At 60.7% G+C, this 48,441-nt stretch carries 42 protein-coding genes and 2 tRNA genes (1 of these 44 only partly in view); 26 read left to right on the plus strand and 18 right to left on the minus strand.

From position 1 onward, the window contains the following. The 6 genes from hflX to purH all read left to right on the plus strand — a co-directional run. Window positions 1-1,188: the 3' portion of a GTPase HflX gene (gene hflX / locus NET03_RS09435; protein ID WP_252128663.1), read on the plus strand. Its footprint begins 264 nt before the window's first position; 1,188 of the gene's 1,452 nt are visible here — the last part of the coding sequence; the start codon falls outside the window, past its left edge; its stop codon occupies window positions 1,186-1,188. A 60-nt stretch (window positions 1,189-1,248) separates the two neighbouring features. Beyond that, entirely contained in the window at window positions 1,249-1,659 is a 411-nt protein-coding gene (locus tag NET03_RS09440; RefSeq protein WP_252128664.1) for a roadblock/LC7 domain-containing protein, read from the plus strand. 12 nt (window positions 1,660-1,671) lie between these two features. Continuing rightward, window positions 1,672-2,745, plus strand: a complete 1,074-nt coding sequence (purM, locus tag NET03_RS09445) for a phosphoribosylformylglycinamidine cyclo-ligase (RefSeq protein ID WP_252128665.1) — start codon at window positions 1,672-1,674, stop codon at window positions 2,743-2,745. Window positions 2,746-2,809: 64 nt separating this feature from the next. Continuing rightward, the gene (locus tag NET03_RS09450; RefSeq protein ID WP_252128666.1) at window positions 2,810-3,385 is read left to right on the plus strand and encodes a GTP-binding protein; all 576 of its coding nucleotides are present in this window, start codon (window positions 2,810-2,812) and stop codon (window positions 3,383-3,385) included. 50 nt (window positions 3,386-3,435) lie between these two features. Then, window positions 3,436-4,038 (plus strand): HD domain-containing protein, encoded by a 603-nt coding sequence (locus NET03_RS09455; protein WP_252128667.1) that lies wholly within the window; start codon window positions 3,436-3,438, stop codon window positions 4,036-4,038. A gap of 13 nt (window positions 4,039-4,051) precedes the next feature. Continuing rightward, window positions 4,052-5,566, plus strand: a complete 1,515-nt coding sequence (purH, locus tag NET03_RS09460) for a bifunctional phosphoribosylaminoimidazolecarboxamide formyltransferase/IMP cyclohydrolase (RefSeq protein ID WP_252128668.1) — start codon at window positions 4,052-4,054, stop codon at window positions 5,564-5,566. Here purH and NET03_RS09465 read toward each other — a convergent pair. The 4 genes from NET03_RS09465 to NET03_RS09480 are packed head-to-tail and all read right to left on the minus strand — an operon-like array spanning window position 5,563 to window position 10,905. Then, complete coding sequence (locus tag NET03_RS09465) at window positions 5,563-6,192, minus strand: hypothetical protein (protein WP_252128669.1); 630 nt, start codon at window positions 6,190-6,192, stop codon at window positions 5,563-5,565. The two genes, purH and NET03_RS09465, sit on opposite strands and share 4 nt — an antisense overlap. Next, complete coding sequence (locus NET03_RS09470) at window positions 6,176-7,369, minus strand: DNA double-strand break repair nuclease NurA (RefSeq protein ID WP_252128670.1); 1,194 nt, start codon at window positions 7,367-7,369, stop codon at window positions 6,176-6,178. The genes NET03_RS09465 and NET03_RS09470 overlap by 17 nt, the downstream gene beginning before the upstream one ends. After that, complete coding sequence (locus NET03_RS09475) at window positions 7,338-8,540, minus strand: Rv3626c family coenzyme F420 biosynthesis-associated protein (protein ID WP_252128671.1); 1,203 nt, start codon at window positions 8,538-8,540, stop codon at window positions 7,338-7,340. The genes NET03_RS09470 and NET03_RS09475 overlap by 32 nt, the downstream gene beginning before the upstream one ends. A 43-nt stretch (window positions 8,541-8,583) precedes the next feature. Beyond that, window positions 8,584-10,905, minus strand: coding sequence for a VanW family protein (locus NET03_RS09480; RefSeq protein WP_252128672.1), 2,322 nt, complete (start codon window positions 10,903-10,905; stop codon window positions 8,584-8,586). Between the two features lie 152 nt (window positions 10,906-11,057). Between NET03_RS09480 and NET03_RS09485 the strand changes: the two genes are divergently transcribed. The 4 genes from NET03_RS09485 to lysS all read left to right on the plus strand — a co-directional run bounded on the left by NET03_RS09485 (window position 11,058) and on the right by lysS (window position 13,904). After that, a complete protein-coding gene (locus NET03_RS09485) occupies window positions 11,058-11,441 on the plus strand; it encodes a RidA family protein (RefSeq protein ID WP_252128673.1) in 384 nt (127 codons plus the stop codon). A gap of 50 nt (window positions 11,442-11,491) precedes the next feature. Further along, a tRNA-Val gene (locus tag NET03_RS09490) sits at window positions 11,492-11,565 on the plus strand. 191 nt (window positions 11,566-11,756) lie between these two features. Beyond that, the gene (gene greA / locus NET03_RS09495) at window positions 11,757-12,227 is read left to right on the plus strand and encodes a transcription elongation factor GreA (protein ID WP_252128674.1); all 471 of its coding nucleotides are present in this window, start codon (window positions 11,757-11,759) and stop codon (window positions 12,225-12,227) included. An 87-nt stretch (window positions 12,228-12,314) separates the two neighbouring features. Then, on the plus strand, window positions 12,315-13,904 hold the full coding sequence (gene lysS, locus NET03_RS09500; protein WP_252128675.1) for a lysine--tRNA ligase: 1,590 nt from the start codon (window positions 12,315-12,317) through the stop codon (window positions 13,902-13,904). Here the strand turns inward: lysS and NET03_RS09505 are convergent. The 8 genes from NET03_RS09505 to accA form a co-directional block, all read right to left on the minus strand. Beyond that, on the minus strand, window positions 13,853-15,010 hold the full coding sequence (locus NET03_RS09505; RefSeq protein ID WP_252128676.1) for an AI-2E family transporter: 1,158 nt from the start codon (window positions 15,008-15,010) through the stop codon (window positions 13,853-13,855). The genes lysS and NET03_RS09505 overlap by 52 nt on opposite strands. Window positions 15,011-15,037: 27 nt before the next feature. After that, entirely contained in the window at window positions 15,038-15,889 is an 852-nt protein-coding gene (locus NET03_RS09510) for an ABC transporter permease (protein WP_252128677.1), read from the minus strand. Continuing rightward, entirely contained in the window at window positions 15,889-16,791 is a 903-nt protein-coding gene (locus NET03_RS09515; protein ID WP_252128678.1) for an ABC transporter permease, read from the minus strand. Before NET03_RS09515 ends, NET03_RS09510 begins: the two co-directional genes overlap by 1 nt. Window positions 16,792-16,904: 113 nt before the next feature. Continuing rightward, a complete protein-coding gene (locus NET03_RS09520) occupies window positions 16,905-18,137 on the minus strand; it encodes a polyamine ABC transporter substrate-binding protein (protein WP_252128679.1) in 1,233 nt (410 codons plus the stop codon). A gap of 57 nt (window positions 18,138-18,194) precedes the next feature. After that, window positions 18,195-19,805, minus strand: coding sequence for a zinc-binding metallopeptidase family protein (locus NET03_RS09525; protein ID WP_252128680.1), 1,611 nt, complete (start codon window positions 19,803-19,805; stop codon window positions 18,195-18,197). Window positions 19,806-19,846: 41 nt separating this feature from the next. After that, complete coding sequence (locus NET03_RS09530; protein WP_252128681.1) at window positions 19,847-21,082, minus strand: NAD(P)/FAD-dependent oxidoreductase; 1,236 nt, start codon at window positions 21,080-21,082, stop codon at window positions 19,847-19,849. Between the two features lie 9 nt (window positions 21,083-21,091). Beyond that, on the minus strand, window positions 21,092-22,210 hold the full coding sequence (locus NET03_RS09535) for an ABC transporter ATP-binding protein (protein WP_252128682.1): 1,119 nt from the start codon (window positions 22,208-22,210) through the stop codon (window positions 21,092-21,094). A 238-nt stretch (window positions 22,211-22,448) separates the two neighbouring features. After that, the gene (gene accA / locus NET03_RS09540; RefSeq protein WP_252128683.1) at window positions 22,449-24,236 is read right to left on the minus strand and encodes an acetyl-CoA carboxylase carboxyl transferase subunit alpha; all 1,788 of its coding nucleotides are present in this window, start codon (window positions 24,234-24,236) and stop codon (window positions 22,449-22,451) included. Between the two features lie 138 nt (window positions 24,237-24,374). Here accA and NET03_RS09545 point away from each other — a divergent pair, with 138 nt between their 5' ends. Further along, entirely contained in the window at window positions 24,375-25,844 is a 1,470-nt protein-coding gene (locus tag NET03_RS09545) for a M81 family metallopeptidase (protein ID WP_252128684.1), read from the plus strand. Here NET03_RS09545 and otsB read toward each other — a convergent pair. Further along, on the minus strand, window positions 25,841-26,686 hold the full coding sequence (gene otsB / locus NET03_RS09550) for a trehalose-phosphatase (RefSeq protein ID WP_252128685.1): 846 nt from the start codon (window positions 26,684-26,686) through the stop codon (window positions 25,841-25,843). The two genes, NET03_RS09545 and otsB, sit on opposite strands and share 4 nt — an antisense overlap. A 36-nt stretch (window positions 26,687-26,722) precedes the next feature. Here otsB and NET03_RS09555 point away from each other — a divergent pair, with 36 nt between their 5' ends. Beyond that, window positions 26,723-28,015, plus strand: coding sequence for an MFS transporter (locus NET03_RS09555; protein WP_252128686.1), 1,293 nt, complete (start codon window positions 26,723-26,725; stop codon window positions 28,013-28,015). A 7-nt stretch (window positions 28,016-28,022) separates the two neighbouring features. On the opposite strand, the gene lhgD is transcribed toward NET03_RS09555, so the two are convergent. Both lhgD and NET03_RS09565 read right to left on the minus strand, forming a co-directional pair. After that, window positions 28,023-29,222: an L-2-hydroxyglutarate dehydrogenase gene (gene lhgD, locus NET03_RS09560; RefSeq protein WP_252128687.1), complete on the minus strand. Its 1,200-nt coding sequence runs from the start codon at window positions 29,220-29,222 to the stop codon at window positions 28,023-28,025. Between the two features lie 12 nt (window positions 29,223-29,234). Further along, a complete protein-coding gene (locus tag NET03_RS09565) occupies window positions 29,235-29,720 on the minus strand; it encodes a CBS domain-containing protein (RefSeq protein ID WP_252128688.1) in 486 nt (161 codons plus the stop codon). Between the two features lie 123 nt (window positions 29,721-29,843). Here NET03_RS09565 and NET03_RS09570 point away from each other — a divergent pair, with 123 nt between their 5' ends. Together NET03_RS09570 and NET03_RS09575 are read left to right on the plus strand one after the other, a co-directional pair. After that, window positions 29,844-30,989, plus strand: coding sequence for an NAD(P)/FAD-dependent oxidoreductase (locus NET03_RS09570; protein ID WP_252128689.1), 1,146 nt, complete (start codon window positions 29,844-29,846; stop codon window positions 30,987-30,989). Window positions 30,990-31,012: 23 nt separating this feature from the next. Continuing rightward, window positions 31,013-31,303: a DUF503 domain-containing protein gene (locus tag NET03_RS09575; protein ID WP_252128690.1), complete on the plus strand. Its 291-nt coding sequence runs from the start codon at window positions 31,013-31,015 to the stop codon at window positions 31,301-31,303. Here the strand turns inward: NET03_RS09575 and NET03_RS09580 are convergent. Then, window positions 31,294-31,818: a hypothetical protein gene (locus NET03_RS09580; protein WP_252128691.1), complete on the minus strand. Its 525-nt coding sequence runs from the start codon at window positions 31,816-31,818 to the stop codon at window positions 31,294-31,296. The two genes, NET03_RS09575 and NET03_RS09580, sit on opposite strands and share 10 nt — an antisense overlap. Window positions 31,819-32,560: 742 nt before the next feature. After that, on the minus strand, window positions 32,561-33,400 hold the full coding sequence (locus NET03_RS09585) for a J domain-containing protein (RefSeq protein WP_252128692.1): 840 nt from the start codon (window positions 33,398-33,400) through the stop codon (window positions 32,561-32,563). A gap of 123 nt (window positions 33,401-33,523) precedes the next feature. On the opposite strand from NET03_RS09585, the gene NET03_RS09590 reads away from it, so the two are divergent. The 10 genes from NET03_RS09590 (at window position 33,524) to NET03_RS09635 (ending at window position 45,312) form a co-directional block, all read left to right on the plus strand. After that, window positions 33,524-35,200: a thiamine pyrophosphate-binding protein gene (locus NET03_RS09590; RefSeq protein WP_252128693.1), complete on the plus strand. Its 1,677-nt coding sequence runs from the start codon at window positions 33,524-33,526 to the stop codon at window positions 35,198-35,200. Between the two features lie 25 nt (window positions 35,201-35,225). Beyond that, window positions 35,226-35,501, plus strand: a complete 276-nt coding sequence (locus NET03_RS09595) for a hypothetical protein (RefSeq protein ID WP_252128694.1) — start codon at window positions 35,226-35,228, stop codon at window positions 35,499-35,501. 879 nt (window positions 35,502-36,380) lie between these two features. After that, a complete protein-coding gene (locus NET03_RS09600) occupies window positions 36,381-37,508 on the plus strand; it encodes a helix-turn-helix transcriptional regulator (RefSeq protein ID WP_252128695.1) in 1,128 nt (375 codons plus the stop codon). A gap of 105 nt (window positions 37,509-37,613) precedes the next feature. Further along, window positions 37,614-37,868, plus strand: a complete 255-nt coding sequence (locus tag NET03_RS09605) for a helix-turn-helix domain-containing protein (protein WP_252128696.1) — start codon at window positions 37,614-37,616, stop codon at window positions 37,866-37,868. Then, the gene (locus NET03_RS09610) at window positions 37,861-38,148 is read left to right on the plus strand and encodes a hypothetical protein (protein WP_252128697.1); all 288 of its coding nucleotides are present in this window, start codon (window positions 37,861-37,863) and stop codon (window positions 38,146-38,148) included. Before NET03_RS09605 ends, NET03_RS09610 begins: the two co-directional genes overlap by 8 nt. Further along, window positions 38,145-40,724 (plus strand): bifunctional DNA primase/polymerase, encoded by a 2,580-nt coding sequence (locus NET03_RS09615; RefSeq protein WP_252128698.1) that lies wholly within the window; start codon window positions 38,145-38,147, stop codon window positions 40,722-40,724. Before NET03_RS09610 ends, NET03_RS09615 begins: the two co-directional genes overlap by 4 nt. A gap of 3 nt (window positions 40,725-40,727) precedes the next feature. Next, a complete protein-coding gene (locus NET03_RS09620; protein WP_252128699.1) occupies window positions 40,728-42,878 on the plus strand; it encodes a DNA polymerase in 2,151 nt (716 codons plus the stop codon). Between the two features lie 245 nt (window positions 42,879-43,123). Further along, window positions 43,124-43,723: a hypothetical protein gene (locus NET03_RS09625; RefSeq protein WP_252128700.1), complete on the plus strand. Its 600-nt coding sequence runs from the start codon at window positions 43,124-43,126 to the stop codon at window positions 43,721-43,723. Next, on the plus strand, window positions 43,704-44,153 hold the full coding sequence (locus tag NET03_RS09630) for a hypothetical protein (RefSeq protein ID WP_252128701.1): 450 nt from the start codon (window positions 43,704-43,706) through the stop codon (window positions 44,151-44,153). Before NET03_RS09625 ends, NET03_RS09630 begins: the two co-directional genes overlap by 20 nt. After that, window positions 44,110-45,312 carry a site-specific integrase gene (locus NET03_RS09635; RefSeq protein ID WP_252128702.1) on the plus strand — a complete coding sequence of 401 codons (1,203 nt, stop codon included), beginning with the start codon at window positions 44,110-44,112 and terminating at the stop codon, window positions 45,310-45,312. The genes NET03_RS09630 and NET03_RS09635 overlap by 44 nt, the downstream gene beginning before the upstream one ends. Window positions 45,313-45,365: 53 nt before the next feature. Here the strand turns inward: NET03_RS09635 and NET03_RS09640 are convergent. Further along, window positions 45,366-45,459, minus strand: a tRNA-Sec gene (locus NET03_RS09640). Window positions 45,460-45,765: 306 nt separating this feature from the next. Here NET03_RS09640 and NET03_RS09645 point away from each other — a divergent pair. Further along, a complete protein-coding gene (locus NET03_RS09645) occupies window positions 45,766-46,665 on the plus strand; it encodes a methylenetetrahydrofolate reductase (RefSeq protein WP_252128703.1) in 900 nt (299 codons plus the stop codon). Continuing rightward, a complete protein-coding gene (locus NET03_RS09650) occupies window positions 46,662-48,317 on the plus strand; it encodes a formate--tetrahydrofolate ligase (protein ID WP_252128704.1) in 1,656 nt (551 codons plus the stop codon). Before NET03_RS09645 ends, NET03_RS09650 begins: the two co-directional genes overlap by 4 nt. Window positions 48,318-48,441: the final 124 nt, after the last annotated feature.

Raw genomic sequence — 48,441 nt, forward strand, 5'->3', positions numbered from 1 at the left:
GGACTCCAGGTCGTTGGCGCAGTCACGCAGCATTTGCCTCATCCCCACCCACGACAGTACGTCGGACCGGGCAAACTGGCCGAGATCGCCGCTCTTCGTCGTGAGCTCGACTTTTCCGTCGTCCTGGCGGACGACGAGCTGAGCCCAGCGCAGCTCCGGCACCTCGAGGATGCGTTGCAGGTGAAAGTCCTGGATCGTACGGCGCTCATCCTCGACATCTTTGCTCGGCGCGCACAGACTCGCGAAGGTCGCTTGCAAGTAGAGTTGGCGCAGTTGGAGTACCGTTTGCCGCGCTTGACCCGCATGTGGACACATTTGTCCCGCCAGGCTGTTGGTGGAGTCGGATTGCGCGGGCCTGGCGAGACACAGCTGGAAATCGACCGCCGGCGCGCCCGAGAGCGGATCGCTTGGATCCGTCGTCAGCTCGAAGATGTGCGGCGGCATCGTGAGCGATATCGCCAGCGGCGCCGGCAAGAGCGACTACCTGTGGTGTCGCTCGTCGGCTACACCAACGCTGGGAAGTCAACGCTCCTCAATGCACTAACTGGCGCGTCTGTCCTTGTCGAGGACAAGCTGTTCGCGACCTTGGATCCCACCACTCGCCGACTTGCCCTGCCAGACGGGCAACTTGCTCTCTTGACCGATACCGTCGGATTTATCCATAAGCTTCCAACATCTCTTGTCGCTGCATTTCGGGCCACCCTGGAAGAGATTCTGGATGCTCACTTGCTCCTGCATGTTGTGGATGTCACACATCCTAAAGCCGCCGAACAGGCAGCGACCGTCCGTAAGGTGTTACGGGAACTCGGGGCAGATAGTTACCCGACGATTACTGTGCTGAACAAGATCGATTTACTGACACCGGACGTCGATCCTGAGCAGCTTGCCCAAGAACTCGGGCTTCCCCCGAACGCGCTCCTTGTCTCTGCAGTGACCGGTCAGGGATTGGACGCACTACGGCAACGCATCGCCGCAACGCTACGGGAGATCACGACACCTATCTCAGTTCGATTGCGTATCCCGTACCGCGAAACAAATCTCCTGGCACTTATCGAGGAGCGGGGTACAATTGCCGAGCGGCGATACTGTGCCAACGACATCATCGTTGATGCTCAGGTCCCAGTCGCGCTTCTACCTCGGCTCGACCGCTATGTTGTACCGCGACTGCGCACGCATGAAACACCTTGACAGTGCGGATGAAGAGCTGGGACGAAATTCCCGTCGCACCTTCACCGCTAGCAGTCGATAATGAGAGCTGAGGCGATCGGCACAAAGGAACAGGAGTTGGACGTGACATTCAGCGAACTTGTCCAAAAGTTGCAAAAGGACTACGGTCTTGAGGCCGCCCTCGTCGTCACCACCGACGGTTTAGTCGTGGATGCAGCAACAGCGAGTAGATCTGAAATTGACGCCGAGGCGATTGCTGCAAATGCCGTGAGTGGGCTTTTGATGCTCGAGGCACTGGGACAAGAGTTCGCAAGTGCGCCCCGCCAGGCAATCATTGAGTTTGATCGCCATCTCGTGCTTGTCGCACCACTCGACCAGGACACCGCATTGGTTCTCGTTGCTGCTGGCAGTGCGAACCTAGGACGCCTGCGGCTAGCCGTTCGTCGTCTGGGTACCCTGACCAGCCAGGCCACGCCACCCATATCAGCCTGATAAGGAGCCCTCATGGAACCGCTGTCGTACGCCCGGAGTGGGGTCGATCTCGCACGGGCGAAAACTCTTAAAGAACGTATCACTCGCGCAGTAGAGAGCACATTCGGTCCGGATGTTCTCCGACCGCTCGGGTTCTTCGGCGGCTTCTTTGCTGCCCCCGGAGGCAACGGTACCCTCGCGCTGGTCGCGACGATTGATAGTGTCGGCACAAAAGTGCTTCTTGCTGCAACACTGGGTCGCCACTATGGCATCGGTGTTGATCTGGTGCATCACAGCGCAAACGACCTGCTTGCCTGCGGTGCGCAGCCGCTGTTCTTCCTGGACTACTTCGCTGCTGCCAGCCTCGAGGAGAGTATCCTGGAGGAACTCGTCCACGGTATGGCCGATGCTTGTCGAGCTTTGCACTGCTCGCTCATTGGGGGCGAAACAGCGCAGCTCCCCGGCATCTACCAATCAGGAACCTATGACCTCGCTGGTTGCATGGTCGGTGTGGTGTCGACTGATCGAATCATTGATGGGCGTCACATCACAGCTGGAGATCTTGTCCTTGGGTTGCCGAGTAGTGGGTTACACACGAATGGCTATACGCTCGCGCGAGCCTGCCTCGGTTTGACCGGAGAACGCGAACGCGACCGGCAGATACTCTCGGAGATCCCGGTATGGTCCCAGCACTCGCTGGGCGAGCTCCTGCTCGAGCCTCACCGATGCTACTATCCGCTCTTACGCGCGTGGTTAGATCACCCAGGCCTACATGGGCTTGCTCACATCACTGGCGGAGGGTTAGTTGAAAACATCGCCCGCATCGTTCCTCAAGGTCGCCGTGTGGAGATAGACGCAACAAGATGGACTGTCCCCCCGCTTTTCCTTGAGCTCCAACAACGGGGTCAAGTACCGCTCATCGAAATGTATCGTGTGTTTAACATGGGAATCGGCTTCGTTGTCATTGGGGAGGCACCGTTCATTCGCGAACTTCAGCAAGCGATCGGAGAAGGATGGATCATCGGACAAGTTGGCGAAGGAGATACACCGCGCGTTCTTGTGCGCGTTAGAACAGACCCGGAACTGGTCTTGACGAGTGGTTCCTGAGATCGTAGAGCTGGCTAATACAGTTCGACCGAGAACCACCGCCGTGACTCGGTGGTGAAGAGCTATGGCACTGATTGACATAGCGGCTCGAGAAATTCACGGGAAGATCGTCTACTATGGACCCGGGCTCAGCGGAAAAACAACCAATTTACAAGTCATTCACCAATCGCTCCCGGACCATGCCAAAAGCGAGCTGATTTCGATCGAAACAGATCGCGAGCGAACTTTGTTCTTCGATTTTTTGCCTCTGGATGTCGGCACCGTGCATGGGTATCGGCTCCGTTTCCAGTTGTACACCGTTCCGGGACAAACACTCTATCGGCAGACTCGGATCGCGGTCCTCAGTGGTGCTGATGGGGTCGTCTTCGTGGCAGATGCCCAGCGGGAGCGATTGGCAGAAAATCTCCAGAGCCTGCGGGAACTCGCACAGAACCTGGCAAAGCAGGGTAAGCGTCCACTCGACTTTCCCTTGGTGCTCCAATACAACAAGCTGGATCTCCAGAACGCGTTACCAGTTCCAATACTCGATCGCTATCTCAACCCAATGCGCGCCCCTCGTTTTCCAGCTATCGCGGTACGGTCTATCGGCGTCATCGAAACACTCCGCGCCATCATGAAGCTCGTTGTCGACCGACTTTAATCCCAACAACGCTCGCTCAGGCATACTTGCCCCAAGTGGAGGCGGACCGTATGACTCGCGCCGATCCATCACTCGAGCGGGCACGGGCAGCCGCGTCGATCGAGACACCCGATCACGAGCACAGCGAGCACGTTGCTTTTCTCGCTCTCCAGCTCTTTGATCAGCTCCGAGACCGTTTTCACCTTCCACCAGAGGGCCGTGATCTCCTGGCTGCAGCCGCACTCTGGCATGATTGCGGGCAATTCCGTTCGCTTCCAGAGCACCACCGATACAGTTTCGATCGAATCATGGCAATTCCCCTCAAGGGATTTGACCGTACCGAACAGCTGGCTATTGCGAATATCGCACGGTATCATCGCGCTGCCGAACCCTCACTCCGCCATCCACAGTTCCAGCGTTTACCACCCCGATTCCGCCACCTCGTCGAACAACTGGCAGCGATTCTTCGTATTGCCGAGGGACTTGATGCGAGCCATCAGCAATTCGTCAAGGACGTCCTCATCGAGTTTTCCGATGGGTACATCACCATCTACGCAGTGTCGAACACATACCCCTCACTGGAAGTCGAGAAGGCACAGGCTCGCGCAGGTCTCTTCCGAACTGTCTTCGGGAAGGACGTTCTGATTCTGCCTCAGCGTATCGAATCGGTATGACGAGGGAGGTTCAATGCGCGCACTTCTTTCGGTCTATGAGAAGTCCGGCATCGTGGAGTTGGGCCAGCAACTTGTCGCCCTTGGATGGGAACTGCTCTCCACAGGCGGAACAGCACGGGTTCTGCGCGAACATGGCGTCCCGGTTCGCGAAATCTCCGAACTCACCGGGTTTCCGGATCTCTTGGGCGGCCGTGTGAAAACGTTGCATCCAGCCATTCATGCTGCGATCCTTGCCCGTCACAATCACCCGGAGGACCTCGAACAGCTCGCACAGTACGGGTTTGAGCCAATTGAACTAGTCGTTGTCAACTTGTACGCATTCGATCGAGCGGTGACCTCCGAGACACCGGAAGGCGAAGCGATCGAACTGATCGACGTCGGCGGACCGACTTTGCTTCGCGCTGCAGCCAAAAACTTCCATTGGGTCCTTCCTGTCGTCGACCCCTCCGACTACGAGCGCATTCTCGCCGAGCTCGCGCGAGGCGGCCCCCGATCCGTCCCATACGCTCTCCGCCGCGAACTCGCTGCGAAAGCTTTCGCACACCTTGCAACCTACGACGCGCAGATTGCAGCCTACTTGCGAACTGAGCCCTTCCCCGACCTCCTACCGTTACCATTACGCAAGATTCGGGCACTTCGTTATGGGGAAAACCCCCATCAGATGGCCGCCTTATACCAGCTCGCAGGCTTTCCGTCGCAAATCAATCGCTGGCACACGGTTGGCGAAGTCGAACTGTCCTACAATAACGTCCTCGATGCCTCCGCTGCCTGGCAGCTCGTCAACCGCTTCGCTGAGCCAGCAGTGGTGATCGTCAAACACGTTGCTCCGTGTGGTGTCGCTGTTGCCTCGACAATCGAGGTAGCATTCGCTCGTGCCTTCGACGCGGATCCGATTTCTGCCTTCGGCGGTATTGTGGCCTTTAATCGTCCGGTCGATACCCCAACGGCCCGAGCACTCGCTCAGCATCTCTTCGACCTTATCGTGGCCCCGTCGATCGATCGCGAGGCCGAAGATGTGCTGCGACGACGAAAGGCCCTCCGCCTGATTTTCGCTCCTCCGTGGGTCGATCCCCCTTATGTGGTTCGAAGTACTGGCGACATCGCACTCGTGCAGTCACCAGATAGGCCTGTTCGCCCGCAAGAGTCCTGGCAGGTCGTGACAACGCGGCATCCGAACGAGACCGAGTGGCGCGATCTCTTGTTCGCCTGGACCATCGTGCCGTTCGTCCTCTCGAACGGCGTCGTTCTTGCGCGTGACGGGCAAACAGTCGGAATCGGTGGTGGCCAACCAAATCGCGTGGATGCCGTTCGTTTAGCCATCTGGCGAGCTGGAGAGCGAGCCCGCGGTGCAGTGCTGGCCAGCGATGCTTTCTTTCCCTTCCCCGACAGCATCGAGGTTGCAGCCGCTGCTGGCATCACTGCAATCATCCAACCGGGGGGATCACGCCGCGATGGAGAAGTGATCACAGCAGCAGAACGCGCGGGCATAGCAATGGTGTTCACCGGAGAGCGGCATTTTCGCCACTAACGATCAAGTTCACGCTGCAGGACCGCCTCCAGCGTGCCAAGCACTCGGAGTGAGCGCTCATAGTCCCGTTTCGAGAGCCGCGCTATCTCCTTGGCCGCTCGTTCGAGCCAATCCCAGTCTTGGCCACGCTTGCGGTACACGTAGTAGAGGTGCGCTGCAAGGAGTTGTTCGGCAGGCACCGGACCTGTGAAATCGAAAAGAAGCGCGAAATACGCACATCCATCGGTCAACCGCCCAACGTCGCTCTCTGGCACGACTTCCACGCTGTAATGCAGGGGGGGCGGAAACGGCGGCACCAAGAACATAAGGTTCCCAGAGTGCTCGTACGCCATGGCCACCGCCAAAAACAGTGAGCGGAGGACGAAGCGCAATTCCGGATTTGCTTCGTAGAGCGCGCGATCTTGAAGTTGCGCTGATCCACGGCGAACGACACGCCGGCCTGGATCAACCGCCGTGGTTTCCGCATACGCCACAATCCCGTAGATAGCATCGACGCCTGTCCCGCCAACCCGTACGAACGATCCCAGCTCAGGCACCACATCGAGTTCATCGCACTCGACAGCAAATTGCACCGTCGAGGTCTCAACAACTTCACCAATACGACGAGACTTATGCAAAGCGCACACGCTTGCTTCGCTCCTTCGCTGAACGCTCCTGGATCAGACCTGCATCAGCGAAGAGCTGGTCAACGAGAGCCTCAATTTGAAGCCGTTCTTCCCGATGCACCACTGCCTGCTCATGAGCTTCTTGGAGAGCGAGCGGGTAGCCACGCGCCCGACAGCACTGATCCCAAATGATCCCGTGGATCGCTTCCAGGAGGCGATGATCGGCAGCAATCCAAAGTGGCATCTCCACACGCGCAATCTCTGAGCCGGTGTGGAGGTAGAAAAACACAATCTGGTCCTCTTCCGGAAGTTGCCGCAAAATAGTTGACCGGCTGCGGTAGCAGGCACTGCGTTCGCCGGGACTCAGCTGTATCCCCTCAAATCGTCCAAAAAGCCAGCGATCCGTCACGTCAGGGACAATCCTGCACGCCTGGTGTCGCTCCCCTCGCTGGACACGGGCAAGACAGTCGTCGCAGTCTACCGTACGACCGAGTTGCGGGTAGTCGCACGCCGCAACGCGAAGCACATTCACGACATCCCTCGACCCTGGGTAGCTGATCACTCCAGCCACTGGAATCTTTCGCTGGCGGTACTCCTGGAGAACGGTCGCGAAGCGTTCAAGGGCCCATGCAACAACTGGCCCTGTTTGACCTTCTAGCCCCCAGGGAATGAGTGTCCCATCCTGCAAGACCGCCACTGGCGACTGCACGTCGCCACACAGGCGCAAACTGGTCTCCAACTCCATAACCGCGCGTCGTGCGGCGAGAGCAGCTCCGGTGACCGGAATTCGCCGCGCACCGTCCGTGATCCAAAGATCCTCGTCTTTCCAAAGCACAGTCGGTTCCGCACCAAGTCGCGCTCGGGGATGGGGACCGTACTCCAGAACACAATACCCGATATTTACGATCGCGTAGTGCAGTGGCCCATGCCGATCACTGGCAACGATTGACCCGTCAGTCGCGACACAGCTGTAGTTCACCGGGTGGAACTCGGGAACACCATAGCGCGCAAAATACCGCCCGAGCGCGACTGCAAGAAGCCAAGAGGTTCGAGCTTCCTCAACCCGTTGCAGGACTTCCGTATCGTCGAATCGCCGAAGCAAATCGACAAATTCGTCTGCCCCGCTCTGCGCATGGGCAACGGCAAGCGCAACAGCGCGTCGCAATTCACTGACGATTTTCGTTAGGTCCAGCGTCATGCTGCTCGCTGCTCCGCCTTACCCGCTGGAGCCATACAATGGGATCCGAAAGCTCCGTGTAACTCGGCAAGCAATCCGGTCCACGCCAAAGAAGCGTGAGAGCGTCCCGCCCATACCGCTCAGCGATGGTGCGACAGAACATCTCCCCTCGTCGATACTGTTCAAGCTTGATGTCCAACCCCGTCAGGCGAAGGACAAGTTGCTCGGCGGGCGTGCGCATTCGCTCACGTTCTTCAAACTTCCGCTCGATGACCTCGTACTCGCTGACCAGATGTCGCCCTACCTGCCGCATGACGAAATTACTGTACCCCTCTATAACCGCCATCACCGCCTGCAGCGCTCGAAACAGGCGACGTTGCTCGGGCGACATCAGGAGTTCGATCCACGTTCCTTCATGGCCGACTTCACCTCGAGTTGCGGAGCGTACGGCCTCGATGAATCGCCGTCCCAGATTTCCGTCCAGACGAAGGGCCTCCACCCATTCGCGCAGGAGTCCATTAACGTGTTCGCGTAGCCAAGGGTACGTTTCGAACTCGAAGGCGTGCGTCACCTCATGCAGCACGAGCCATCGGCGGAAATCAGCTTCGGGCAGCCGCCACGTCCGAATGAGCCACCGTACATTCGGCTCGACAAAGTACAGTTTACCCGTTGTGACCGGTTCACGCCCGAGAATAGTAATATCGTATTGGCCCAGCACACGGCGGGAGAGAAAACCCAGCGCCATACCGATTTCCACGGTCGCGGCCGATCTCCCAGCATACGCCCACGCCAGCGCCCCCACCCGGGCCAGCGGATGCTGTGGGAGAGATACCAGTGTCTCGAGTGGTCGCAGGATCTCCGCAAAACCCTCAAGATTCGCATCGATCCAGTCGATGCGATCAAAGGCATAGACACGGTGAATTCCTGGCGGAACCGGAGCTCCTACAAAGGTGGCAATCGCCGGTGCCAACTCCTCAATCAACCGTCGGTAGGTCGCAGTGGCTTCTTCCCTCTCTTTCGCGCCTAGTCGCACTTCTCCCGCGAAGCGCACCGCGAGCTCTCGAGCACGTCCCCAATCGATCAGTCCCGGCGGTTCCCAAGTTGCAACCCGATCCCGTGCCCGTCGCCCGACCCACTGCCCCAGAGAAAGTCCGACAAGTAGTCCGATGACTCGTGCAGAGCGTTCACTCATGATTGTCTCCACTTCCGCGCCTCGCGAGTCACGCGTCGGCTTATCAGGGAGTCGGCGTTGCCGTTGATGCAGGACTATCCTGCAATGTCGGCTCAGGTTCAGGTGTCGATTGATTCGACGCTTCCTCTGGCGTTTCAGTCGGAGTTGGCGACAGCTGTGGCCCTACCAGTGTCACGTTTTGCGATGGCTGATAGGTGCTCCGCAATGTCAAGTCGTCGATCAAGCGCTCTCCCTTGTAGACACGCCGACGAATAGTGACTGTGAAGCCATCGCGCGCACGTTCCACAACGACCTGCTCACCCGGCGCAAGATCAGGAGACTCTCGGAACACAGGCGTCGGGTCAGCCTTAACCACATTTGTTACGACGGGATCCTCCACTTCGACTCGCCAGTTCGGCTTCGTACCCCAGATCTCAAAGTACACCCACGCGCCGTCCGCCCAGGCCACAATCGCGATCCAGTCGTTCGTTGCGTTTCGGAACTTGAAATCCAGCCCATAGTCGGTATCAACTGTGGCATCGAGCCCAATGAGCCCACTCGGTGGCTGACCATAGAGCGGAATCCAGTAGAGATGCCAGTTCCGTTCCACAATCGGGAACCCGCCCCAGAAAGCCGCGTGAAACAAAGTCGTCGATACCTGACAGACACCCCCACCAACCGATGGGACCGTTTGCACACGGCCGTTCGTCGCAACGATTCCGTATCCGACCTTGTACCCGCTATCAAGGTTGATCGGGCCGACTGTCTGATTGAACGAAAAGATCTCCCCAGGCGGCACAAGTGCCCCATTCACACGCTGAACCGCGAGTTCCACGTTGTGCCGTCGATTCGAAGCCGAGTCGCCATAGTACGTTGCACCGGAGGATATCCGTTCCCGGATGACGATTTGCGCCCCAGACGCAGCGGTGATCTTGGGAGCAATGCTCCGCAACGAGAGAACAACCGTCGTCTGACCCGTTCGGAGCGCACGATCCATTGCCTCAAGGGTCGCGTCGATATCGATTTCTCTTCCTTCCTGCTCCGGGGTCACAACACGCACGCGTCCATCGATGTAACGGAGAACCGCATCGCGCGCCTCGCGCCGGACGCTCGATGCTAGCGATTCCAAGTACTGTCCTCCCACCCCACGATTTACAACAATGTCCAATGCCACAACTCGCCCAGCTTCTTCTCGGGGACTGAAGGCAAGAAGCTTTGCCAGTGCGTCGCCACGAAGCAGCTGTTCCCCCTCCGGCCATCTCAGTACCAATCCTCGTTCGATGATTCCTGTAGCCCTGGCTCTCGCCTGTTCTGCCATCTCGTTGGTTACCGCGGGATCTGCAGGCCGTGCGCGGGCTGGAACCGTCCGCTCGCCCCGCGCGAGACGGGCTAGGAACTCATCAACAGTCGCAGACACGTCAAGGACTGCTCCCGACTGGGCCGGTACAACCACAAAACTCGTGCCGTTCCAACGCACCTGTGCATCGCTTGCCGGTGCGACCACCACATCAGCAATCTCGCTCAGATAACGCTCGACCTTCGTACGCTCGAGCCGCACCTCTAGCCTTTCTCCCCGTCGTGCCACGACCAAGAGTGCCGCAAGATCTTGTGGAGTAACTATCCAGCGCGGCTCTCCTTCGACCGTCAGCGTCACCGGCCCATCGAGAAGACGCTGTACGTCCGGAAGAACGGCCTCCAACTCTGCCCGGTGGAGGGACGGTTCGAGTGGAACCGGCTCTAGTTCGATGATTCCACTGCGCCCTGCGGCGAGCGATCGCTCAACGGCGCTGAGCGCTACCCCGACATCGATGCCGGTGCCTTGTTGTTCGGGTATGATGCTCACCTTGCCATCTTCATCGGCAACGAAATACGCGTCACTGGGTGGCGTTGCTGCGACTTCGGCGAGGTGCGTCAATGCCCGTTCCACCGGTTTGGAATCGAACGTCACCGGAACCAGCACGTCCTCTCGTCCAAGTCGTGCACGAACCCATGTGAGGGAGTCATTCCACAAGTTACCGCTACGACCAAGTTGCTGAGCGCGGCTCACAGCACTGGCTGTTTCCCAACTCGGTTGCAGTTCCTCGATTGGGACAGTTACCTTGCGCCCTTTGAAAACAAGCACGAGTTCCGTTTCACGGATCGCTCGCAGCGCTTCATCAACACGCTGCGTCGCCTCCACGCTCCGAAGTCCTCCAACATCGACCCCGGCGACGCGTACCCCTGGGTAGATCCGGTCCCCCTGTGCCAAGCCATAGCTTAGGAGCGCTGTACCAGTAACGAGTAGAATCGTTCCCAGCGCGGCGCTCACGACGACGAGGATGCGACGTAGTGCCCCCCACCGCAGCTGCGTCTTGACGACCTCACGGGCAACCTCGGCAATGCTCACGGTCCCCCCATGCCAGAAGTGTCCGGACACCGAACCGGCCAAGAGTGTACCAGAGGGGACGCCTGCTGCACCGGTCCACGGTTGTCAGACGGCAACATGCATGGTAGGGTCCGTCGATGGTGGTGGCCTTAGGGCGAGGAGGGAAGAACGGAATGACGCGACAGGTGATCGAAACAGACCGCGCACCACGCCCCATCGGCCCATACGTCCAGGCCGTGCGGGTCGGTCAGTTCATCTTCACAGCGGGACAGATTCCCCTCGATCCGACGACGGGAAAGCTTGTCGAAGGGGGAATTGAAGAGCAGACGGAGCGCGTGCTGGAGAATCTTAAGGCCATACTCGAAGCAGCTGGGAGCTCACTCACACAGGTCGTGCGGACGACCTGTTTCCTGGCCAATTTGGAGGATTTCCCGGCTTTCAATCGAGTCTACGCTCGCTACTTTGGGGAGAATCCGCCCCCACGCACGACCGTGCAAGCAGCACGACTACCGGCTGGCGCGCTGGTCGAAGTCGACTGTATTGCCCTTGTCGAGTGAGCATGTAGTTGCTGAACCGTGCGCTCGTTTGCTATACTGCGTGCGGGTGAGGGTGAGTAGCTCAGCCGGTTAGAGCGCGCGGTTCACATCCGCGAGGTCAGGGGTTCGAGTCCCTTCTCACCCACCGAGGGAGTACGGGAATCGGTGAAGTGGCGCGGTGCATAACCGCGGCCACTGTTGTGTTACGTGAAGACCAGATACCGTTTGAGGCGATCCTCCACACGCGCCGGTGCCTGGTCGGCCGTCCTCCCGGTATGCTCCCTCTCCAGGGGAAGTGGCTGGAGAGGCGAACGAACGACAGGCGAGGTGTCGAAGATGGTTCGTGAGCGACCGATTGTGCTCACCCCCGAAGGTAAGGCAGCACTAGAGCAGGAGCTTGAGCAACTTCGTCACGTCAAGCTCCCAGCGTTGCTCGAGCGCCTGCAGCAACTCAGCAACGAGGGTGATATTTCCGACAATAGCGAGTACGAGGATACGAAAGAGGAGCTCGTGCTCACGGAGGCTCGCATTCGCGAAATCGAGCATATTTTGCGCCGCGCTCAGATGGTGGCTCATACCGGCCCCGGGGACGAAGTGCGCCTTGGCTCACGGGTGACCGTGATCGATGACGAGGGTGTAACCGAACACTGGGTCATTGTGAGCCCCGAGGAAGCAAATGCCGCGCAAGGCCGGATCTCTATCGAGTCCCCAGTCGGTGCTGCTCTGCTGGGTAAGCGCGCCGGGACAACCGTGGTTGTGAAGGCTCCTGGCGGCGAGATTCGGCTAACGATTCAGCGGATCGAGTAATCATGGAACAATTGGGGAGCGCTGACGGTGCCGCACCGCGGCGCTCTCGTGCTGCCGTGTGGCGTTCTCGACGAACAGGGAGGACGCATGCCGCTTAACGATCAGCAGCGAGCGCGTCTCGAGAAGATCCGCGAGCTTCGCGCACAGGGTATAGATCCTTACCCGGCTCGATCATCACGAACTCTGACCGCCGCCGATGCTGTAGCACGATTCGCTGAGCTCGAACCGCACCTTGGTGGCGAACCAGACCCCGAGCCGGTGACGGTGGCAGGTCGGGTCGTTTCGATTCGTGACATGGGTGGCACCGTTTTCAGCCACATTCGTGACAGCTCAGGATCGATCCAGCTCTTTCTCCGCCGCGATGCGGTAGGTCCCGAGCAGCTGGCATGGTTCAAGCGGTACATCGATCTCAACGACTTCGTTGAAGCCGACGGGCATCTCTTCCGCACGCGGACCGGTGAGATTTCGCTCCAGGTGACTGCGCTCCGGCTCCTCAACAAGGCGATCAACCCACCACCAGACAAGTGGCACGGTCTGACCGATGTCGAGACCCGATATCGCCAGCGTTACGTCGATCTCATGACGAATCCCGCAACACGCGAAGTCTTCGTGACGCGGGCACAAGTCATTCGGGCTATCCGGCGGTACTTAGACGAACGAGGTTTCTTAGAGGTCGAGACACCCACGCTTCAGCCCATCTATGGTGGCGCTGCCGCACGTCCCTTTACGACCTACTACCATGCGTTAGACCAAACATTCTATTTGCGCATCTCCGACGAACTCTACCTGAAACGCCTCATTGTTGGTGGCTACGATCGTGTCTATGAGATATGCAAGGATTTTCGCAATGAGGGAATTGATGCCCGACACAATCCTGAATTCACGATGCTAGAGTTCTATGTCGCATATGCCGATTATCGAGACATCATGCAGATGTGCGAAGAACTCATTGTCTTTGCAGCTAAGGAGGCGCTCGGTACGCTCCTCCTTCCCTGGGGCTCGCATACCATCGACCTCACGCCACCCTGGACGCGAATGAGCTTCCGTGAGGCCCTCCTGCGCTACACTGGGATCGATTTTCTGGCGGTCACTGACCAACCGACCCTGTATCGCCTCGCGCGCGAACTTGGGGCCGACGTCCGTCCTGACACAGTTTGGCCACGAATCCTCGATGAACTCCTCAAAACCTTTGTCCGTCCCGCATTGATTCAACCTACCTTTGTGTACGATTACCCCGTGGCGCTTTCGCCTCTTGCCAAGCGGAAGCCTGACGATCCACGCCTGGTCGAGCGATTCCAACTCTTTGTTGGGGGCCTTGAATTGGCCAACGCCTACACCGAGCTCAACGATCCGCTTGACCAGTTTTACCGCTTTCTCGAGCAGGCCCGCGATCGTGCGCGCGGTGATGAAGAAGCGATGCCGATCGACGAGGACTTCATCAATGCACTCATGTACGGCATGCCTCCAACCGGTGGCTTCGGTCTGGGGATTGATCGGCTCGTCATGCTTTTCACGAATCGGCAAACGATTCGCGAAGTCATTCTCTTTCCGCAGCTGCGCTCAAAGCCCGAGCCACTCGGATTAACCGAGGATCTTCAACCGTATCTCGATCTTGTGCCGGGTGTTCAGGATTCATTGGCGTGCGAAGACTCACCGACTGAGGCAAACTCGGCTTGAACGGTCGTTGCAGGTCCGGGATCGCTCCACCGCCGGTAAAGGTACCGGAAAACGTCGCGGAACACTGCCGCCAGCGGAACCGCGATGACCATACCGGGTATGCCCCAAAGTGCCCCGCCGGTCACCACAAGTACCATCACGACTGCTGGGTTCATTTCCACTACATAACCGTGAACCCTCGGCACTAGAAGATTATTCTCAAGCTGCTGGATGATGATGAAAGCAAGGCCTACCCATACCAGCTTGCTGGGATCAGTGGCCAACGCAACAAGTCCAATCACGATGAACGTCAAGATCGGTCCGAGAATCGGCACAAGTTCCAGTACCCCTGCGATCAACCCAAGAACGATCGGTTGTGTCAACCCGATCGCCCACATAGCACCTCCGACCGCAATGCCGATGATCAATCCGAGAAAGAGTTGGCCACGAATGTACGCGGCCAGCGTTCGATCGACAATACGGACGATCGCTTGCACGTCCGGCCGCCAACTCTCCGGCCACAACCCGTAGAACCACTGTAGCGCCCGACTACTGTCCTTCAGCACGTAATACATCCAGAAGGGTACAAGGACAACTGCTGAAAAGAACCCGATCGCTGCACCCACGGCTCCAAATGTCAAGCGCATCGCACGCTGGAGGGCTGCAAGAGCCATCGACCACAGACTTCCCAGAGCCCCTTCAATCTGTGCACGGACAGCCGGTGGCACATTAGCCTCGTACTCAGCCAACCATCCGTTCACGTATTCATTCACCGCTTGCCAGTAGCCGGGCGCAGCCTGAATAAACTCGCTCGTCTGTCGCACCAGCGGTGGGACGAAAAGCATAGCCACGCCGGCGACAATCGCTGCCGCGGTGAGATATGTCACCAGAATGGCAACTGTCCGCGTCAGACCTGGGAAACGAGCCCGGAACGGGAGTAGCCGTTCGTAGATCCCCACTAGGGGAGCCAGGAGATAGACGAAAATAGCCCCGACAATAAACGGCAAGAGGGCACTGCGTGCCGACCATCCGATCCAGGCAACAATGATCAGGGCGAGCGCGACGAGGCCACGGCGCAACCACCGTTTCCCGGTCGGCTGCGCTGAAGGGCGCTCGATTGGCTGCACCAGAGCCCTCCCACCGCTCGCTTCGTGTCAATCTCCGCGGCTACGCCGACGGGCAAACTCAGCCGAGGCCAAAATCAGCACCGAGAACGTGATCAGCATCGACGAAACCGCCGCGATCGTCGGATCGATCTCCATGCGCAACCCTTCGAACATGCGCATTGGTAAGGTACGACCGCGGGCACCAGCAATGAACAACGCAACGATTAACTCGTCGAACGACGCAATGAAGGCGAACACGGCACCGGCAAAGATTCCCGGGCTAATCATCGGCAACGTTACATACCGGAAGGTTTGCCAAGCATTTGCCCCAAGACTCTGGGCCGCCTGCTCGAGGCGAATGTCGAAGCCCCGCAGCGTTGCCGATACGTTGACGACGACATAGGGCACGGCAAGTACCGTATGCGCCAGCACCAGTCCCCAAAACGTCTGCACAAGATACAGACGCACATAAATCCCATAAATTGCGATGGCAACAATAATGGCCGGAACGACGAGCGGTGAGACAATGATCAGGTTGACGATGTCCTTTCCGGGAAATGAGCCTCGCACGAGCGCGAGCGATGCTGCAACCCCCAGCACCGTCGCAAGGATCATGACTGTAAAGGCAACTCGAATGCTCTGGATCGTCGCGGATGTCCAGTCCGCGCGAGCGAAGAAATTCTGATACCACTGTAACGAAAGTCCCGGCGGCGGAAACGATAAGTACTTCGCTGCGCTGAAAGACATTGGGATGACGATCGCCACGGGTGCTACCAGGTACAAGAGGACAAGTGCGCTAAAGAGGCCTAAAATGACGCGAGACCATGAAATCGACCACCTGCGCCTCGCCGGCTGTGTCGCGACAACTGCTCGCTGCAATGGTGCAGCGGTCTCAGCCATTAGTAGCCACCCCCGAACATCTTATCGATCCCGAGCAAGCGATTGTAAATCGCGAAAATCACAAGCGTGATGACGAGGAGTACTGCCGCCAGGGCAGCAGCGAACGGAAAGTTGAGTTGCGTGCGGATTTGTGTCTCGATTAACTGCGCGATCATCATGTCAGTTCGCCCGCCCATCAGTGCAGGCGTGATGAAGAACCCAAGCGCGAGGATAAAGACGAGCAAACTTCCCGCCGCCACCCCCGGCAGACTCAACGGGAGAAACACCCTGAGAAAGGCTTGGAAGGGTGAGGCCCCGAGATTATAAGCCGCTCGCAACAGATTCCGATCGATTCCGCGCATCACCGCATAGGCTGGGAGGACCATGAAAGGCAGGAGAACATGAGTCATACCGACGAGGACCCCGATGCGGTTGTACATCATCCGGAGCGGCTCGTCGATCAACCCTAGCTCCAGAAGCCAACGATTGAAGACACCCTGTCTCTGGAGGAGCACCATCCAGGCATACGTGCGCACAAGAATGCTTGTCCAGAACGGAATCAGCACAAGGATCATGAGCAGACGAGCCGTTCGCGCGCGTAGGGTTGCGAGAAAATACGCAAGCGGATAACCCAGAATCAGACAGAGCAGAGTCACCTGCAAAGCGATGGTAAAGGTTGTCTGCAAAACACGAAGGTAGAGGTCAACTTCGACGATGCGTCGGTAATGCACCAGCGTGAAGTGGTTTCCGTCATAGACGCTCGTCACAATCAGGCGAACGATCGGGTAGACAAAGAGCACAAGGAGCAAGAGCAACGTGGGGAGTAGTAAAAGAAAGTACCCCAGTTGACGCCGAAATTCTAGTCGGCGACTCGTGGTGCTCTCCCGATACGCTCGCCCAGCCAGGACCTCACCGGTGGTCATAGGCGTTATCCTTCACGCTTGCTGGCTTTCGCTGCAGTCAACAGTACCGTCAACGATGCTGTTTTGACAAGCGTCCGGAGGGACAAATGTCCCCCCGGACGCCACCACAGCAACTACTTGGTCAACCAATCATTAAATTGCTCAGTCAGCCGATCCAGATTTTCCAGCCAGAACGATGCATCCGCAAGCAGCTGCTTGTCCTTCTGTGCGGGCGCACTTGGCAGGCGCGCTTTCAATTCCTCCGTCATGAGGTCGAACGCCTTGGCGTTTGTCGGGCTGTAGGGAATGTACTTCGAAAGTTCAGCCTGCACCTCGGGACGGGTTGCGAAGTTGATGAAGTCCATTGCCAGTTCCTTCTCCTTCACCCCTTTGGGGATGATGAAGGAGTCAGTCCGCAACAGCCCCTCATTCCACTGGATGGCAATTGGGGCGCCCTGGCGCTGGGCAGCGTCAATTCGACCATTCCACGCCTGGGCCATATCCACTTCACCGTCGGTCAACAACTGAGCCGGCTGCGCCCCCGCTTCCCACCAGACGGTCACGTGCGGCTTAATCTCATCCAGCTTCTTGAAAGCTCGTTCCACACCCTCCGCGGTTCGCAGAACCTGATACACCTGATCCTTCGGAACACCGTCCGCCATCAGTGCAAACTCAAGATTGCCCACCGGACCGTCGACTTTATCCATCGCTCGTGGGCCGGGAAAGTTTTGCACATCCCAGAAGTCCTTCCAGCCCTGCGGCGGATTGTTCCCGAATTTGTCGGTTCGATAAGCGAGAATGAGTGACCAGTAAATCACTGCAACGTCAAATTCTCCAGCAACATCCTCAAAGAAGTTCGTCTTATCGACCACTGAGTAGTCGATCGGCTCGAGATACCCCTGCTTCCCGAGGACACGGCTTTCGAACGTTCCTTGCTGAGCAACTGTCCATTCGACGGCACCGGCATCAACCATCGCCTTGAGTTTGCCGATGTCCGTGGTGTCTTCCACGATCGTCGCCCCAGTCAAGCGTGCAAACGGCTCAAGTACTGCTTTGCGTTGTGCATCCTGCATTGCTCCACCAAAACCGGCGAAGACAAGCGTTTTCCCCTTCCACTTATTCGGATTGTCGTACCCTGCAACTTTGAGTTCACCGCCGGCTGCCGCCGTTGGACTCGCTGCGGCTGGCGTTTGACCGGCCGCCGGTGCCGTCGTCGGTGTAGCCTGCTGTCCGCCAGCGCAGGCAACTAATCCACTAGCACCCGCGACAGTCAGACTAGAGGCAAGCAGCGCCCGCAGGAACTGGCGACGACGCAGCCGCCCCTCCCGCTCGAGTCGTCGAAGCAACTGTTCCCATTCGGTGGCCACGGATCTCCCTCCTTCCTCACGTGCCAACCCTTTACCACAACTATGCCACCAACGGCGTTACAAGAGGTGATATGCATCCAGGTTCGGCGTGGGAATCCACCATTCCTCGCCGCGAACCGTCGTAATATATTCTGGCCAACGTAAATCAATCGGCGGCGCAAAATCAGCCGGAAGCAACGGTGCCACCCAGTGTTGTCCGCCAATTCCGCCTCCGGTCCGCTCCCGGAATTCGACCCACGCTTGCTCCAGCAGGGCGGGATAGGTCACAAGGTCGAGAATCGTTGCCGCAATCACTTTCCCAGCCACGAACATCCCCGGATCAACGATCTCTGGCCGCCCCCCAAGTGCATTGTCCGCCCAGGCCGGATAGGCATAGTCCGGTGTCGGCGGACGCAAGCGCGGCCGCGCAGTGTACAGCCGGACTGTTGGCGCATGCCACGTGTATTCCACGTAATCGTCTGACGTGAAGTTCCGTTGCCATTCAGGTAGGGCCAAACGGAACTTCGACTCATACTCCTCCGGTGGGATCACTCGCTCCACGTCGTCGATGAACGGGTCCTCCATCGGCTCCAAGCCAAGATTCCGTTGAATCTCCCGCGCGAACGCCCGCGCTGCCTCACTGTAACGCGGCGGGCCCACGAGCTCCAGATTATCGTAGGCAACGCGAGATACCGTGAGATTTGGTAACCCCACGCGGGTCTTCGTCACCCAGCGCACTGATGCACGACAACCGGTCGCTTCCGCTGCGCGTTTCGCGTTGTTGACAAGGACCCGATAGATTTGCTCCTGAATTCCCAGCGTTGGTGAGCGCCAGGCATATTGGATCTGTGCAAACCTGGGAGGCAAATTATCCGCTGTCGCATCCCCTCCGACCAGAATGAACTCGTTCAGGCTCCAGGACCCAGTATGGGGAAACATCGCTTCTTTCGTGTACTTGGTCATCGTGTACATGAGGCACAACGCATCGATCGCCCCAGGGCATCGCGCAGCTGCATGGGTCCCGCCCACATCCGGGAATAAACTGCGGTCGATCCACCGCTCCGGCTCGACACATTCGAAGGTGAACACGCAGCTCCAATAGGAACCACAATGAGTCTCCCATGCCACGGTGTTCGTGCCTTTAGGGTAATAGGACGGATGATAAGCGATAAAAGCATCGAATCCGTCGTAGTATCCTTTGGCTGCATGCACCGGCTTGGACCCACACACCTTTTCCGCTGGTTCCCCAAAGAACCGCAGCGTAGCGCGCAGACCATGCTTCTCCATCGCATACTTCGCCGCCAGGACCCCAGACAGTGCTGCCACGCCGAGCATCGAGTGTGGATCAGTGTGTCCCGCTGCCCAGGGGTGCATCCCTTCACGCGGCTTCCGATACGGAACGGGTTCCTGAGAATTTCCAGGCACCGCATCATACTCTGCGTACGCACCGAGAACCGGTCTCCCCGTCCCCCAACTGGCCACGAATGCTGTGGGCATCCCCCCGGAACCAACTTCAATGTCGAAATTATGACGACGCAAGAGCTCCACATACGCCCGCGCGGACTTGTACTCTCGCCAGGCTGGCTCCGCATATCGCCAGATTTCGAGATCAAACTCCGATAGCCAGTCCGCATTCTCCTCGATCCAACGAAATGCCGTGTTCTTCGCCTCGTAGAGCGGTGCTGGCATACTCTCGCTCCTTACTGAGGACCTCGGTCGTGCAGCCGAATTTAGCTCTCCAGAGGCTCGTAATAGTGCGTGTACTGCCAGATCGCCGCCTCCACTAATGCCCCCGCATCGATCGGGCCAACAAACCGCCCAGGCGCAAGGGGACTCAGATCGATGGAAGGGGCGCCACTAACAATCCATTCTGCTAACAGCCGCCCCAAGGCCGGGGAAAAAGAGAAGCCACTGCCGTTGCATCCGCTCAATACCCAGAGCCCGCGGACCCCCGGCACCGGCCCAGCCACAAAACGCCCATCCGGTGTCATCGTGAAGAGCCCACCACGGTGCTCCTGCACTGCTGCGTCGAGTAAGGACGGTATGACACCACGTACTAACTGGGCAAAGCGCTCTAGCACGCCAAACTCAAGTGGCACATGCTCAATGCGAAAATCTTGCCCACGGTTCGCCGGATCCAGTGGAAGTGGATCTGACTCGAATCCTCCCCACATTAAGCCACCCCGGCAAGGCCGCACGTAAACGGCCGTATCGAAGACACGTGTGATCGGGTAGGTCGCCTCAATACCAGGAATTGGGTGCGTAATTGCCAGCTGATGACGCATGGGGACTACAGCGAAATCGGCCCCGGCCAACTGACTCACCTGGCGAACCCATGCGCCAGCTGCATCCACCACAGTTTCTGTCCGAATGTGGCCGAGCGGCGTCTCAACACCGTGTACAGCCGCGTTCCGGACGACAATTCCCGTCACCGGTACGCCACCGATGACTGTTGCCCCCAAGCGCGCTGCCGCCGTGTGATATGCCTCCAAGAAGCTCACAGGCTCCTCGATATAGATGTCTCCCGGTACGTAGGCTGCCTGACGAATCTCCTCCGGCTCGACATAGGGTGCAAGACGACTCGCTTCCCGGGGAGAGATGAGTTCGACCTCGACACCCCATCGCTGCGCCGCAGCCACCTCTTCCTCAATCAGGCGACTGTGGCGGTCATTGCGCGCAATCATCAGGCTTCCAGAGTGGACGAATGCAACCGGCACACCGAACTCGACTTCGAAGTTCCGCACCGTATCCACCGCCAGCCGCGCCAGACGCGTCCGGAGCTCGTCAGCTTGCACCAACTTAAAAAGACCCGCTGCCCGTGGCGAGGTCTGCGACGCGATTTCAAAACGATCCAGCGCCACAACACGTCGGACTCCGAGCCGAGCCAACTGCGTCGTAACCGAGAGGCCAAAAGCACCCGTCCCGACCACCACCACATCGGCGTCGCGCGGTAGCTCCTGGCTCATTTGATGCCCTCACCTTCTTGCGCGCAACAACACCGCGTCTTCAGCCCGCCAACTGAGGAGCACACGATCACCGCGTTGCCAGCGCATCGTCTCCAGACGGCTCGGCTGCTTGACGCTCAGAATCCGCTCGCCATGCACGCGGACGCGGAACTTCGTCGCCTCCCCAACGTAAATAATCTCTTCGATGGTCGCCTCAACGCGGTTGTCACCTCGCTCCTCACCGAGGACAATCCGTTCCGGACGCAACGCGATCGTCACCCGTTCACCTGCGCTGACAGCATCTCCTGACTGCACCGCAATGCGCCAGCCGTCGTCGGTGACGAGATAACCTCGTCCGTCACGTCGTTCGAATCGTCCTTCGAGGAAGTTCGACTCACCAATGAAGTTGGCCACGAACTCACTGACTGGACTTTCGTAGAGCTCGCGCGGCGTCCCAACCTGCTCGATCCGACCATCCCGCATGACCGCGATGCGGTCAGACATTGTGAGTGCTTCTTCTTGATCATGAGTCACGTAAATCGTGGTGATATTTAGGGACTCCTGGATGTGCTTGATTTCGAGCTGCATCTCTTCGCGAAGCTTCTTATCGAGTGCTCCCAACGGCTCATCCATCAGCAGCACTGGCGGCCGGAAGACAAGCGCTCGTGCAAGGGCGACGCGTTGCTGCTGACCACCAGAAAGCTGCCGAGGGTATCGCTCTTCGAAACCCGGCAAGCGAACAAGTTGCAGCGCCTCTTTCACCGCTCGCTCTATCTCGTCGCGTCGCCATTTCCGCATTTTTAAAGGAAAAGCAATGTTCTCAGCCACAGTCATGTGCGGGAAGAGCGCATAGTTCTGGAAAACCATGCCAATGTTCCGCTTGTGAGGCGGTCGGAATGCGATATCTTCTCCATTGACAAGAATTTGCCCCGAGGTGGGAATCACAAACCCCGCCACCATCATCAGCGTCGTTGTCTTCCCGGACCCCGAGGGCCCCAACAGCGTGATGAACTCTCCCGGCGCGATATCCAGTGTCACGCGGTCAGCGGCAATGACCTCGCCGTAGACCTTTGTCAGCTCGATTAACTGCAAGCGAGCTCCAACAGTCTGCGCGGCTCCTGGTGTCGTGCTCTCCTTCACGGTCACCATAACTCCACCGCCTCACCGGCTGCACGCTTTCGCAATACGAGGTGCCGAAAAGATCTCTGCGCGCACCGTCAGCGCCTGAACAAGGAATCGAGACTCTTCGAGAGCGCCCGTGACGGCGTACTACCGCTATCCTAGACGATTGCTTCTTGCAGCGTCAACGCATCAGGGCAGGCACGCTGCACGAGTGCCCCTCCCCAGATCGCTTCTCGATTCATGCACGCTGCAAAACCGCAGACATTCAGTCGCGAGTGCCCGGCGATCCGTGTCCCACGGCCTCTTCTTCCCGTCCGAACGGTAGGCGTTCGCGCAAGCCTCCCAAGGTGCGACCGATTAATCCACTTAGCTCCGCTACCTCTTGCGCTACAAGCTCTCGGAAATAGGTGTTCGTCTGACCCATGCGGCGGAACTTCCGATACCGCTCCCGGACGAGTCGTTCGGGGGATATGTCGTGAAGCTCGTCCAGCGACTCAACGATCGCATCGAGTAGCAGCACCGCCGCGTAGTCCGGATCTCGATGTGCCCCTCCCTCTGGCTCCGGCACGATCCCATCGATAACTTCCAACCGCAACAAATCCGGCGCCGTCAGTTTCAGTGACTCCGCAACCTCTGGCGCCCGTGATGCGTCTCGGTAGAGAATTGCCGCCGCCCCCTCTGGCGATATCACACTGTAAATCGCGTTCTCGAGCATGAGCACCCGATCTGCCACCGCGAGCGCGATCGCTCCGCCACTGCCTCCCTCGCCGATGATCACAGCAATCGTCGGAACAGGTAGCACGCTCATCATCGCAAGACACTGACTCAAGGCCGAGGCAATTCCCCGCTCTTCAGCCCCCTCACCCAAATAAACCCCAGGAGTATCGATCAGCGTGATGACCGGCAGCCGTAGCCGAGCCGCCAAATCCATGAGACGCATCGCTTTTCGATACCCTTCCGGCAGCGCCTGACCGTTTCGCCGTGCCGGATCGCCATGCCCCCGCTCGTGCCCGATCAGGACAACCCCCTGTCCCGCAATCTCTCCGATGCCCCCCACGATCGCCGGATCATCCCCGTAGAGGCGATCACCGTGGAGTTCCACAAATTGCGGACTGATCCGTCGGATCAAGTCCAGCGTCGTCGGTCGTTCCGGATGCCTCGCCAGCTGGACCACTTCCCATGCACGGCGCACCGGAGTATCGTCCGGAATCGCCCGCCGGATCACCGTCCGGGGCACGAGCTCACTCTCCGCCCGTACAAGCCGCAGAATCAAACCAATCGTGTCGCGCAGCCGTCGGCGATCGACAATCTGATCAACAAATCCATGTTCGAATACGAATTCGGCCGAGTGCGAGTGAAGCGCCTCGTGTCCCGCCGTTTCCTTCACCACTCGTGGTCCGGCAAAGCCGATCAGCGCCCCAGGTTCCGCGAGAATGATGTCGCCCTGATTCGCAAACGACGCATAAATGCCGCCAGTTGTCGGATGGGTCAGCACCGAGAGGAACGGCACGCTGGAGTCGTGCGCGCGCTTCGCTGCTGCAGTGGTCTTCGCCATCTGCACCAGACTAAGGACGCCCTCCTGCATCCGTGCGCCACCCGATGCGGAGACGGTCACAATTGGCAATCGGCGCTCTGCCGCGCGCTCGAACGCCAGTGTGATCTTCTCGCCAACCACCGACCCCATACTGCCGCCCAGAAACCGAAAGTCGAGTACCGCCAGGACGACCTCATGTCCCCGGATTCGACCAATACCGGTGATGACCGCCTCACGGAGGCCCGTCTCTTCACGTGCCTGCAGGATGCGCTTGCGATACGGCAGACGATCCGAAAAGACAAGCGGATCCATAGAAACCAGATGCCGATTGAACTCCTCAAATGACCCAGGATCAACCAGTAACCGGATCCGCTGCTCGGCCGAGAGGGTGAAATGGTAACTACACTGAGAACACACGCGATAACGCTCGTAGATCTCGTCCCCTCCCAACGACGCTTCACAGCGTGGGCAGAAAACCGACTGACCCTCTGTGTCCGCCTTTCGGGAAAGATTTGACATCTTTTGTCACCTTTCGGTGCACCCAGCCCTCACGTTCGGCAAACCTCTCCAACGCGTCCTATCATAGCTGATCAGAGCAGCGCGACACGCCGCTGAAGCACAAGACCAGGACGCAAGCACAAATGATCGAGGTGCCAGATGCGCATCGGAATCGCCTGGCTTACTTACCGAAGTAATACGTTTGCCTTGACACCAGGAAAACTTTCCGCCGGATGGGGAGAAGATCCCAAACCAGCGGTGAATTGGCTGCGCACTATGCTCGAGCCTCTCGCCCAACGACTCGGCCTGGAGCTCGTCAACTTGTGCGACGTTCAAAGCGCCGGAGGTTCCGTCTCGACTGCTGAATTTCTCGCGTTTCTTCAGCAATTCGATGAGACCTTGGACCGTACCAAGCCAATCGATGCCCTTCTCCTCCATACCTCCGGTACCCTCGTAGTGGATGGCATGAGTGGCGATGTACTTCTCCTGCAACACCTCCGCCAACGCCATCCTACTCTACCGATCGCTGTATTGGTCGATCATGTGGCGCAGTTGCCACCTGACATCACTGACGTCACGCCGTTGATTCTTGGTCCGCACCGCTGGCCTCCACGGGACCGCCCCCAGAGGCTCGAACGTGCGTTGGACCTCCTGAGACAATGGGCACGTGGACGCATCCAGCCCACCCTCGTTGTACATCGCCTCCCGCTCGTTTTCCCCCTTGCCGTGCAGCGAACTGATATTCCTCCATTCGATAGATTGTCGAGAAAGCTCGCCGCATGGGAAGCGCATCCAAACGTTCTCACAACGAGTGTTTTGGGCGGTTTTCCCTACGCCGACGTCAGCTACGCTGGAGCCAGCGTCATAGTGATCACCGACGGCGACTCCCAACTCGGCAACGCGATTGCGCACGAGCTCGGGCAGGAACTACTAGAACTCCGCAACGCTCTTCATTGGCCCACGCTGACCATCGAGGAGGCAATCCATCGAGCCATGACCGCTTCGGACCACCCAGTTGTTCTTCTAGACACTGGTGACGCGCCTGAGGCTGGAGCACCAGGTGAGGGTACAGCGGCCCTTTGGGCAGCGTTGGATCTCGGAGCACGGGGAACAATTGTGTCCGCCATTGTCGATCCCGAAGCTGTCGAGATTGCCCACCGTGCTGGCCCTGGGATCACAATCGAGCTCGAACTCGGCGGGAAGCACGATCATCGTCATGGATATCCCATCCCAGTTCGAGGCGTGGTGCGCCGGATCGGAGCCGGTATCTACCGGAGACGCTCCCCATTGGCCCCAGGACAACCGGTGGATGTAGGTCCCTCGGTTTGGCTCGAACTCGAAGGGCGCTATCATGCCCGCGTTGACGTGATTGTCACCTCCAAACCGGGACCTTTCGACGACCCGGAACTGCTCTTTGCACTCGGCCTCTCTCCCCATTGTGCTTCCGTCCTTGTGCTGAAGTCCGCGCTGGACGCGTTTGCCTGGTGTCATGACAGTCGACTCTGGAAGTCCAATTCTTTCCCCAAAGAGGTCATTCAGGCGTTAACTCCTGGTATCTCCACAACTGATCTTTCCTTCTTTACCTTTCGTCAGCTCCCACGGCCAATCTGGCCTCTGGATGAGCTCTAGGCTTCACTGAGACGTTGTGCCATCGCGTACAAGAACTGAGCGAACTCTTCCACTCCGCCCACCAAGATGTCGGCGAGATGTCCGAGTGTTTCTGGAGCCTCTTCGCTCCAAACACCGATCAGGATTGTATCGATACTCCCAGCCGACCGACGTTCCCGTAGATATCGCATGGCATCGAGGTCCGTCACGTCATCACCAGCAAAGAGAACGCCCCGCAACCTGTACCTTGTGACGAGCGCATCAACGGCCGTCCCTTTATCGATCGGCACGTTCGGTCGGAGTTCCAGAACCTCCCGGCCACGACGAACAAGGAGACCATAACGCGTCGCGATCTGCTCTACAACCTTTTCCGCCCGTTGGCGCTCTTCATTCGCGTCGATACCGCGTAGATGGACCGTCAGCGTCGCCCCCTTTTCCTCAATGAGAAAGTCACCCAGTTCCGCACGTAAGACGCGGGATGCCTCCTGGACGCTGGGGAGCCAGGGAATAATCTCTGCAGCAATGGTGAGCTGCTCTTCAACCAAAGACTCGGCTCCGTGATTTCCAACAATAACGAGTTCTGGAATGTCCAACCGAGTGGCCACATCCAGCGCCCGACGTCCAGACACGACGGCGACCAATTCCACGCGCTTCACAAGGAGGCGTAACGCTTGGGCTGCGAGGGGATGCGGTTGAGCGGTTTCGGGATGCGCCACGATGGGACTTAATGTTCCATCGAAATCAGTGATGACACCAGCGGGAAAGAGGCGCAGAACTGCAAGCGATCGCTCGAGGAGCCGATGGATATCGCTCGTGCGCAGTGGTGTTGCCATGTGGTCATCATCGCTGCAAGGTGCCACCATCGTATACTCCCTTCGGCATGGGAGGGACGCTCAGCAGTGTCGCTTTTCCAAGGTCTCATCCGGTATGCGAGATCGCTCCTCGCTTTACCCCGCGACATCCGCCTCTTTTTCGTGTATGCGCTCTTTTCGAACGTCGCGATCGGCGCTTTCACCCTACTGTACAACCTCTACCTCATCCAACTTGGATATCGCGAGGACTTCATTGGTCTGGTCAACGCAGCATCGACAGGAGCTCTTGCACTCTCCGCACTCGGCTTAGGCCGACTGCTTCACCAGCGTGGCTCCTGGTGGTGTTTGACCTACGGTACCGGAGCGTACTTGGCCACCTCGACGATCCTGGCACTCGCCACCCAGCCTGCCGTGGTTCTGGCCTGTGCAATTCTCCAGGGTATGGCAACAACATTTCTCTTCGTGCCGCTTATGCCATTTGTCATCGACCATGCTCCGACCGTTCACCGTGCCACCGTTGCCGCAGTCGCCCTGTCTCTCACTTCCGTCTCGTCGACGATCGGCAGCCTTTTAGCTGGGTGGCTTCCCTCCGCAATCGGTCCCGTTTTCAACATTCCTGTTCCAAGTGTCCAGTCCTATCGCGTGGCTTTGCTCGCGGGCATCGGTGTTTGTGCTGTCGCGATAGTGCCACTTCTCGTCATGCGAGAAGCGCGCGATCGCCCACCACAGGCAACGAGCACACTGCACATACACGACCCGCAGTCCAAGTCACTGACCGAGATCCGTCGGTATCTCATCGCGTTCGTCATTGCTGGCGGACTCTTGAGTATCGGCAACGGAGCAGTCGTTCCATTCTACAACGTGTATCTGGACACCCTCGGGCTTTCCGCCCGCACGATCGGTGTCATTTACGCAGTGGCCAGCCTTGTCGGCGCACTCTTTGGTCTTGTCGGCCCGGCGATCGCCCGCATCTGTGGCCCGCTCCGCGCGGTCACCATCATCCGATTCGCACCAGTGCCGGTCTTCGCCAGTCTCATGTTGCTTCAAGCAATCCCGCTTGCCATCGCTGCACACGTTATCCGCATGATTTCGATCTCAATGGCTTGGCCGATCGACTCTATGCTGGTAGCCGAAACGCTCCCTTCGAGAGCGCGGGCGAACGCCTTTAGCTTCCGGAGTGCCGCGTGGAACATCGGCTTCGCCGCCGCCAGCTTTCTCGGCGGTCGCCTGATCGTCACCTTCGGTTACGTGCCTGTCTTTGCACTCTATACGCTCTTCTGCACCGCAGCCATCGCATATTTCATGCAGCAATTTCGTCACCATCCAGCTGCGCATGCCCGCGCAGGATCCATCCCTTCGGTGAGTGAACAGCACTCCTAACTCGCGCTCACGACGGAAGGTCCGTTTCGAGACGATCGACGATGAGACGACCAATTTCCAGACAGGAAGTCGCCGCTGGCGAGGGCGCATTCCGTACATGCACGATTCCTCGTTGTCGCTCGAGAACAAAGTCATCGATCAACTTCCCATCGCGTGACAGGGCTTGAGCACGTACGCCGGACGGACCCGGCAGGAGATCGTCTTCCTCAAGTTCCGGAACAAAACGACAGAGCTCCTTCAAGAAGGCGCGCTTGCTGACATCACGCCAGAACTCGGTAATTCCGACACGCCAGTACTGTCGCGCCAGCGCACGAAAACCAGGATAGGACAGCGTCTCTACCAAGTCTCGCCAGCAGAAGTCAGTTCGCTGATACCCTTCACGGGCAAACGCCAGAACGGCATTTGGTCCGAGGAGCACTGAACCATCAAGGCGTGGAGTAAAGTGCACCCCAAGGAATGGAAAGCGTGGATCGGGCACCGGATAGACATTCGTACGCACAAGACACGCCCGCTCCGGCCGGAGCAGGTAATAGTCCCCGCGGAACGGCACAATCATCGGATCAGGAGATCCTCCACTTGCGCGTGCCAACCGATCACTGTAGAGACCAGCACACACGATCACGAAGCGCGCCTCATAGTGCCCACCGGTCGTTTCCAGGCCTATCACCCCATTCCGCGAGCGGAAGCTCAGCACGGTGTGGCGAAAAAAGAGTTCTCCATCTGCATTTCTCACATCCTCGGCCAACGCCTCCGCGACACGAATGAAGTCGACGATACCGGTCCGGGGCGACCAGATCGCGCGTATGCCCGTCACCGCGGGTTCCCGTTCCCGAATTTCTTCAGCAGCCAGAAGTTGCAACCCCTCGACGCCGTTCGCCTGCCCTCTCCGGTAGAGTTCCAGGAGGCGCGGTACCTCGTCAGGTGTCGTGGCAACAACGAGTTTCCCCACCATACGATAGGGAATGCCGCGCTCCTCGCAATACGTTATGAGCCTGGCAGCTCCGGCGACGCAGGCCCGTGCTTTCAATGAGCCCGGTCGATAATACAGACCAGAATGAATCACTCCGCTGTTGTGGCCCGATTGATGCGCGGCAACCCGCGACTCCTTGTCGAAGACCGCGATCTTGAGTCGGGGACGGCGGAGCGCAACTTCACGGGCTGTCGCCAGACCGACAAGGCCAGCGCCAATGATCACAACATCGAACATCGCCTTCGATCCTCACATCCCAGGTGGCTCTCTTTGCAGCGTGAACTCACGGTGCCCACAGGCGCTACAGATCTCAGGTCGATGGAGCCCACGCTCAAAGTAGCCGCAATTGAGACAGCTCCAACGGGTCATCGCAAACAGCCGTACCAAGTCAGCCCGTGTGATGATCCCCACGAGCCGGCCCTCGCGCAAGACGGGAACACGTCGCACACGTTGCTGTACGATGAGGTCAGCGATCGTTTCCGCCGGGGTATTCTCCGTCACTGCGATCACATCTCTTGTCATCACGTCAGCTGCTGTGCGACCACGCTTGGCGATCAGATCGAACTCGGACACGATGCCCAGAACGCGCCCCTCGTCATCGACGACCGGAACTCCCGTAATACGGTGCGCGACCAGCGTCTGGGCGATCTCATCGAGGGTCGTGTCCGGATGGACAGCGATGACATTGGACGTCATGATCTCTCGGGCATACACCGTGTCGATCGTATCACCCATAAGGAACCTCGCTTCCCACCCACGCCTGTTCCGGCACTCGCATCGTACCACTCGACCGGCAACCACACGAGGTCAGTCTTCTATACTTCGTCATGGGCTGATTCAGTGGTGGGAGGCGCCGCAGTGGAACGAGCCGATTTCGTCATTATTGGCGCGGGGATCATGGGATGCAGCGTCGCCTATCACCTCGCGGAACGACGAGCCGGACGCATTGTTGTGCTGGAACGTGACGAGATTGCGCGGGGCGCTACCGCTGACGCCGCAGGTGGTATTCGCCTGCAATTTTCGACCGAGACAAACATTCGTCTGTCCCTCCTCAGCTTCGAGTACTGGGAACATTTCACGGAGCGTTTCGGCGTCGATATCGGCCTCCATCAATACGGCTACCTGTTTCTGTTAACTCGTCCCGAGGACGTCAGTGCGTTCCGCGCCTCGCTCGCCCTCCAGACATCGTTAGGGGTACCTGCACGGTGGGTGGAGCCGCAGGAAATCGCCGAGCTCCAGCCAGCAGTCCGTACAGACGACCTCCTTGGCGGCACCTTTTGCCCACGTGACGGCTGGTGTGATCCCTATACGGCGACGATGGGCTTCGCGACAGCAGCCCGTGAACTCGGCGTCGAGTTTCGCGAGCACTGTCCGGTGACTGGGTTCCGGATTGTCGGTGATCGCCTGCAGGCCGTTCTCACCCCTGAGGGAGAGATCGCCTGTGGCACAGCCATCATCTGTGCCGGGCCGTACACTGGTGAAGTCGGAAAACTCGCGGGGCTCGAGCTTCCCGTCGTACCGTATCGTCGCATGTCCTTCGTCACCGAACCCTTCGAACTCGTCCCCAAGACCGTTCCCATGACCATCGAGTTCGAATCGTCACTCTACTTCCACCCGGAGGGTGAAGGATTCCTGTTCGGCATGTCCAATCCGAATGAGCCTCCGGGATTTCACAAGACTGTGGACCCCGAATGGATGACCCGTACGGTTGAGGCGCTCTGCCGCCGGGCCCCTGTTTTCGAGCAGGCTCGTATCCGCCGTGGCTGGGCAGGATTCTACGAGGTTACGCCGGACGCCAACCCACTCATTGGCCGCATCGAGGAGATCGATGGCTTGGCAGTCGCTGCCGGATTCAGTGGACACGGATTCATGCACGGGCCGGCGGTTGGTCGCTGCATGGCAGAGCTCCTACTCGACGGTGTGGCCACATCCGTTGACATTCGTGCCTTCAGTCCGGCCCGCTTCCGGCGAGGTCAACTCATCCAGGAGCGGAACGTCATCTAGAACAATGTGTTGGAGCTCAGAGTATGGTCGTCGGCATTTCCCGTCTTGCCATAGAAATTCCAAGCGCGCACTCCTTAAAAGAGAAGCGGAAGGTCATCAAGTCGATCATCCACCAAGTCCAACATCGCTTTAATGTCTCCATCGCCGAGGTCGATGGTCACTCACAGTGGCAGTTCGCCGAACTTGGCATCGCTTGTGTGTCAACCTCAGCACAACACGCTGATGAAATGCTCCGTCACGTCCTGCAGTACATCGAAGAACATTTGTCGGAGGGATATCTCCTTGACTATCAGACCGAAATCATTCATGTGTGAGATACCTGGCTCGTTCCTGACAAAAGTGCAGCACGGTTCTCAGTAAGAATGCGCCGAAGTTCCTCCAGTGCCCAGGAGCCTGGTTCCCTTTGAAGCGTTGCGAGTTCTCGAGCCCGTTGAGCGACCGATGCCGCCGCTTGCGACGCAGGAATGACTCCCACCCGCTCGACTAAACGAATCCGATACCGTTCGCGTAGCGTTCGCAAGACACCCCTGAGTCCCGACGCGCCACCAAGGTCGCCGTAACAGGCTAGAAGCGCCTTAACCTCCTCCTTCGACACCGGTGGCTCTAAGAACGGTTCGAGCTCACGCCGTGCTCGCTGGATCGGCTCCACCTGCTGTGTCCACACCTCGACTACCTGGAATGCACTGGAGGCACCGGCGATCCGTTCCGCGAGAGCCGCAGCGAATTCGTCGTGAACGACGCGAAAGTCCCCTACGTCGAGCAACGGCTTCCGCTCTATCTGTGTCGCACCACCGGCAGGCACAAACCAGCCGCAGGTAGTACGTCGCAACCGCTAAGTCCTGCGCCGGGGACACTGGCAGTCGATCGAGCCGCGCCAACTGCCCGACCAATTGTGCTTCAGGAACTGTCCGAAATAGGTCGGGTGGGCGCACTGGTAGACAGAGCACCTGCCTACGATGCAGTCGCGCATCTCGGCCGTCGAGCTTGGGGAGGAGGGCTCGCGTTGACCAATGCTCCGGCACAGCGACACCCCCTTCGCCCGTCATCAGACGGCCACAACGACTCACCGTCATTACGCGGCGTGCGATAGACTCCGATCCAGCGAGTAAACGCTCCACGTTCTGTATGCTCACCTGCTCGGCTTCTGCCACCGAGATGTCAAACTTCGCGTCCAAGGCCCGCACAAACATCCCCGCGGGTTCCTCAATGACGAGCAGAAGATCCGGTATTCGGACGCGGCGTGGGAGCGTCCCTTTGAGCGACGAATCGAGGTCGAGCGGAATGAGCGCGCGGAGCGTCCCTCGATCTTCCCAAAGATCGATTGGACCCCCGACCAGCGGCTCTAGGTACCCGACAACGTACCGCGCCCAGGCATCTCCAATGATCCGGCTTGCCCCACCCCAGTCACTCCAGCGCTAGACTGGCGGTGAGAGTATTGCAGTGCCCCTAGCGGCGAGCCGGTCGGCAAGGTTGGACGTTCGAGGTCGGTAGTCAGAATAGGGAGCACTGCGACCTATCGCTGTCCAATGCGACTGTTGGCAGTGCTTACCACTGGTCAGGACGAATGGCATTCAGTGCTGGCACCCTGCGCGAAGAGCAAGTTCTCGTCTTCGTTCCTCGATCAGGCGGAGTAATCGCCGCCGTCGCAAACGTAAAACCGCAATGTCATGCCGGAGAAGCTCCTCTTGCCGCTGGAGATAGCGTTCCACACTTTGGGGACCTCGTTTGAGAAGCTGACCCAGGTCGGAGCGTTCCAGTTCACGTAACCGGCGAGAGAGTTGCATCTCCTCGACTTCCCGCTGCGCGAGACAGCGACGCAGATCGTCCAAATCGGAGGTAGAGTTCGGCTCTTCGGCAGCAGACCAGACGGCCACCAGCCGCTGTAACTGTTCGACATCACGGCGCTCCCAAGCCTGGTTCACAAGGCGCATGAGATGTTCACGCTGGAGACGATCGTGATCGTCACGCGCCAAATCAGGGTGTAACAGACGGGCCAGCATCCGGTACAACCGGCGAAGCAATTCGGCTTCGTGCCCATTGGGAGAGAGGAACTCCTCCGAGCATCCATTTCCGCGGGAACTCTGCTGCCGGCGACACTCCTCTCGCCATGCGTCGTCTTTGCTATCGGCTGTCGCGGAATCAAGTTCTTCGTCGGAAAGCGGTCTGGACACGCGTAGCAAGCGACTCAGTCGGACCTCGAGGATCTGAACTTCCGCGCGCAGGTCCTCAACTTCCCGCTGTAACGCACCAAGGCGCTGCTGAATGGTCGCACGGAGTTCTTGCTGTGCAAACTCGAGCAACGTCACGCGATGGCGCAATTCTCGCAGCCGTTCACCCCGCGTCAAATACTCGAGCTCCAATGTCACACGCTGGAGAAGCGACAACGGCGCTGGCACTGAGCGTTGTTCCATGGCTTCCGCTCGACTGCACGATCCTATCACAACCGTTCCATTCTAGCCGTCGTTGCGCTGCACAACCAACGTCACCTTTCGCAAAACCATCACGTCGAGTATTCTGACACGCGGGGGATCGTCATGGAACGTACAGCGTGGGAAGAACTGGCTGCAGTTTTCGAACGCGAAGGGATCCGGTACGTTTTCGGCCTACCCGGTTCGCCGAAACACTTGTACGACGCCCTCTACGACTCAGCCGCCGTCCGCCCCATATTGACTCGTCACGAAACCGCTGGCGCGTTTATGGCCTACGCTTTTGCACGCGTCTCGGGCACAGTCGGTTGTTGCTTTGGCTGCCCCGGCCCCGGGATAGCGAATCTCGTCCCCGGCATCCTCGAAGCCTGGTCGGGTTGTGTCCCTGTGCTTGCGCTTGGTGTCCGAGCACCAACGCGAACATACGGTATGGGAGCATTTCAAGAGGCTGATCAAGTCAGCATGTTCCGGCCCATCACCAAATGGGCGGTGACGGTCGAGCGGCCTGACCGTATCGGTTGGTATCTTCGTCGCGCGCTCACGCTGGCCACCACCGGACAACCTGGCCCAGTGTATCTGGAGATTCCCGCCGACCGTGCGCTCGAACGCGTCACTATGCCGTCCTATACGCCAGCGGATCGCACTGTACGCCCAGCCCCAGATCCCGAACGGATCGCCGAGGTAGTGCGCTTGCTTCGCTCAGCGAAGCGCCCGCTCCTGGTCTGCGGCGGCGGTGCCATAGCCTCAGGTGCTTACGACGCAGTGCAAGCCTTTGTTGAACGTCTGGGGATCCCGGTCCAAGTCACGCCAGCAGGTCGCGGAATCATCCAAGAAGATCACCCGCTCTTCGCGGGTCTCGTCGGTCTCTACCGTACCGAGTACGCCAAAGCGATTTGGGAAGAGTCAGATCTCCTTATCACCGTCGGATCACGGATGGAGGAGTTCCAGTCGGGTGTGTGGACCTATTTTCCGAGTGGCGCACACTTCGTGCAAATCGATATCGCGGCCGAGGAGCTCGGCCGGAACTGGATACCGGAAGTCGCCATTCAGGCAGACGCGAAACTCGCGCTCCTTGCACTGCTTGAGGCGCTCGAACGAGAAGGGATCCCACGCGATGAGGCTCGTGTGCGAGAGCTGACCGAGCGACAGCGCGCTGCCATCGCAGCTGCAGAGGCGGACGCGATGACCAGTCAGCAGCCGATACGCGGGAAGCGCGTCGTCGCCACCATCAACCGCATCTTTGACCAGAGAACTATTTTGGTACTGGAGAACGGAGCCCAGGACCTGTGGGCCTACTATTGGCCATACTATCGAGTCCGAGACCGCGGTGCTGTCGTGCCACCAGCAGAACAGACCGCGATGGGCCTTGGTGTGTGTGGAGCGATTGGTGCTGCCTTGGCAAAACCAGAGTGGTACGTTGTCTGCACGACCGGTGACGGTGCATTCCAAATGGGGATGCATGAACTCCCAACAGCTCTCGAACACCGCCTTCGTGTGACATGGGTCATCTTCAATGATCACGCACTCGGTTGGCCGCGCTGGACACAGCGGACACAGCTCGGCGGTCGAGTCATCGCCACTGAATTCGCTGCCACTTTCGATTTCGCTGCCGTGGCACGAGCTTCCGGCTGCTACGCGGAGCGCGTTGAGCACCCTGAAGAACTAGCACCCGCTCTCGAACGAGCGCGACGGGCCAATGATGCTGGCCAACCAGCAGTCATTGATATACTGGTTGACAGTGAGGAACACCATCCGAGTTTCGTCGAGTTCCATAGACTTCGCTGATCATGCGTTGGAGGACTTGTCGAGGATGCGCGATCACACAGGACGATATCGGACACGGTACGAGGATACGCTCCGTGCCCTCGGGCATTACCTGGATCAGCATCGCTTCACACGTATCGCCGTCATCGAAACTCCTGAAGGCTTTCTCGTCAAAGGGTATGTGGCCGCGCCAGGCCGAGATGAGGAGAGTTTGTCGTTGGCACCTGAAACGCTGCTCTTCACCGACGCCGATCTCAACCAACTCCTCGAAGAAGCCTACCGACGACGCGGCACTAGTGGATCATCAGCGCCCAAACCCTAACAGAAGTCGAAGGCGCTGGCAGCGGTCCTAGATAGGCGATCAGATGAGGTCATATGGTGCCGTTTGTGGCGACGCGCTGTTGCAGGCCTTTCTGGATCTTGCCGAGAGGGCACCGACGAGCAGGAGTCACAAACGGCGAGTGGAGACGCCTTACCTCCGCGGGCGAGGGAGACAGCGGATCCTGGAGCAAGGAAAGCGAGAGACGAACTACCCTCACAGAACACTCAACGAGAACAGGAATAGACGAGCAGCACCGCTGCCCTGCCGACCTGCATCTCGTTCATGTACTCGTCAAGGGCAAAGCCAACACAGCCACAACGTATGTTCCAAGCGTACCCTTCCCGATAGAACGCAGACGCGAGCTACCCTCGCTGAGCATCGCTCCATTATCTGGAGCAAAGAGATTGGCGGCGACATTGTTACAGTATTTGCACGCAAGAAACTGGTCTGCTCGGCACCCTCTCGCCCGACGCGACGAGGAAGCCCGATACTCTTCGGCCAGTCTGCCGAGCTGCGGCTCACATATCGGTGTCACCACATGACGGATGAGCGCGCATGAGAGACGAAGTCGCGTTGCCAGCAAAGCTGCTCGCAGCGCCATTCCGAGCGAGAGAGATTGAACGCAGGCCCGGTCAAGCGTGCAGCGATTTTCGGCTTCGTATTGCGGAACGAGGGCGCATGGGAGTCGAACCCACCGGCGAGGCTCGTCACCCCGCCCACCGGTTTTGAAGTCTGCGGAAAAACATCTTGACTGGTGCTCAAACATCCGGACAGTGCGTCCGTACGCGTAAGACATCCGTTCGAGTGTGCTAGAATGTCCGGTGAGTGACAATTTATCTGCTAGCAGTATTGCTAGCAGGGCCAAAGAAAGGAGTGGGCATGATGTCCGCTGTGCCGTACCTAATAACATGGCGGGTCGTCGGAGTGGCGACCTTGTGGCCGGAGGACCTCCTTGATGCGCTCGAGACCGAGATCGTGGCGGCCGGATTCATCCGCCACTTCGATCGTGAGAACACGACATCGGTGGTCGCCGTCCGCGGTTGGCGTATCTACCAAGACGGAGAAGGTCGGATCTCCCTGCAGGTCATCCCGATCTGGGAAAACGGCCAGTGGGAGCTGCACCTGGTCGCTGTTGGATGGTCTGATCAGCCGCTGGACGACTCACACTTGGCATACGCCGGGTTCCTCCAGGGGCTACCGGAGCGCTTCCCGGTTCCGAGTACGGGCGGTATCGTTGAGCGACTGCAAGCGGGGAGACATGTCCCTCTCCTGTGGTCTGCGATCATCGACACGCCGTCAGCCTTCGTCGAAGCTTGGCTACGGGATGAATTCTTCCCGAGGTGCAGGGACTTCGGCGTCGCTGAGGGAGACCCACAGGTCGTCAAGCTGGACAACACGCGCTGGTGGGTCTGGATGCTGTGGGCAACTCCAACGTGGTTGTCCACCCGCGGTGGAAACTGGTGGGTGGTTCCGTCAGTAGCCCTCGTGACAACGCCGCAGCTCTGTCCTACCGTCTTGCTCGTACCGAGCGAGCACGCCAGTTTGTGCCTGAACCTGAAAGAATACAGGGGCAAGACCTTCATCCAGGTGTGCTCATATCTGCCCGTCCACCCCATCGCTTCCTGGCTCGTCATCGACTTCGCAACCAGGCGGGCGGGTGTCCTCTTCCCTCTCCTCCACCAGCAGGACCACCGCATTCCCGCGATGCAGCTCTTCTCCTGGTGGTGCGGCGTCTCCACGGACCGCGACTTTCCAGACCTTCATGGCCTGTCCGACGGTCGTCGCCGGGTGGCAGAACTCCTGATGCGTGGGAAGACACTCAAAGAGATCGCTGAAGCGCTCCGCGGAGTCGTGACGGAGTCGACGGTCCGAACGTATTACTCGGAATTCTGGAACAAAGAGGAATTCGCGTGGCTCCGACCGTACCTGCCGCCCCCAAACCCGAAGTATTCCGCATATGGCCGGCTGGCGTGGCAGAGGCCCGCCACGAAACGTGATCGAGGTTGAACGAAACGAAGCCAAAATCAACCCCTTATCAAGCCTTGATATAAAGCTTGGCGCGTCCGTACGCTGATCGTCAGGACGGATCGATCAGCTTAGGGAGGACGCGCCATGCCCATAGCCTATAGCAGTGCTTCGCGCTCCACAACCGTCAGCGTCGGTGAGGCTGCCCAGCTGCTCGGCGTCGGGCGGAGCCTGGCGTATGAGCTCGCGCGCTGGCAGGGCCAGCTTGCGCCGGGGGTGCCGGTGATCCGCGTCGGTGGTCGCCGGTACCGCGTACCGGTCCGGCCGCTGGCACAGGCGCTCGGCATCGACGAGGACGAGCTGCTCGCTCGCCTCGGAAGGGAGGGCCGACGGGATGCCTGACACGCGAACGCCCCCAGCCACCTGGCCAGAGGCGCCGCGAGCGCACGTCGTTGTTCTCCAGTCTACCCCATCGGGACACGACATCGCCGAGCCGGTACTTCAGGCCAACAGTCCTGGCTACGACCCCACCACCACCCGCCGCCCAGTCGGCGCCACCCGCGACTGTCCACATTGCGGGTCGGTGGTGCCGGTGCCGCTCGCCGCTGACCCTGACGATCCCGCCGCGCCAGGTGACCGGTGCCCATCGTGCGGCTATGACTGGCCCGGGGGTGCGCCATGACCGTGCGCGATGCAGTGGTGGCCTACGCCCAACGTGGCTGGCAGCCGCTGCTCCTCCGACCCCGCGACAAGCGCCCGCTCGACGGGGGTTGGGCGTCCGCGCCGCCCACGGTCGACGTGCTCCTCACCCGGCTGGACGGATGCACCGACTTCAACCTGGGGGTGCTCTTGGGCGCACCGAGTGGCGGCCTGGTCGACGTCGACCTGGACAGCCCAGAGGCGCGCGCCCTCGCAGCCCGGCTGCTCCCGCCGACAAAGTTGGTGTTTGGGCGGCCAAGCGCTCCGGCGTCGCACTGGCTCTATCAGGCCGACCCGGTACCGGAGTCACGGGCCTACCACGCGCCGGACGGCCGCGTGCTGCTCGAGCTCCGGGCCGACCGCCACCAGACCATGGTCCCCCCATCGGTCCACCCCTGCGGCGAGCCAGTGCGCTGGGAGTGCGACGGCGAGCCGGGCCGGGTCACGGCCGAGGAGCTCCACCAGGCCTGCGCTCGCCTGGCGGCGGCCGCGCTCCTGGCCCGCCACTGGCCGGCGCCGGGGAGCCGGCAGGAGGCAGCGCTCGCCCTCGCCGGCGCACTCGGGCGCCTGGGTTGGCCTGCCCGTGCCGTCGAGGAGTACGTCCTCCTCGTGGCGGAGGCTGGAGGAGATGAGGAGGCCCGCAAGCGGGCCGCCGCTGCCCGTGACACCGTCGCCAAACAACAGACCGGCGAGCCGACCACCGGCTGGCGACGACTGGCCGAGCTGCTCGACCCAAGCGTCGTGCGCTGTGTCCGGCGCTGGTTGGAGCCGGCGCAGCGGCGCGTCGGGCCGTACCAGTTCGGGTCGAGCGGGATCGCCTACATCCGCGAGACCGAGCACGGGCACGAGGCGCGGCCGCTCGCCAACTTCACGGCCGAGATCGAGGAGGCGATCGTCACCGACGACGGTGCTGAGCCCCGCCGCGTTTTCGTGGTGACCGGACGGGTTGGCGACACCCCGCTCCCGCCGCTCCGGGTCCCTGCCGAGCGGTTCGCGGCCCTGGCCTGGACCGCCGAGTGGGCACCGCGCGCCGTCCTCTACGCCGGGCAGACCACCCGGGATCGGGTGCGGGAGGCGATCCAGCTCGTCTCGCTCGATGCCCCAGAGCGGGTCATTTACACCCACACTGGCTGGCGGCAGGTCGGCGGACGGTGGCTCTACCTGCACGCCGGGGGCGCCCTCGGGGCGGACGGCCCGGCCGAGGGGATCAGCGTCGAGCTGCCGCAGGAACTGGCACGCTACCGCCTGGTCGAGCCGCCGGACGCCGAGACACTCCGCGCAGCCGTCGCCACGGTCTGGCATGAGCTCCCCACCGTGGCCCCGACTGTCTACGCCGCGCTGTTCGGTGCGGCGGTGACCGCCCCCCTGGCGACCGTGCTTGACGTCGACGCGGCGGTCTGGGTCGCCGGCGCCACGGGCCTGTTCAAGACCTCGGTCGTCAGCCTGCTTCTCAACCTGTACGGTGAGTTTCCGCCCACGACAGCCCCAGCCGGGTTCGAGTCGACGGCGAACTACCTCGAGAAGCTCGCCTTTTTGGCGAAAGATCTCCCGCTCCTCATCGACGACGTCCGCCCACCGCAGAGCGTGTCCGAGGCGGCCGAGTGGCGGCGGAAAGTCGAGCGGCTCGTGCGCGCGGTCGGGAACCGCACCGGCCGCGGGCGGATGGCCGGGGATACCACGCTGCAGGGCGCCTATCCGCCGCGGGCGTTGGTCATCGTGACCGGCGAAGACGAGCTCGCGGGGAGCTCGACGATCGGCCGCACGCTGCTGGTGCGGTTCGAGCTGGGAACGGTGGACCCCCAGGCGCTTGGCCGCTGGCAGCGCGATCCCGTCCCGCTCCGGTTCACTGGCGCCGGGTATGTCCGCTGGTTGGCCGGTCTCCTTGACCGGCACGGTCCGGCGCGGTTCCGGGCGCTGCGCGACGGGCTGACGATCCCGGAGCTCCCGTCCGGGCTCCACCCACGCCTCGCCTCGACCCTGCGCCAGCTCCTGGCTGGTTGGACGCTCTACGCCTGGTTTGCGACCGAGACGGGGGCGGTCAGCGAGGCGGCGGCCAATCGCCGGCTCGATGAGGTAGCGGCCAGCCTCGCTGAGCACGCCGTGGCGACCGGGGAGGAGGTCCGGGCGCAGCGGCCGAGCCACCGGTTCGTGCAGGCGCTGGGGGACCTTCTGGCCAGCCGGCGGGCCTCTCTCGCCGGGCGCGACGGAAAGCCCCCGCCGGACGCCGAATCGCTGGGGTGGGTGGCGCTCGACGGCGGGACGCTGGTCCCGCGGGGCGAGCGGGTCGGCTGGGTCGACGAGGACGGGCTGTACCTGATCCCCTCCACCGCGCGCGCGTTGGTCGGTCGGCTGTTGCGCGAGAGCGGAGAGGTGTTCGCGATCTCGTCTCGGCGTCTGCTGGAGGAGCTCGAGCGGGACGGCTACCTCCTGCCCACCAGCCACCGCGGGCCGACACGCGCCGCGGTTATCAAGGCCGAGGGCAAGACCTGGCGTGTCTGGGCGCTCCGCCGCCTGGCGGTCGAGCGCCAGTGGGGTCACAAGGACCCGGAAGGAGCCTAGGCGATGGCACAGCCAGAGCGCCCCAAGACTCCAGCGACGCTCGGCACGGCCTACCTCCAGCTCGCAGCCGAGCTGTTCGGGGCGGCGACAAACACTCAGAGGGTCTCTATCCCCAAAACGTGTTACTCATGTAACTCATGTAACCGTCCGCATGAGGACGCGGAAATCGAGGGCACGACGGTGACATGTTCGGGGGGCGAACATGTAACCGGAGATGTAACCAGGAACGGCCGTCCCCCAACGGCGCAACCGGGGTTACATCTGTGGTTACACGTTCCCGGCGGAACATGTAACCGGGCGCGACTGGAAGATCCCACAGCCGATGGGGCTACTTTCGAGCAGGTTACACCAGTTACACGAGTTACATCTTCTGGAGGGAGAGATACCCTTGACGTTGGTCCCCAGGCAGTCGCTGCTGGCCCTGCGCCGCTCGAGGCACCGGTGACGCTGGTGCGCGCACCCGCGGAGCTCGGGGTAGTGCAGCGCCTGGGCCGCCTTGTGGCGCTCGATCTCGAGACAGTTGGGCTCGACCCCCACCAGGGGCGGATCCGGCTGGTGGCGCTCTCGGACGGCGAGCAGGTCGTGCTGCTCGACGCGGCGGCCCTCTCACGCAACGCCCTGGCGGCGGCGCTGCGTCAGCTCGCCCACGGGCGGGTCGTGGCCCTGCACCACGGCGCCTTCGACCTCGGCTACCTCCTGGTCCACGGCCTACCACTACCCACAGCGCTTCGCGACACCATGCTCGAGGCGATGCTGCTCGATGCCGGCCAGCGACTGCACCAGCGTGGCACCTTCACGCTGGAGGCCCTCGCTGCCGAGTGGCTGGGGCTGACGGTGGACAAGCGGCTGCAGACCAGTGATTGGTCGGGGGCGCTCTCGGCCGAGCAGCTCGCCTACGCGGCGCGCGACGCCCTCGTCACCTGGCGGCTGGCAGAGCGGCTTCAACCGGAGCTGGCCCGTGCCGGGCTCACCGAGGCCGCGGCGCTTGAGGCCCGCGCGCTCCCCTTTGTTGCCTGGCTCCGCGTCACCGGGCTGCCCTGGGACCAGGAGGCCTGGGAGCAGGCCGTGGCGGGGGCGGAGCGGGAGCAGACCGAGGCGGCCGTCGCGCTGCGTGCACTGCTGCCCGCTGACGGGCTCTTCGGTGCGACAGTCAACCTTGACTCACCGAAAGCGCTCAAAGCCGCGCTGAGCCAGCTCGGTCTTGCGCTCGAGGACACGCAGGACGAGACGCTGGCCCTCCTCGACCACCCCGTTGCCGCAGCACTTCGCCGCTACCGCAAGGCGGCCAAGTACGCCTCGAGCTACCCGCGTGACTGGGCGACCGTGCACCCGGTGACTGGTCGAGTGCATCCCGATTGGCGCCAGCTCGGGGCGGCCACGGGCCGGATGAGTTGCTCCGCGCCGCCAGTGCAACAGCTCCCGCGGGAGGGGGGCTTTCGCCGGGCGGTGGCAGCGCCTGCGGGACGCGTCCTGGTCAAACTCGACTATGCCCAGATCGAGCTCCGCGTCGTGGCTGAGCTCGCTGACGAGGAACGGCTGATCGAGGCCTTTGTGCGTGGGGAGGACGTGCACCGCAAGACCGCCCGGCTCGTGCTCGGTGTGCAGGAGCCCTCTCGCGCCGAGCGGCAGAGAGCGAAAGCGTTGAATTTCGGTCTGTTGTACGGCATGAGCACCGAGGGGTTCCGACGGCATGCGGCGGCCGAGTTCGGCCTACGGCTCTCGCCTGCCGAGGCAGCGCAGCTCATCGAGCGGTTCTTCGCCGCGTACCCCAAGTTGCGGACGTGGCAGGCTCGGCAACAGCGCACGGGGGCAGGTGACGTCCGCACCCGGTCGGGGCGGCTGCGGTCCGACGTGCGGCGGCCCACGGAGCGGATGAACACGCCGGTGCAGGGGACGGCGGCTGACGGGCTGAAGGCGGCGCTGAGCCTGCTCTGGGAGCAGCGCCACCGGCTCGGCTCAGCCGTCCCGGTGTTGGTGGCGCACGACGAGGTGGTGTTGGAGTGTGCCCTCCACGAGGCCGACCGGGTGGCCTGGGAGGCTGCGGAACTCCTCAGGCAGGGAATGGGGTGGTATCTGCACCGGGTGCCGGTGGTGGTCGAGACGACGGTCTGCCGGGACTGGGCAGGGACACCGGTGCGTCAGGAGGAGGCGTGATGGGTGCCCGCGTCGTGCAGGGGATAGTACGTGTGCCACGTCAGGACGTCAGGGCGCGACCGCTTGATGGGCTCCTGCGCGGTGCCTGGATGGGGTGCGCGCATCGACAGCGCGCGCGGTGTGGGGAGTCGTCTGCGCACAACGTTACTTATACGCACAACGCTACCAGGGTTTTCAGACAACGACCGCGACGGATGCCGATGGCCAGTGCGCCAGCATGTTACCATCGTAGACGAGTTCGCTAGGTGATCTTGACGTTGTGTCGGGGTATGATGCGGCGTACCACAGATCGCGCGACGCTCCAAGCGGTGTTCGGGCTTGGACGCCGCGGGCCGTTCCCAGGGCAAGGGGCGAACGCTCACCAGGGCTGGTGGGGGCTCTGCGAAGAGACGCCGCAGCTCTGGGCAAGCTGGCTCGCGGAGTACTGGCGGCGGAAGACCGGCACTCCCCTCCCAGAACGACCACCCTTCCGTCTTTTGGTTGACGCGGGACGCGAGCTGGTCATCGAAGGTGTCCGCCTCACCTACGGCTATCGCTGGTTCTTCCGCTGTCCCGTCTGCGGGCGGCGGACCGAGGTGCTGTACCAGGGCCGGCGGGGACTCGCTTGCCGGCGCTGCAATCGGCTCGGGTACCGCAGTCAGGCACGCCGTGTGCGCGTGCCCGGGCTGCTCGACCTCGTCTGGGGGCGGGAGTTCGACCGCTGCTGCGGCGACACGCCGCTGCTTGCCGAGCTCGCGCGTGACCTGAAGCAGCACCTGGCAACTGGTCTGGAGCGGCTTTTTGGCCAGCTGCAGGTTGAACCGCTGGACCACAGGGAGGTGCAGGATGACGGAGACACGCCGTGAGCGCCTGGTGCGACAGGAGGCCGCCCGACAAGCGCGGGTCTGGGAGGAGTACCAGGCGCATCTGCGGCGCTACGAGGCTTGGGCGGTCGCTGAGGAACGGTTGCGCGCGCTCGTACCCAAGGCGCTCGACGTAGTGGAGCGCACACTCGATGACCCGGCACAAGGACCGAAGGTGGCGCTCGCGCTCCTCCGCGCGGCGGGGCTGTGGGGGCTTGAGCCGGTGTCGAAGCCGAGTCTCCGGCTGTACCAGCTCAGCGCCGATCTCGAGGACTTCTCCCTGGCATCGTGGGACAGACCCGCCGTGGCGCAGGTCCGCGGCGTCGACCGAACACCGCGAGCCACGTCGCGCCAGACCGTTGGGCTTGATGCGGCGGAAGGAGCAGCGGATGATGAACAAACCGGAGCAGCCGACAGGACCGGGCAAGCGTAAGCGCCGCGCCAGAGGCGAGGGCTCCATCTTCTGGAACAGCCATCGTCGTCGCTGGATCGCGGAAATCTCGACCGTCGACCCGACCGGCAAGCCCAAGCGGGTGAACCGCTCGGCCAAGACCCAGGCTGAGGCTCTCCGCCTCCTCCGCGAACTCCAGCGGCAAGCAGAGCAGGGGCTCCTGCCCCTCGGCCGTCCGCCGACCGTGGCCCAGTTCCTGACCCAATGGCTTGAGGGCCAGCGGCACAGCCTGCGGCCGCGCACCTGGGAAGGATACGAGTCCATCGTGCGCACGCGGCTCATCCCCCAGCTCGGTCGGTTACGGCTCGACCAGATCTCCCCTGCCCACCTTGCTGCCGCCTACGACCGGCTCCTGGGAGAGGGACTGAGCCCCAAGTCGGTGCTCAATACGCATCGGCTGCTTCATCGTGTGCTCGGTGACGCGGTGCGCTGGGGCATGCTCGTCCGCAACCCTTGCGACCTTGTCGATCCACCCCGAGCGACCCGGCCGGCGGTCCGTGCGCTTGACGCGGGCGAGGTCGCTCGGCTGCTCGAGGCCTCGGCCACTGACGACCTGGGGCCCCTCATCACCGTCGCGGTGCTGACCGGGCTTCGGCTCGGGGAGCTGGTTGGGTTGACGTGGGACGAGGTGGACCTCGAGCGCGGGGAACTCTCCGTGGTGCGCTCACTGCAGCGGGTGCGGGGGCGCGGGCTGGTCGTGGTACCACCGAAGACCGCCTCGTCAAAGCGCCTCGTGCCGTTGGCGCCGCAGGCCGTCGCTGCGCTTCGCGAGCAGCGCAGTCGACAGCTTGCGTCCCGCCTCAAGGCGGGGCCAGCCTGGGCTGGGGGTAACTGGGTCTTCACCACAGCGCTGGGGCTGCCCTACGACCCAAGCGACGTGACCCACCGCTTCCAGCGGCTGCTCGAGCGAGCGGGGCTGCCGCGGGTGCGCTTCCACGATCTCCGACACACCGCAGCAAGCCTGCTCCTCGCCGAAGGAGTGCACCCGAAGGTGGTGGCGAGCCTCTTGGGTCACAGTACGGTCTTGATCACCCTTGACACGTACTCCCACGTGATGCCGGGGCTCACACGCCAGGCGACGGAGACCCTCGCCGGGCTGATTGCTAGCAGAATTGCTAGCAAGAGCACGTCCGAGGGGTGAGCCGAGCAGAACCTTCACGACACGACCTCTCGATTTTGGCTTCTCGATGCGGACGAGGGTGCATGGGAGTCGAACCCACCGACGGAGCTCGTCACCCCGCCCACCGGTTTTGAAGACCGTGCGGGCCACCGGGCCCGATCCACCCTCATTCCAAGTATCTCCGACCGTCACCCAGATCGGCAAGTCAAAAGGGGGGTCCACGGCGCCGGGAATCATGCACCTTCACTCGGATCAGTCGCCATCCTGCCAGGTGATTCCAACCCATCAAGCCGATTTGCCACCCCGACGATCAGTTTAGGGCTTGCGAAAAGACACGAGACCCATTACTATAGAAATGAAATAACGCCTCGAGGTGAGTCGCCGTGTGTGAGTTGGGCAGTCCGCGAGACGAATGTGTAGCCAGCGATGGGAGGATCAGCCAGTGAAGCACGCAAGGAGTGAAAGGGTTGGGTCATGACTGATTCGCCCAGCTCCCTCGTGAGTACAGAAGGACAGATCGACACACGATTTCTCTGTAGTCTCCTCCGCGAGCTCCGTATCGAGGTTCTCCCGAATGTCGATCTCTCCAAGGTAACGTCGATTGTTCCCCGAGACGCGACTCTCACCGTCACGAGTTCACCAGCCCATGGGGTGGAAGGCACACTCCAGACAGCCCTCGCCTTGCGGCGTGAAGGGTATCGCGTCGTGCCTCACCTCGCTGCGCGTGCACTTTGTGATCGTTCCCAGCTTGCTCAGTTGTGGCACCAGTACACCACCGCCGGTATTGACGAAGTGTTTGTTGTCGGTGGTGACCAAGAGCGTCCAGCTGGTGAGTTTCCCAACTCGCTAGCACTCCTCCAAACGCTAATCGAACTTGAGCCGCCCCCAACACGCATCGGCATCACAGCGTATCCGGAAGGTCATCCGCATATACCGAATGATGTACTGGAAGCAGATCTTCTCGCCAAACAAGCCTACGCACACTATGCAACGACTCAGATCGTCTTCGATCCCGATGCATTGCTCAGTTGGCTCGTGCGGTCACGTGCTCGCGGATTCACTCTTCCCGTCTACCTGTGCCTACCAGGGACACTGCGGCTCGATCGTTTGATCCGCATCGGAATGCGTCTCGGCCTCGGCACCTCGCTCCGATACCTTGAGAAGCAACGAGGTCTGGTCGGACGCCTCCTCACTGGGGGCCTTCGGTACGACCCTGGCGACCTTTTGGACGGACTCGCGCGACGGCCAGCCACGGCTCACGCTGGCATCGTTGGTGTTCACTGGAGCAGCTTCAACAGCGTTGAAAGTGTTGTACACTGGGTTCTTGCTCGCCGTGAGAGTTTGGGTTGTGGACAGGAAGGAGCGACCGCATGAGCGGAACGCAGCTGAAGCAGCTGCGGCCGGTCAGTGAGATCGCCGAAGAACTCGGTCTCCTCCCCGAGGAACTAGAACTGTACGGTCCCTTCAAAGCAAAGATTCGGCTCGACGTGCTTCGTCGGCTCAGTACAGCTCGCGCTCGCTACGTTCTGGTAACTGGAATCACCCCTACCCCCTTCGGCGAGGGGAAGACAACAGTCTCGGTTGGTCTTGGCCAGGCCTTTGGACGGCTAGGTCTTCGTTCAATTGTGACCGTCCGCCAGTCCTCGATGGGACCAGTTTTTGGCACGAAAGGAGCCGGAGCGGGCGGTGGAGCCGCACAGCTCCACCCGTTCCCTGATCTCGCCCTCCACTTCACAGGCGACAACCACGCCGTGACTGTCGCCCACAATCTCCTCGCTGCCTTGGTGGACAACGCCCTGTATCAAGACCGTCTATCGATCGACCCGCGCAGCATCACTTGGCCTCGCGTTATCGACTTGAACGATCGGGCACTCCGCCAGCTTATCATCGGTCTCGGCGAGACAAATCGGACTGTCCGCGTCTCCCGCTTTGACATCACGCCCGCATCAGAGGTGATGGCTATTCTTGCTCTTGCCCGGGACTATCGTGACTTGCGCGAACGGCTCGGCCGCATCGTCGTCGGTCGTACATGGGATGGGAAACCAGTCACTGCTGAGGAACTCGGAGGCGCCGGAGCGATGGCCGCCCTCCTCGTCGATGCCCTCAAGCCAAACCTGGTCCAGACGAGCGAGGGAACAGCTGCTTTTGTGCATGCTGGTCCCTTCGGCAACATCGCCACCGGTACGTCGTCAGTCGTAGCAGACATTCTCGCGACACGCCTGGGTGACGTGGTTGTGACGGAGGCAGGTTTCGGCACAGACCTTGGCGCCGAGAAGTTCTTTCACATTAAGTGCCGCTCTAGCGGCCTCGCCCCGCACGCTGCTGTACTCGTTGCCTCGGTCCGCGCACTCAAAGTGCAAGGAGGGAAAAGCGTCCGCGAAATCGAAGAGGGTGGCGAAGATCTCGCCGCACTCGAAGCCGGCTTGCCGAATCTGGTCAAGCATATCGAGAACCTTCGCACGTTCGGCGTGCCAGCGGTCGTCGCGATCAACCGCTTTCCGACCGACTCACCGCGGGAACTTGAGCTACTCGGTAAAACGGCAATCGATGCGGGAGCTCACGATGCTGCCGTCGTCGAGGTCTACACGCGTGGTGGCGAGGGTGGCGTAGAGCTTGCGCGCGCTGTCCTTCGCGCAGCCAACAGCGAGCCGTCCTTCCAACCCATCTACGACCTCGAGTGGCCACTCGAGCGGAAGGTTGAAGCAGTGGCGCGCACACTCTACGGCGCCGGGGGTGTCCGCTTTACAGCGACAGCTCGGCGCCAACTCGAGGACCTTCGGCGACTAGGCTACGATCGGCTGCCAATTTGCATGGCGAAGACGCCAACCTCGCTCAGCGCCGATCCGAACCTCCTTGGTCGCCCCGACGGGTTCACCGTCGAGGTGCGCGAGCTCCGGTTGTTCGCGGGAGCCGGATATGTGGTCGTGCTCCTCGGTGATATCCAGACCATGCCAGGTCTGGGGCGAAACCCACGAGCCGGCGCCATTGATATCGATGAGAACGGCAATATCCTCGGAGTTTCCTAATCCAGCGCCGGTCATCTCTTAAGACTTAAGGGGGTACACCGGAGTCACTTCGCAACGAGTGAGATGTGGTTCGAGTGACAGAAGGAGGGTACTACGATGGCGCGGAACCTCCAAGAGGTGCTTG

The sequence above is a fragment of the Thermomicrobium sp. CFH 73360 genome, from assembly GCF_023806465.1.
In the GTDB taxonomy this organism is placed as follows: Bacteria; Chloroflexota; Chloroflexia; order Thermomicrobiales; family Thermomicrobiaceae; genus Thermomicrobium.

Bases quoted from the DNA above. Each gene is read 5' to 3' on its own strand.
- NET03_RS09440 (WP_252128664.1), top strand. From the start codon at position 1,249: ATGAGAGCTGAGGCGATCGGCACAAAGGAACAGGAGTTGGACGTGACA.
- purM (WP_252128665.1), top strand. From the start codon at position 1,672: ATGGAACCGCTGTCGTACGCCCGGAGTGGGGTCGATCTCGCACGGGCG.
- NET03_RS09450 (WP_252128666.1), top strand. From the start codon at position 2,810: ATGGCACTGATTGACATAGCGGCTCGAGAAATTCACGGGAAGATCGTC.
- NET03_RS09455 (WP_252128667.1), top strand. From the start codon at position 3,436: ATGACTCGCGCCGATCCATCACTCGAGCGGGCACGGGCAGCCGCGTCG.
- purH (WP_252128668.1), top strand. From the start codon at position 4,052: ATGCGCGCACTTCTTTCGGTCTATGAGAAGTCCGGCATCGTGGAGTTG.
- NET03_RS09470 (WP_252128670.1), bottom strand. From the start codon at position 7,369: ATGACGCTGGACCTAACGAAAATCGTCAGTGAATTGCGACGCGCTGTT.
- NET03_RS09475 (WP_252128671.1), bottom strand. From the start codon at position 8,540: ATGAGTGAACGCTCTGCACGAGTCATCGGACTACTTGTCGGACTTTCT.
- NET03_RS09485 (WP_252128673.1), top strand. From the start codon at position 11,058: ATGACGCGACAGGTGATCGAAACAGACCGCGCACCACGCCCCATCGGC.
- greA (WP_252128674.1), top strand. From the start codon at position 11,757: ATGGTTCGTGAGCGACCGATTGTGCTCACCCCCGAAGGTAAGGCAGCA.
- lysS (WP_252128675.1), top strand. From the start codon at position 12,315: ATGCCGCTTAACGATCAGCAGCGAGCGCGTCTCGAGAAGATCCGCGAG.
- NET03_RS09510 (WP_252128677.1), bottom strand. From the start codon at position 15,889: ATGGCTGAGACCGCTGCACCATTGCAGCGAGCAGTTGTCGCGACACAG.
- NET03_RS09515 (WP_252128678.1), bottom strand. From the start codon at position 16,791: ATGACCACCGGTGAGGTCCTGGCTGGGCGAGCGTATCGGGAGAGCACC.
- NET03_RS09525 (WP_252128680.1), bottom strand. From the start codon at position 19,805: ATGCCAGCACCGCTCTACGAGGCGAAGAACACGGCATTTCGTTGGATC.
- NET03_RS09530 (WP_252128681.1), bottom strand. From the start codon at position 21,082: ATGAGCCAGGAGCTACCGCGCGACGCCGATGTGGTGGTGGTCGGGACG.
- NET03_RS09535 (WP_252128682.1), bottom strand. From the start codon at position 22,210: ATGGTGACCGTGAAGGAGAGCACGACACCAGGAGCCGCGCAGACTGTT.
- accA (WP_252128683.1), bottom strand. From the start codon at position 24,236: ATGTCAAATCTTTCCCGAAAGGCGGACACAGAGGGTCAGTCGGTTTTC.
- NET03_RS09545 (WP_252128684.1), top strand. From the start codon at position 24,375: ATGCGCATCGGAATCGCCTGGCTTACTTACCGAAGTAATACGTTTGCC.
- otsB (WP_252128685.1), bottom strand. From the start codon at position 26,686: ATGGTGGCACCTTGCAGCGATGATGACCACATGGCAACACCACTGCGC.
- lhgD (WP_252128687.1), bottom strand. From the start codon at position 29,222: ATGTTCGATGTTGTGATCATTGGCGCTGGCCTTGTCGGTCTGGCGACA.
- NET03_RS09565 (WP_252128688.1), bottom strand. From the start codon at position 29,720: ATGGGTGATACGATCGACACGGTGTATGCCCGAGAGATCATGACGTCC.
- NET03_RS09575 (WP_252128690.1), top strand. From the start codon at position 31,013: ATGGTCGTCGGCATTTCCCGTCTTGCCATAGAAATTCCAAGCGCGCAC.
- NET03_RS09585 (WP_252128692.1), bottom strand. From the start codon at position 33,400: ATGGAACAACGCTCAGTGCCAGCGCCGTTGTCGCTTCTCCAGCGTGTG.
- NET03_RS09590 (WP_252128693.1), top strand. From the start codon at position 33,524: ATGGAACGTACAGCGTGGGAAGAACTGGCTGCAGTTTTCGAACGCGAA.
- NET03_RS09595 (WP_252128694.1), top strand. From the start codon at position 35,226: ATGCGCGATCACACAGGACGATATCGGACACGGTACGAGGATACGCTC.
- NET03_RS09600 (WP_252128695.1), top strand. From the start codon at position 36,381: ATGATGTCCGCTGTGCCGTACCTAATAACATGGCGGGTCGTCGGAGTG.
- NET03_RS09605 (WP_252128696.1), top strand. From the start codon at position 37,614: ATGCCCATAGCCTATAGCAGTGCTTCGCGCTCCACAACCGTCAGCGTC.
- NET03_RS09610 (WP_252128697.1), top strand. From the start codon at position 37,861: ATGCCTGACACGCGAACGCCCCCAGCCACCTGGCCAGAGGCGCCGCGA.
- NET03_RS09615 (WP_252128698.1), top strand. From the start codon at position 38,145: ATGACCGTGCGCGATGCAGTGGTGGCCTACGCCCAACGTGGCTGGCAG.
- NET03_RS09620 (WP_252128699.1), top strand. From the start codon at position 40,728: ATGGCACAGCCAGAGCGCCCCAAGACTCCAGCGACGCTCGGCACGGCC.
- NET03_RS09630 (WP_252128701.1), top strand. From the start codon at position 43,704: ATGACGGAGACACGCCGTGAGCGCCTGGTGCGACAGGAGGCCGCCCGA.
- NET03_RS09635 (WP_252128702.1), top strand. From the start codon at position 44,110: ATGATGAACAAACCGGAGCAGCCGACAGGACCGGGCAAGCGTAAGCGC.
- NET03_RS09645 (WP_252128703.1), top strand. From the start codon at position 45,766: ATGACTGATTCGCCCAGCTCCCTCGTGAGTACAGAAGGACAGATCGAC.
- NET03_RS09650 (WP_252128704.1), top strand. From the start codon at position 46,662: ATGAGCGGAACGCAGCTGAAGCAGCTGCGGCCGGTCAGTGAGATCGCC.